55 protein-coding genes, 4 tRNA genes and 1 pseudogene (2 of these 60 cut by a window edge) are annotated in these 56,216 nt (G+C 64.2%); 21 read left to right on the plus strand and 39 right to left on the minus strand.

All coding sequences use genetic code 11. The features are described 5' to 3' along the window. Together E3T35_RS13540 and E3T35_RS13545 are read right to left on the minus strand one after the other, a co-directional pair. A protein-coding gene (locus E3T35_RS13540; protein WP_241988857.1) for an NAD(P)/FAD-dependent oxidoreductase crosses the window boundary here: on the minus strand, positions 1-452 show its 5' end (the start). Its footprint begins 910 nt before the window's first position; only the first 452 of its 1,362 coding nucleotides appear in the window; the start codon lies at positions 450-452; its stop codon lies beyond the left edge, outside the window. Next, positions 449-748 (minus strand): thioredoxin family protein, encoded by a 300-nt coding sequence (locus E3T35_RS13545; RefSeq protein WP_134345545.1) that lies wholly within the window; start codon positions 746-748, stop codon positions 449-451. Before E3T35_RS13545 ends, E3T35_RS13540 begins: the two co-directional genes overlap by 4 nt. A gap of 54 nt (positions 749-802) precedes the next feature. Between E3T35_RS13545 and E3T35_RS13550 the strand changes: the two genes are divergently transcribed. Together E3T35_RS13550 and E3T35_RS13555 are read left to right on the plus strand one after the other, a co-directional pair. After that, a complete protein-coding gene (locus tag E3T35_RS13550) occupies positions 803-1,207 on the plus strand; it encodes a heavy metal-responsive transcriptional regulator (RefSeq protein ID WP_134345546.1) in 405 nt (134 codons plus the stop codon). Between the two features lie 807 nt (positions 1,208-2,014). Then, positions 2,015-3,197: pseudogene (locus E3T35_RS13555) on the plus strand (transposase). A 360-nt stretch (positions 3,198-3,557) separates the two neighbouring features. Here the strand turns inward: E3T35_RS13555 and E3T35_RS13560 are convergent. Continuing rightward, positions 3,558-3,647, minus strand: a tRNA-Ser gene (locus E3T35_RS13560). 86 nt (positions 3,648-3,733) lie between these two features. Here E3T35_RS13560 and E3T35_RS13565 point away from each other — a divergent pair. Next, a complete protein-coding gene (locus tag E3T35_RS13565; RefSeq protein WP_241988858.1) occupies positions 3,734-4,504 on the plus strand; it encodes an SGNH/GDSL hydrolase family protein in 771 nt (256 codons plus the stop codon). 5 nt (positions 4,505-4,509) lie between these two features. On the opposite strand, the gene E3T35_RS13570 is transcribed toward E3T35_RS13565, so the two are convergent. From E3T35_RS13570 to E3T35_RS19350, 3 genes are all read right to left on the minus strand, one after another. Continuing rightward, positions 4,510-5,640 carry a hypothetical protein gene (locus tag E3T35_RS13570; protein WP_134379557.1) on the minus strand — a complete coding sequence of 377 codons (1,131 nt, stop codon included), beginning with the start codon at positions 5,638-5,640 and terminating at the stop codon, positions 4,510-4,512. Next, a complete protein-coding gene (locus E3T35_RS13575; protein ID WP_134379559.1) occupies positions 5,637-6,191 on the minus strand; it encodes a hypothetical protein in 555 nt (184 codons plus the stop codon). Before E3T35_RS13575 ends, E3T35_RS13570 begins: the two co-directional genes overlap by 4 nt. A 200-nt stretch (positions 6,192-6,391) precedes the next feature. Next, positions 6,392-6,556, minus strand: a complete 165-nt coding sequence (locus tag E3T35_RS19350; RefSeq protein ID WP_166789958.1) for a hypothetical protein — start codon at positions 6,554-6,556, stop codon at positions 6,392-6,394. Positions 6,557-6,873: 317 nt separating this feature from the next. Between E3T35_RS19350 and radA the strand changes: the two genes are divergently transcribed. Then, positions 6,874-8,235 carry a DNA repair protein RadA gene (radA, locus tag E3T35_RS13580; RefSeq protein WP_092341789.1) on the plus strand — a complete coding sequence of 454 codons (1,362 nt, stop codon included), beginning with the start codon at positions 6,874-6,876 and terminating at the stop codon, positions 8,233-8,235. A 55-nt stretch (positions 8,236-8,290) separates the two neighbouring features. On the opposite strand, the gene E3T35_RS13585 is transcribed toward radA, so the two are convergent. From E3T35_RS13585 to tilS, 21 genes are all read right to left on the minus strand, one after another. Beyond that, positions 8,291-8,698, minus strand: a complete 408-nt coding sequence (locus tag E3T35_RS13585; RefSeq protein ID WP_241987782.1) for a dehydrogenase — start codon at positions 8,696-8,698, stop codon at positions 8,291-8,293. Positions 8,699-8,953: 255 nt separating this feature from the next. Beyond that, a complete protein-coding gene (locus E3T35_RS13590; protein WP_134379561.1) occupies positions 8,954-9,601 on the minus strand; it encodes a hypothetical protein in 648 nt (215 codons plus the stop codon). A 123-nt stretch (positions 9,602-9,724) separates the two neighbouring features. Next, entirely contained in the window at positions 9,725-14,410 is a 4,686-nt protein-coding gene (locus tag E3T35_RS13595; protein ID WP_241988859.1) for an ExeM/NucH family extracellular endonuclease, read from the minus strand. 251 nt (positions 14,411-14,661) lie between these two features. Continuing rightward, positions 14,662-15,177: an amino-acid N-acetyltransferase gene (locus E3T35_RS13600; RefSeq protein ID WP_092341785.1), complete on the minus strand. Its 516-nt coding sequence runs from the start codon at positions 15,175-15,177 to the stop codon at positions 14,662-14,664. A gap of 111 nt (positions 15,178-15,288) precedes the next feature. Then, positions 15,289-17,814, minus strand: a complete 2,526-nt coding sequence (locus E3T35_RS13605; RefSeq protein ID WP_092341784.1) for an ATP-dependent Clp protease ATP-binding subunit — start codon at positions 17,812-17,814, stop codon at positions 15,289-15,291. 102 nt (positions 17,815-17,916) lie between these two features. Next, positions 17,917-19,380 carry a cardiolipin synthase gene (gene cls, locus E3T35_RS13610; RefSeq protein ID WP_134379565.1) on the minus strand — a complete coding sequence of 488 codons (1,464 nt, stop codon included), beginning with the start codon at positions 19,378-19,380 and terminating at the stop codon, positions 17,917-17,919. Between the two features lie 6 nt (positions 19,381-19,386). Then, positions 19,387-19,566, minus strand: coding sequence for a hypothetical protein (locus E3T35_RS13615; RefSeq protein ID WP_092341782.1), 180 nt, complete (start codon positions 19,564-19,566; stop codon positions 19,387-19,389). Positions 19,567-19,592: 26 nt separating this feature from the next. Beyond that, a complete protein-coding gene (locus tag E3T35_RS19355; RefSeq protein ID WP_166789959.1) occupies positions 19,593-19,736 on the minus strand; it encodes a hypothetical protein in 144 nt (47 codons plus the stop codon). Then, positions 19,736-21,262 carry a lysine--tRNA ligase gene (lysS, locus tag E3T35_RS13620; protein ID WP_134379567.1) on the minus strand — a complete coding sequence of 509 codons (1,527 nt, stop codon included), beginning with the start codon at positions 21,260-21,262 and terminating at the stop codon, positions 19,736-19,738. The genes E3T35_RS19355 and lysS overlap by 1 nt, the downstream gene beginning before the upstream one ends. Before the next feature lie 50 nt (positions 21,263-21,312). After that, the gene (gene panC, locus E3T35_RS13625) at positions 21,313-22,185 is read right to left on the minus strand and encodes a pantoate--beta-alanine ligase (RefSeq protein WP_134345559.1); all 873 of its coding nucleotides are present in this window, start codon (positions 22,183-22,185) and stop codon (positions 21,313-21,315) included. After that, on the minus strand, positions 22,182-22,943 hold the full coding sequence (locus E3T35_RS13630) for a Rossmann-like and DUF2520 domain-containing protein (RefSeq protein WP_134379569.1): 762 nt from the start codon (positions 22,941-22,943) through the stop codon (positions 22,182-22,184). The genes panC and E3T35_RS13630 overlap by 4 nt, the downstream gene beginning before the upstream one ends. Further along, a complete protein-coding gene (locus tag E3T35_RS13635) occupies positions 22,940-24,622 on the minus strand; it encodes a PH domain-containing protein (RefSeq protein ID WP_134379571.1) in 1,683 nt (560 codons plus the stop codon). The genes E3T35_RS13630 and E3T35_RS13635 overlap by 4 nt, the downstream gene beginning before the upstream one ends. Continuing rightward, positions 24,619-25,176, minus strand: coding sequence for a PH domain-containing protein (locus E3T35_RS13640; protein WP_370449159.1), 558 nt, complete (start codon positions 25,174-25,176; stop codon positions 24,619-24,621). The genes E3T35_RS13635 and E3T35_RS13640 overlap by 4 nt, the downstream gene beginning before the upstream one ends. Further along, on the minus strand, positions 25,169-25,651 hold the full coding sequence (locus E3T35_RS13645) for a DUF3180 domain-containing protein (RefSeq protein WP_134379573.1): 483 nt from the start codon (positions 25,649-25,651) through the stop codon (positions 25,169-25,171). The genes E3T35_RS13640 and E3T35_RS13645 overlap by 8 nt, the downstream gene beginning before the upstream one ends. Then, positions 25,648-26,181: a 2-amino-4-hydroxy-6-hydroxymethyldihydropteridine diphosphokinase gene (folK, locus tag E3T35_RS13650; protein WP_134379575.1), complete on the minus strand. Its 534-nt coding sequence runs from the start codon at positions 26,179-26,181 to the stop codon at positions 25,648-25,650. Before folK ends, E3T35_RS13645 begins: the two co-directional genes overlap by 4 nt. Continuing rightward, positions 26,178-26,540, minus strand: coding sequence for a dihydroneopterin aldolase (gene folB / locus E3T35_RS13655; protein WP_104087752.1), 363 nt, complete (start codon positions 26,538-26,540; stop codon positions 26,178-26,180). Before folB ends, folK begins: the two co-directional genes overlap by 4 nt. Continuing rightward, a complete protein-coding gene (folP, locus tag E3T35_RS13660) occupies positions 26,533-27,390 on the minus strand; it encodes a dihydropteroate synthase (RefSeq protein ID WP_134345564.1) in 858 nt (285 codons plus the stop codon). Before folP ends, folB begins: the two co-directional genes overlap by 8 nt. Next, a complete protein-coding gene (gene folE, locus E3T35_RS13665; RefSeq protein WP_134379577.1) occupies positions 27,387-27,956 on the minus strand; it encodes a GTP cyclohydrolase I FolE in 570 nt (189 codons plus the stop codon). The genes folP and folE overlap by 4 nt, the downstream gene beginning before the upstream one ends. Before the next feature lie 6 nt (positions 27,957-27,962). Beyond that, positions 27,963-29,972, minus strand: coding sequence for an ATP-dependent zinc metalloprotease FtsH (ftsH, locus tag E3T35_RS13670; RefSeq protein ID WP_134379579.1), 2,010 nt, complete (start codon positions 29,970-29,972; stop codon positions 27,963-27,965). 83 nt (positions 29,973-30,055) lie between these two features. Beyond that, positions 30,056-30,628 (minus strand): hypoxanthine phosphoribosyltransferase, encoded by a 573-nt coding sequence (gene hpt, locus E3T35_RS13675; RefSeq protein ID WP_105036013.1) that lies wholly within the window; start codon positions 30,626-30,628, stop codon positions 30,056-30,058. Between the two features lie 31 nt (positions 30,629-30,659). Then, a complete protein-coding gene (gene tilS / locus E3T35_RS13680) occupies positions 30,660-31,631 on the minus strand; it encodes a tRNA lysidine(34) synthetase TilS (RefSeq protein ID WP_134379581.1) in 972 nt (323 codons plus the stop codon). 44 nt (positions 31,632-31,675) lie between these two features. On the opposite strand from tilS, the gene ppa reads away from it, so the two are divergent. Further along, the gene (ppa, locus tag E3T35_RS13685; protein WP_092341769.1) at positions 31,676-32,167 is read left to right on the plus strand and encodes an inorganic diphosphatase; all 492 of its coding nucleotides are present in this window, start codon (positions 31,676-31,678) and stop codon (positions 32,165-32,167) included. Between the two features lie 186 nt (positions 32,168-32,353). Here the strand turns inward: ppa and E3T35_RS13690 are convergent, their stop codons facing one another. Next, entirely contained in the window at positions 32,354-33,748 is a 1,395-nt protein-coding gene (locus E3T35_RS13690) for a C40 family peptidase (RefSeq protein ID WP_241988860.1), read from the minus strand. Then, positions 33,741-34,976: a M23 family metallopeptidase gene (locus tag E3T35_RS13695; RefSeq protein ID WP_166789961.1), complete on the minus strand. Its 1,236-nt coding sequence runs from the start codon at positions 34,974-34,976 to the stop codon at positions 33,741-33,743. Before E3T35_RS13695 ends, E3T35_RS13690 begins: the two co-directional genes overlap by 8 nt. A 371-nt stretch (positions 34,977-35,347) precedes the next feature. Between E3T35_RS13695 and E3T35_RS13700 the strand changes: the two genes are divergently transcribed. The 3 genes from E3T35_RS13700 to E3T35_RS13710 all read left to right on the plus strand — a co-directional run bounded on the left by E3T35_RS13700 (position 35,348) and on the right by E3T35_RS13710 (position 35,725). Beyond that, a tRNA-Glu gene (locus tag E3T35_RS13700) sits at positions 35,348-35,420 on the plus strand. A gap of 85 nt (positions 35,421-35,505) precedes the next feature. Beyond that, positions 35,506-35,579: transfer RNA gene (locus tag E3T35_RS13705), tRNA-Asp, on the plus strand. A gap of 70 nt (positions 35,580-35,649) precedes the next feature. Beyond that, positions 35,650-35,725: transfer RNA gene (locus E3T35_RS13710), tRNA-Phe, on the plus strand. 10 nt (positions 35,726-35,735) lie between these two features. Here the strand turns inward: E3T35_RS13710 and E3T35_RS20240 are convergent. Together E3T35_RS20240 and E3T35_RS13715 are read right to left on the minus strand one after the other, a co-directional pair. Then, positions 35,736-36,116 carry a tyrosine-type recombinase/integrase gene (locus tag E3T35_RS20240; RefSeq protein ID WP_198421032.1) on the minus strand — a complete coding sequence of 127 codons (381 nt, stop codon included), beginning with the start codon at positions 36,114-36,116 and terminating at the stop codon, positions 35,736-35,738. 27 nt (positions 36,117-36,143) lie between these two features. Further along, positions 36,144-36,911 carry a site-specific integrase gene (locus E3T35_RS13715; protein WP_198421033.1) on the minus strand — a complete coding sequence of 256 codons (768 nt, stop codon included), beginning with the start codon at positions 36,909-36,911 and terminating at the stop codon, positions 36,144-36,146. A 119-nt stretch (positions 36,912-37,030) separates the two neighbouring features. Here E3T35_RS13715 and E3T35_RS13720 point away from each other — a divergent pair, with 119 nt between their 5' ends. After that, positions 37,031-37,804, plus strand: a complete 774-nt coding sequence (locus tag E3T35_RS13720) for a hypothetical protein (RefSeq protein WP_166789962.1) — start codon at positions 37,031-37,033, stop codon at positions 37,802-37,804. A gap of 255 nt (positions 37,805-38,059) precedes the next feature. Here the strand turns inward: E3T35_RS13720 and E3T35_RS13725 are convergent, their stop codons facing one another. Next, positions 38,060-40,462, minus strand: coding sequence for a tetratricopeptide repeat protein (locus tag E3T35_RS13725; protein ID WP_166789963.1), 2,403 nt, complete (start codon positions 40,460-40,462; stop codon positions 38,060-38,062). Positions 40,463-41,102: 640 nt separating this feature from the next. Here E3T35_RS13725 and E3T35_RS13730 point away from each other — a divergent pair. After that, entirely contained in the window at positions 41,103-41,567 is a 465-nt protein-coding gene (locus tag E3T35_RS13730) for an N-acetyltransferase family protein (RefSeq protein WP_370449334.1), read from the plus strand. A gap of 60 nt (positions 41,568-41,627) precedes the next feature. On the opposite strand, the gene E3T35_RS13735 is transcribed toward E3T35_RS13730, so the two are convergent. Then, positions 41,628-42,182 carry a recombinase family protein gene (locus E3T35_RS13735; protein ID WP_134345573.1) on the minus strand — a complete coding sequence of 185 codons (555 nt, stop codon included), beginning with the start codon at positions 42,180-42,182 and terminating at the stop codon, positions 41,628-41,630. Positions 42,183-42,460: 278 nt separating this feature from the next. On the opposite strand from E3T35_RS13735, the gene E3T35_RS20245 reads away from it, so the two are divergent. Further along, positions 42,461-42,703, plus strand: coding sequence for a hypothetical protein (locus tag E3T35_RS20245; RefSeq protein WP_370449335.1), 243 nt, complete (start codon positions 42,461-42,463; stop codon positions 42,701-42,703). Here E3T35_RS20245 and E3T35_RS19360 read toward each other — a convergent pair. From E3T35_RS19360 to E3T35_RS13760, 5 genes are all read right to left on the minus strand, one after another. Continuing rightward, positions 42,675-42,908 carry a hypothetical protein gene (locus tag E3T35_RS19360; RefSeq protein WP_166789947.1) on the minus strand — a complete coding sequence of 78 codons (234 nt, stop codon included), beginning with the start codon at positions 42,906-42,908 and terminating at the stop codon, positions 42,675-42,677. The genes E3T35_RS20245 and E3T35_RS19360 overlap by 29 nt on opposite strands. Positions 42,909-43,115: 207 nt before the next feature. Further along, complete coding sequence (locus E3T35_RS20250) at positions 43,116-43,484, minus strand: hypothetical protein (protein ID WP_134345576.1); 369 nt, start codon at positions 43,482-43,484, stop codon at positions 43,116-43,118. A 212-nt stretch (positions 43,485-43,696) separates the two neighbouring features. After that, positions 43,697-44,092 (minus strand): hypothetical protein, encoded by a 396-nt coding sequence (locus E3T35_RS13750; protein ID WP_134379589.1) that lies wholly within the window; start codon positions 44,090-44,092, stop codon positions 43,697-43,699. A 60-nt stretch (positions 44,093-44,152) separates the two neighbouring features. Continuing rightward, the gene (locus E3T35_RS13755) at positions 44,153-46,342 is read right to left on the minus strand and encodes an MMPL family transporter (RefSeq protein ID WP_166789964.1); all 2,190 of its coding nucleotides are present in this window, start codon (positions 46,340-46,342) and stop codon (positions 44,153-44,155) included. A 110-nt stretch (positions 46,343-46,452) separates the two neighbouring features. Next, positions 46,453-47,049 carry a TetR/AcrR family transcriptional regulator gene (locus E3T35_RS13760; protein WP_166789965.1) on the minus strand — a complete coding sequence of 199 codons (597 nt, stop codon included), beginning with the start codon at positions 47,047-47,049 and terminating at the stop codon, positions 46,453-46,455. 145 nt (positions 47,050-47,194) lie between these two features. Here E3T35_RS13760 and E3T35_RS13765 point away from each other — a divergent pair, with 145 nt between their 5' ends. Continuing rightward, complete coding sequence (locus tag E3T35_RS13765; RefSeq protein WP_166789966.1) at positions 47,195-48,769, plus strand: FAD-dependent monooxygenase; 1,575 nt, start codon at positions 47,195-47,197, stop codon at positions 48,767-48,769. A 271-nt stretch (positions 48,770-49,040) separates the two neighbouring features. On the opposite strand, the gene E3T35_RS13770 is transcribed toward E3T35_RS13765, so the two are convergent. Then, complete coding sequence (locus E3T35_RS13770; protein WP_134379597.1) at positions 49,041-49,523, minus strand: hypothetical protein; 483 nt, start codon at positions 49,521-49,523, stop codon at positions 49,041-49,043. Between the two features lie 358 nt (positions 49,524-49,881). Between E3T35_RS13770 and E3T35_RS13775 the strand changes: the two genes are divergently transcribed. From E3T35_RS13775 to E3T35_RS13815, 9 genes are all read left to right on the plus strand, one after another. Beyond that, positions 49,882-50,262 carry an ArsR/SmtB family transcription factor gene (locus tag E3T35_RS13775; RefSeq protein ID WP_370449336.1) on the plus strand — a complete coding sequence of 127 codons (381 nt, stop codon included), beginning with the start codon at positions 49,882-49,884 and terminating at the stop codon, positions 50,260-50,262. After that, entirely contained in the window at positions 50,259-50,687 is a 429-nt protein-coding gene (locus E3T35_RS13780; RefSeq protein WP_134345588.1) for an SRPBCC domain-containing protein, read from the plus strand. Before E3T35_RS13775 ends, E3T35_RS13780 begins: the two co-directional genes overlap by 4 nt. 819 nt (positions 50,688-51,506) lie before the next feature. After that, on the plus strand, positions 51,507-51,767 hold the full coding sequence (locus tag E3T35_RS13785; RefSeq protein ID WP_134379599.1) for a hypothetical protein: 261 nt from the start codon (positions 51,507-51,509) through the stop codon (positions 51,765-51,767). 343 nt (positions 51,768-52,110) lie between these two features. After that, positions 52,111-52,722, plus strand: coding sequence for a TetR/AcrR family transcriptional regulator (locus tag E3T35_RS13790; protein ID WP_134379601.1), 612 nt, complete (start codon positions 52,111-52,113; stop codon positions 52,720-52,722). Next, a complete protein-coding gene (locus E3T35_RS13795) occupies positions 52,722-53,912 on the plus strand; it encodes a glycosyltransferase (protein ID WP_134379603.1) in 1,191 nt (396 codons plus the stop codon). The genes E3T35_RS13790 and E3T35_RS13795 overlap by 1 nt, the downstream gene beginning before the upstream one ends. A 612-nt stretch (positions 53,913-54,524) precedes the next feature. Beyond that, positions 54,525-55,094, plus strand: coding sequence for an alpha/beta fold hydrolase (locus E3T35_RS13800; protein ID WP_166789968.1), 570 nt, complete (start codon positions 54,525-54,527; stop codon positions 55,092-55,094). A gap of 153 nt (positions 55,095-55,247) precedes the next feature. Next, positions 55,248-55,814, plus strand: a complete 567-nt coding sequence (locus tag E3T35_RS13805; protein WP_241988861.1) for an SRPBCC domain-containing protein — start codon at positions 55,248-55,250, stop codon at positions 55,812-55,814. Further along, the gene (locus E3T35_RS13810; RefSeq protein WP_134379607.1) at positions 55,811-56,131 is read left to right on the plus strand and encodes a metalloregulator ArsR/SmtB family transcription factor; all 321 of its coding nucleotides are present in this window, start codon (positions 55,811-55,813) and stop codon (positions 56,129-56,131) included. The genes E3T35_RS13805 and E3T35_RS13810 overlap by 4 nt, the downstream gene beginning before the upstream one ends. 54 nt (positions 56,132-56,185) lie before the next feature. Next, positions 56,186-56,216: the 5' end (the start) of a hypothetical protein gene (locus tag E3T35_RS13815; RefSeq protein WP_134379609.1), read on the plus strand. The gene runs 455 nt beyond the window's last position; the window shows 31 of its 486 coding nt (coding positions 1-31); its start codon is at positions 56,186-56,188; its stop codon lies off the right edge, out of view.

Consider the following 56,216-nt stretch of genomic DNA (forward strand, 5'->3'; position numbering starts at 1 on the left):
GGGAACTCGAGGGGGCGCGGGCGGGCACCGGTCGCGATGAGAAACCGCTTCGCCTGGTGCTGCACGCCGTTGATCTCGAGGTGATGGGGCCCGGTGAAGTGAGCGGCACCGTGAAAAGTGCTCACACCGTTGCGGAGAAGTTCGTCTTCCATGCTCTGGGGCACACCGTCGGTGAAGCCGCGCTTGTGACGCATCAGCGCCGCCCAGTCCATCGTGAGCTCATTCTCGTTGATGCCCTTGCCCTGCATCAGATGGGCGGCGTCGATTATTTCCGCTCCACGTCGGAGAATCTTTTTCGGGTCACACCCGCGCAGGGCACACGTGCCGCCATAGGGCAGGGCATCAACGATGCCCACGCGCCATCCCCGTGCAGCGCACCTGTTGGCTGCTGTGGTGCCGGCCATTCCGGCACCGATCACAAACAGGTCGTATTCCTCAAACATGTCGCTCATGCTGCGGTGATCGCGTCGCGCAGTTGCTCCAGCGTTGGGGCACCGGCCAATCCTGTCGGGGTCGTGTAGATGCGGCAGGCCATCCCCACCGGTGCTGCCGGGTCAGGAAAAAGGTCTGTTCCCCCCACCAGAATGCTCGGAGATCCCCGAAAGTGGATTGCCTCTGCGTCTTCCAGATTCTCGACCAACCGCCGGGTCACGACGGTGCCCGGGTGTTCGACTGCGATCAGATCCAGCCGCTCAGCGGCAATTTTCCAGTTCGGGCACCCATCGAAGTACTGCAAGGTAATGTCCATGCCCTCACCGTAAACGTTGCACCATGGTGCAAGGTCAAGTGGTGGAATGGGACTATGCAGATTAGAGACCTGGCCATCGCGAGCGGCGCAACCGCACAGACCATACGGTTCTATGAGCGGCGCGGCCTGTTGGATCCCGCCGAACGTGCGGGGAACGGTTATCGGCGGTACAACGACGCGGCCCTCTCGCGCCTGCAGTTCATTCGGTCTGCCCAGACGGCTGGTCTGACCTTGTCCGAAATTGGCAGCATCATCACGGTTAGAGAAGCAGGCGAGTTGCCGTGCGGGCACGTCTTAGACCTTCTCTCGGCGAAACTGGCGGATGTGCACCGCCGCCAGCAGGAGCTTGCACTTCTTGAATCAGAGTTGCACCACCTCATCGAAACGAGCGAATCTCTTGATCCAGGAGACTGCGAAGCTGGCAGCGTCTGCCACGTAATCGCCCAAGCTCATCAGTAGCGCGCAACACCTTCCCGCCACTAATCGATCCGTATTCACCGCCAAATAACGATGCAACTCACATTTATAGCCGAGCGTACGATCGCATTGTCACGTAATCGAACGTATAAATGACACGTGTCGAGCATGGGTTGAGCGCCCGTTAGCCGAACCCCCTATGGGACCCTCGCGCTCGCAGGGACCGACGGAGGAGTTCGCTAGTTCGCTAGTTCGCTAGTTCGCTACTCAATTAGCGACCCAGCGGTGGCTGGCAAGCGCTGGCGCAGCACACATGCTCATTCCGTCTGCAGCACCGCCAAGAGCGGAACCTACGGCGTAGTAAAGATCAGAACCAGGATCAAAATGAAGTTCGCAAGCATGAGTACGCCGGCGATGCACAAAGCCACTCGGGGTGCCCCGAGGGGAGTTCCGAGCTGCCGCGGATGATCCTTCAAGTACTTGAAGCCTTGATATGCGACGATAAACGTCACCGCAAGTCTGGCGAAAAAATAGTAGAGCCAAGGATGCATGACTAGTCCATTCCTGTTTGAGAGAACGGCGCCGGAAGGAACGCTGACCCGGTGAGAATGCAGTTTCTCTGCAGGATTCATGATCACCCGACCGACGAAACAAATCATTATGAGCTTAGGACGGGACCGCCCACACGCTCTACTGGGGATAGGTCGATTCAATCGCGACAATAATCTGGCCTTGGCATTCCGTGTTCCCGCTGCGCGGTTCCCTCTCTGTCAACCTTGTTTGAGGCACCGGGATCGTCCCGAATAGTGTCGTAGAAGGCGGGAAGGAGTTCCCTTGACGAACGCTTTAATGACAAGACCCAGCTCGAGCGGGCAGGCTGTAGGGATGGAAGATGTTCCCGATCCCCAACTTCCCGAGCGTGCACGGCGGCGGACGTACACAGCCAAGTACAAACGCGACATTCTGACCGAGTATGACCGCCTCGATCGGCAGGGCCGCGGTGCGCTGCTCCGACGAGAAAAGCTGTATACCTCCTTGGTCAGCTCGTGGCGTGACCAGCGAGATAGAGGAGTGCTGGTCGCGCTGGCACGGCCGGCAGCACCCCCGCGCACCGCGGCAGCCCTCATCCCCGCGGCCCCGGCCGGAGCCGATGAAGCAGCCTCGGGCGCTGACCGAGCCGGAGCGCAACGTCGTTCTGGAGGTCCTGCGGTCGAGCCGGTTCGTGGACAAAGCGCCGGCGGAGATCCAAGCGATCCTCCTCGACGAGGGCACCTACCTGTGCTCGGTGGCGACGATGTATCGCCTCCTCCGCGCTCACGGCGAGACCGGGGAACGTCACGCTAAGGCCGAGCACCCGACACGCGTCACGCCCGAACTCATCGCCACCGGACCCAACACGACCTGGTCGTGGGATATATCCAGGCTCAAGGGGCCGGCCAAATGGTCGTACTTCCATCTGTATACGATCATCGACATTTACTCGTGGTACGTCGTTGGCTGGATGGTCGCGACCCGGGAATCTCACCAACTCGCCGAGCCGCTCCTGTTCGACACCATCGAGAAGCAAAAAATTCGTCGAGACCAGCTGACAATCCACTCCGACAACGGGTCCTCGATGGCGTCGAAACCCGTCGCGTTCCTGCTCGCCGACCTGGGCGTGACCAAGTCGCACTCCCGCCCACATACGAGTAACGACAATCCATTTTCGGAGTCGCATTTCAAGATTTTGAAGTACCAGCCCGAGTTCCCCGACCGGTTCTATAGCCTCGCCGAGGCACGCTCATTCTGCACCGAATTCTACGACTGGTACAACGGCGAACATCGTAATTCGGGCATTGGTATGCACACCCCGTTCAACGTTCACCACGGCCGCGCACCCGCTATCCAGCACGCCCGCGCCCGCGTCCTCACAACGGCCTATGCCGAGCATCCTGAACGCTTTGTGCGGCAGCACCCGCAGCCACCAACGTTCCCGACGACGACCTGGATCAACGAACCAAAGAAGGAAGAAACGAACGCAATGACCGGCTAAAGAAACTGACTCATAAAGGTTGACATCTTCCGGGATCGCGTTGGCACCGCGCTCGACGAAGCACGCGTTCCACGACGACGGTTGGTTCGGCTTCGGTCTAGTTTCAACCAACCCACCCGCTCCGCGGAGAAGGGCCGCTGTGCCGATCTTGGACACCGGGAGATGTCGAATTCTTGAGCGTTCACTGGTCCCAATCGACACGGACTGAACTTGCGTGAACCCTCCGTGTGATCACGTTACGGCGTGTTTTCTGTGACCAAAACTTTTTGAAGTGTGGGCAAAATGTGGGCAAAACGGCCATCCTAGAAAAACGAAACCCCCTGCTCCCCAGTGAAACACTGGGTTGTAGGGGGTTTTTCGTGGCGGTACCGGTGGGATTTGAACCCACGGTGGAGTCTCCCCCACACGACTTTTCGAGAGTCGCACCTTCGGCCGCTCGGACACGGTACCGCCGTCGATCCTAGTAGAGACTGGGGTCCGACGCGAATCGGCGAACATGCAGCAGACACACGGATGCCGCGGAGTAGCCTCAGTGGGTGCGCGAATCAACCCCGAGCATCCGCCCGTTAATCGCTACCGGTATCGCCGTTGTCGCGACCGGCATTGTGCTTGCCACGACCTGGTTTCGTCGCGACCTCGAACAGCAGAAGGCCATTCTGAACGAAACCCTGCCGGTGCATTCCGCCTGGTGGCGCAACAATGCCAAGCAACCGGGTGAGCTGCTCTACGTCGCGATGGGCGACAGTGCAGCCCAGGGCATCGGTGCCTCCAGCCCGAACAGGAGCTACGTCGGCGTGCTCGCCGATCACGTGCGGCGCGTCACCGGCCAAACCGTGCGTGTTGTGAACCTCAGCGTGTCGGGTGCCACGGTGGCTTTGGCCGTGCGCGACCAGCTTCCCCGCTTCGAAAAGCTTGAGCCCGACCTGGTGACGGTCGCGATCGGTGCCAACGATATCGCCCAGTGGAACCCCACAACCTTCGAAGCGGGCATTCGCACCATTTTCGCCGCGCTGCCGCCGCACACCCTCGTCGCCGACCTGCCGTGCTTTCACCTTCCCCACAACGAGGTCAAGGTGGCAGAGGCCAACGAGATCATTCGACGCGTCGCCGACGAACACGAACTGACCGTGGTCCCGCTGCACTCGACCACCAAACGGGCCGGGTTCCGCAGCATCCTGACCCACGTCGCCAAAGACTTGTTTCACCCCAACGACCGCGGCTACCGTTCCTGGGCCGAGGCGTTCCTGCCAGCGATGAGCGCGGATGCCGCGCGGGTGTCAGCGCATCAGGGAGCGGCAGTAACCTGACTCGCTCACTGCTGCGCAGCGACCGAATCGGCGTCCCCCATGGGAGTCTCCAGCTCCCATGCCCCCGACAACACAATATTGTCCATCAAGGTGAGCAGGGTGTCAGCCAGGTCAACGTGCGGGCTGGAAAAAGTGATCAGGCACAAGCCGCGATGGTCGGGAAACTCAATCCAGTAGTCAACGATGAGAAGCGGGAGGTCTGGCGTGCCCACGTCGGCCGACGCGCTCGCGACCCTGCTGTGCCTCACGAGTGGGCCCGCCGGGGTGACCGCGCTGAGAAGTTTTGCCTCGGGTGCCAGCCGTTCGCTCAGCCGTTTGGCCATACTGTCGAGATGGGTGCGGCCTCCCTGGGCCGGCCCGAGTTGCTGCCAGTACAACACAACATTCAGCGCGAGTGCCCCGGTACGGTTGCGCTGCAACAGGTAGGCCATGAATTCGGCTCCGCCGGCAGCCGCACGAATGCAGGTTTCGGTGAGCCAGCGGGCGAGTTCTCGTCGCAACACCGGCGTCGCCGGCAGCCCCTTCAATTGACGATTGACGAGTTGCTTGACACTCGCATCTCGTGCGGCGGCATCGTCGAGAGCGATCGAAAACCAGTCTCCGGAAAGCGGCAAGTCAAAGCCGGTGACCCGCGACAGGGTCGGGTCTCCATCGCTTCGAAATTCAGACGGGTGCGTATCGCCGGCTACCCAGGCCGCCTCATCATCGCCGGGTTGCGGCTCCAATGCGGCGATCACGTCGGCAACGGAGGCCGACATCGTGTGCGGGCCGGCGGGATCAAACACGACCGCATTGAGAAAATCGGCATGCTGGATCAGAAACGGTACGAGTGCTGCACCGCGCTGCAGGGCGAACTCGCGGTCGGAAATGTCGCTGATGAATTCTGCGAATGTCTCAGTGGAGGAGAACAGACAGAGGTTGAAACGTGGAGCGCCCGCGGGAGAGTCAGCGGCGGCGAACACCCGGGTCTCGAGCACCCCGACTTTACTTCGCAGCAACGGCACGACGACAAAGTCGAGGCGCAGCGCTCGGCCGATAGCCTCGACATCCTGATTCTCAAGCGCGACGGCCAAATGCGCCGACCCGACCTCGGTCGTGGCAGCAACGACGATGCCGTCCGGCAGCTCATCCGTCATGACAATTTCTCCGCATCAATCTCGTCCTTTGACCCTATCCGCACCGTGCACAGCGCCTCGCGTCGGCCAAGCAGCGCGTCCTCGGTCACGTCGACTTCGTTCTCGCGGGCGCCAACGGAAAACAACTCGAACCGGTCTTTGATCGGCGTCGGATTGGCGAGCACGAGACTGGCACTTGGCCACCCCGGCGGAGGCTTGAGCGCCGCGAACATGTGAAGGAACGGGGGGTACTCCCGTTTGAGAAGATTAATGGGAAAGGCGCCGAATGACCCGCTCAGGTCCTGCGCCCACTGCGCCGCCGCAAAATCGCCCGCATAGGCCGCATCAGTGATCCACGGCGTCTCGGCGCGACGTCCATTGTAGATCTGGTCGGCATCCGCTTGCAGCTTGCCGGCACGGGCTGCGTCGGCGACGAATTCCACCTCGGCGAGCGCGGTCGCCGATCCCCGCCTGATGATTTCGGCACGAGCGTTCGCCGGCGTCTCCGAACCATCAACGGCGTAAACGGCCGCTGAAACCATCCAGCTCTCCGGGTCGGAACGATCGGCCACGGCGCGAGCACGAGCCTGGGCAAACAAGTACGTCGAGGGGAGGCTGGAATCCACGCTGGCGTTGCGCAGAAAGACCCCACGATTCCAGCCACCGATACGAGTGGATGCCTGCAGCCCGCGCGCGACAAAATGGCCCGGCTCCCCCCACACACCCACGTCGTACGAGTACGCCAACTGCGCAACCGTGCGTCGCCATACGCTCATGGAACAACGAACGGCAGGTCGTTCAGCACCGTAATTTTGCCCTGGGCATCCCACGGGATGCGATACTCCGGCGCACCGCCGAGATTTCCTTCATACGGCAAACCGTGGCGGACCGTCTGCACTGTCCGCGCAGCCAGCCGCGCCTTCTGCGAGAAAAGCAATCGAGTCGACCATCTCGGAGCGACGGTCGTCCCATCCGTGAGTAAAATCCGTCACAGCGTCGGCCAGCCCGGAATGCCCAACGGCCGCCGCAATCGTGTCACTTCGCGTGTTCGCATTGTTGAATTCCTGCGCGACAATGGTCAATTCGTCACTCAGTCCCCTCAAAGACTGTGTGCTGACACATAGGTCGGCCATTGTTCCTCTTTCTCCCCACTGCTGGTTCGTTCTGTTCAGGATACGACCGGGTCTGACGTTCTGCGACCGCAACGGCCGGTTCAGGCAGCCGACTGTCGGTGGCCCCGGCTAGGCTCGAAACATGGCAAAATCCGTCTCTTCTTTCCGCTGCTCCGAGTGCGGCTGGACGACCCTGAAATGGGCGGGCCGCTGCGGCGAATGCCAGCAGTGGGGCACCGTCGTCGATGCCGGCCAGACAGCCGGCATCACCCGCAAGCTCAAGGCCATCACGCTCGTCGGCGATGGCATCGCCCGCCCGATCACCCACGTCGAAACGGATGCCGCCGCTCACTGGCCGACCGGCATTAATGAATTCGACCGTGTGCTCGGCGGCGGCATCGTGCCCGGCTCGGTGATTCTGCTCAGTGGGGAGCCTGGCGTCGGCAAGTCCACGCTGCTGCTCGAGGTCGCGTCTAAGGCGGCCGCAGCGAAGAGCCGCGTGCTCTACGTCAGCGCCGAAGAGTCGGTGAGCCAGGTTCGGCTGCGCGCCGAACGCACCAACGCACTCGAACCCGAACTCTATATCGCCGCCGAAACCGATCTCGGAGTCATCCTCGGGCAGATCGATGCTGTCAAGCCCGACCTCATCATCATTGACTCCGTGCAGACCGTGTCGAGTGCGCTCTCCGACGGGTCGCCGGGTATGCCCAGCCAGGTGCGGGAGGTGGCATCCACTCTAATTCGGGTCGCCAAGGATCGCGGCCTGCCGGTGCTGCTCGTCGGTCACGTCACCAAAGACGGCTCGATCGCCGGTCCGCGGGTGCTCGAGCACCTGGTCGACGTGGTGTGTCAGTTCGAGGGCGACCGGCAGACCTCGCTGCGGTTCATTCGCGCTCTGAAGAACCGGTTCGGGCCTACCGACGAGGTCGGCTGCTTCGAGATGACCGGCGACGGCATCGCCGAAGTGCCCGACCCGAGCGGGCTGTTCCTGAGCCGGGCCACCGAACCGGTCGACGGCACGTGTGTGACCGTCGCGTTGGAAGGCCGTCGGGCGATGCCGGTCGAGGTGCAGGCGCTCGTCACCGACACCCAGGCACCGAATCCCCGCCGGGTCACGAGCGGCGTGGACTCCGCCCGCGTGGCTATGCTGCTCGCGGTTTTGCAGGAGCGCGCGGGAATGAACCTCTCCACCAAAGATGTATACGTGTCGACGGTCGGTGGCATCCGTCTGAGTGAGCCGGCCGCCGACCTGGCCATCGCGCTGGCTATCGCGTCCGCGTTCACCGGGCTGGCCGTGGCGCACAACGTGGTCGCCTTCGGCGAGATCAGCCTGGCCGGCGAGGTACGCGGAGCACTCATGTCGAAGCAGCGAGTGAACGAGGCCGTTCGCCTCGGGTTCACCACCCAGATCGACGCCGCCTGCGGGTCGATCCACGCGGCGGTCGCCCTGGCACTCGGCACCACCCGCAAACCGCGCGACGCCGAACTCGATCGGGCGTTCTAACCCCGGCCGCCCCCCGCTCGATTGTTCCGTCGGGCGCACCCGGTGCGCGATTCGGTTAGTCGGCGTCGCTGTGGCCGAGCTCAGGGCTCAGGGCGTTCAGCAGGTCGGCCGGGGCGGCCTGCATCACGTTGGGTCCGGCAATGTCGAAGAAGACCATCTCCAGCGTCGCGGCGTGCACGGTGAGAAATTCCCGCAACCACTGGCCGTCGCACACCATGACCTGCGGGTCCACGTCGTCGGGAACCACTCGCAGGTAGTTCTCCGCGGCGGAGAAGAGCAGCAGCATCCGCTTGTCTGAGCCTTCGCGGCCGAACACGCGCACCTGGGCCGCCTCGCCGTTGACCACGAGTCGCGGCACGATCATGTAGTCGTTGCGCAACGCATAGGCGACGGCGACGACGTCCTGCGCTGCCAGTGCGGCGGCGAGCGCCTCGGAACGGGTGTTGGCAGTCGTATCGGTCACCCATTCATTCAATCAGGCGAAGCTCCAGACGCCCAGCTGGCAGCGCACGCCACGAGCGAACGGATGCCCGCTCGCCCCCGCGGCGCGCAAACCGGACCCCGTGTACGGGAGCTAAACCGTGCGCGCGGGCTAAATCAAAAAATCATCCGGGTGCCGAAGCAGCCGTCCCACAGGTACGGCGGTCCTGATCGCTCCCGCGACCGGATCTCCTGAATTAGCCACCGAGCCGAGTGCCAGCCGGTCGACCGACAGGCCCTAGTTCAGGATCATCAAGGCCGGGTCGGCCGCCTCGATGCCGTCCACGGTCACGTGCAGGTAATACGAGGCTCCGCCGGCCGGAACCGCGGTGCGGGCTTCGGCTTGACAGGTATCGACGGCCGAGCGGGTGCGATCCCAGGTGATCGGTGTTGCCAGCGGCATGACCACACCGGGCTTGAGGGTGACCTGGGCGTCGATCGGGTTGGTCTGGCAGTCGGTGGAGGTCCAGTAGACGTCCTGCCCGCTCATCACGGTGAACACCTGCTTGGCGTTGCCGGCGTTGATCACACAGTCGGTGGTTCCGATGTTGGTCAGGCTCAGCGACAGCTGCGGCAGGACTCCAACGGCATAGTTGGTCGCGTCCGTGACGGCCGCAACCTGCACGGCCGACGGGTCGCAGGCCGCGCCGTCGACGGCGGTCGCTACCTCGGGGATGGTGGTGACGGCATCCGTCGGCGTCGCCGACTCGGTCGTGTCGGCCGCGGGCGTTTTCGGGGAGTCCCCGTCGCCCTTGCTCACGCCCGGTTGCACGATGATGAGAAACAGAATGACGAGCACGGCGAGCAGGCCGAGCCCCACTACGAAACGCCGGCGCCGGTACACCTTGCTGGACTGGCGGCCGACCGGTTGCTTGATCGTCGACATGCCCCAAGGTTATTGAAGTTCAGCGGCAGAACTCGGTAATGGTGTGCGTGTCGGCGGTAATTGCTGCCGGAAAGACCCGCTCGCAATCGAAAGACTGCGAACGGGCACTCCGGTGCCCGCTGTTTAGTGGTGCCCGTATTTGGGCGGCTTCGGTGCTTTCTTGGCCTTGTCGACCTTCACATCGGTCCAGCCGATCACCTCACCGTCCGCGTTCTGTGCGGACACTGTGTATTTGCCGTTCTTGAGGTTGTCTGCGAGCGTGACGCTCACGGTACCCTCGGCACTCACGAGCAGCCAGCCGCCCAGGTCGTCGGCTTTCTTCTTGGAGTAGGCCCACACCGACACGTACTCACCCGCGTGTTTGACACCAACCTCAATAACTACCGTGTCACCAGCCCGATAGGCCTTCTTGTCAGTGTCGATCACGTTCTTGAGCTTCTTGGTGAGCTCCTTCTCACCAGCCGCGATAGGCGCATCGCCGGGTTCGGCGCTCACGGAAACCGCCACGGCGAGCCGCACGATCGTGCCCGACTCCGCTGCGGTCATCTCGAGCATGCTGTTCTCTACCGCATCCGCCGGCACCGTGACGCTGACGGTGGCCGTACCCGTCGAATCAACGGATGCCGTCCCCACGTCGGTGCCCGACCAGCGCAGCGCGAGCTGCGTGTTCTTCGGAGCGCCAAGCGAGGTGAGGTTGAGGTGGCCGACCGTGAAAGTGACTGAGTCACCCGGGTCGACTGCCGCCGTGGGGGCACCGGTGATCGAGGCCTGGTTTGCCTTGAACGACGGCGACAGCGGGCTGTTCGTCTGGATGTAGGAGATCCAGGCGTCCCGGTCGACGAGACCGGAGTCCCGGGTATCGGTGCCGTTCAGGAACTCGCGGAAGTTGTCGCCGCCGGTGAGCAGAAAGTTGAACGAACCGATGCGATATGACTGCGCAGGGTCGATCGGGGTGCCATCGATCCAGACGCCTGTCACGCGGTCGCCAGCGCCACGGTCGGCGTCGAACGTGTAGTTAACGTTGTCGCTCAGGCCGAGCTGCAGGAACGGACGACTCGGAATCGTGCCGTCGGCGTTGGTCTGCCACTGCTGCTCGAGAACGGTTTTGAACTGCGCGCCCGTGAGGCTCGTGGTCCAGAGGTTGTTCAAGAACGGCAGTACTGCATTTGCCTCGGCGTAGGTCACGACACCGTCGGGATCAAGAGACAGGTCAGCACGCATCCCCCCGGGGTTAACGATGCCAATCTCGGCGCCGCCGATGGTGGAGTCGGCCAGGGAGGCGCGCAGCGAGTTTGCCACGAGCGTGCCCATGGTAGAGGGAGCCATGCGGTCTTCGGCGCAGGGCGCAACTCCGCCCGTGCAGGCCCGAGTGATGTCAGCGGTGACCGAACCGACGGGCACGTTGCCCTGGACCGCGGCCTCGGCCAGCGCGGCGTTCGTGATCGTCTGAACCTCGGCAGCGCGCGGGTACGCGGCCACGAGGTCGGCGTCGGGTGCGGTGGAGCGGGCCACGTTCCGGTTCTTGACCGTGGTCGTGTCCCCGGTGGCGATGTCGTAGCTGAGCACGACCTGGCCGATGTTCTCTCCGTAACTGCCAGTCTGCAGCACCGGGCGCGTCACGCCGTCAGCTGCCCCGGGAACCTGTGCGTCCCACGCGTACTGCTTGTGCGTGTGCCCGGTGAAGATCGCGTCGACCTCTGCCGAGGTGTCATTCACGATTGCGGCGAAGGCTCCGCCTTCGGTGAGCTCCTGCTCGAGCGTGGCACCATCGGGAATCCCCGCGCCGGCACCCTCGTGGTACTCGGCGATGAGAACATCCGCTTCACCGTTCGACGGGTCGCCGTCGGTGAGCTGGGCGGCCACGCGGTTGACCGCGGCGACCGGGTCACCAAAGCTGAGGCTGGCGATGCCGTTGGGCGAGACAAGCGCCGGGGTCTCTTCCGTCACGGCACCGATAACGCCGACCTGCACGCCGGCCACGTCGATGATGGTGTACTCCCGCATGGCTGGAGTTTCAGTGCCCGCGTTGTAGACGTTGGCACCGAGGTAGTCGAAGTTCGCCGTGTCGGCCACTCGACCGCTGAGGTCGCTAAACCCCTGGTCGAACTCGTGGTTTCCCACACCAGAGGCCGCGAGGTTGAGTGCGTTCAGCACATCGATCGTGGGCTGGTCGTTCTGCGAGGCTGAGGCGAACAGCGAGGCGCCGATGTTGTCGCCGTCCGAGAGGAACAGCGAGTTGGCGTCGCCATATTCCGCCCGGAGCTGCTCAATGGTTCCGGCGAACTTGACGGTATTGGCGTCGATGCGTCCGTGGAAATCATTGACGTTGAGCAGGTTGAGCTCAACAGCGGTGGGCGTGGCGAGGTTTAGTCCGAGCACGACCGGGTCGTGATCCGACGAGCGGAACGCGTCGGCGACGTAGAAGTCGGTGACGTTGTTGTTGTACCTGCTGTACTCCAGCGCGACCGATTCCACCGAGTTGATGTTCCAGACGTCGACGGCGTTGACCGTGACAGCCGCTTCGGGCGAGGCGAAGACGTGGTCGAGTGAGCCGACAGTGCCGCCGTAGGCGTACGTATACTCGCCGCTCTTGTCGCCCTGGTTGATGTAACCGGCGTCAAGCAGCACCCGAATCGGGTCTTCGAGGTCGTAAGCGTTGAAATCGCCGGTGAGAAAGACCCGATCGATGCCGGAATCGGCCTTGACCTGGTCAGCGAAGGCTACGAGCGCGTTGGCCTGCTCGATGCGGGTCGGGTTGGATGCTCCCTGACCGTCACCCTGATCGGCGTCGTCACCGGTGCCTGATCCCTTCGACTTGAAGTGGTTCACGATGGCGAGAAAGCTCGACTCGTCGTCCCCGACCAGCTGGAATGCCTGGGCGAGTGGTTCACGTGCGCGGCCATTGAAGGCGACGGATTCGGTGAGGATGACCGACTCCCCCACCGTTTCAACAGCGGCGGGCTTGTAGATGAAGGCGGTGCGAATCACGTCCTCGCTGGCCGGAAGCGCGGCCGGCGAGGCCACGAACGCCCAGACGTCTCTGCCGGACGCCGCGTTGAGCGCTGCGGTCAGGTTGGCGAGGGCGTCGTCGCGGTCCTTGCCGAACGCGGCCGAGTTCTCGATCTCCTCGAGCGAGACCACGTCGGCATCGAGGGCATTGATCGCCGAGACGATCTTGGCCTGCTGGCGTTCGAAACTGAGCTGGGTGGCGGCGCCGCGGGCGTCGCATCCGCTGCTCACCGTGGTCGGAACGCCGGCCCGGTCGTTGTAGAACCGGCAACCGTCGAGCGAGTCCCCCGTGGTCGAGAAGTAGTTCAGCACGTTGAAACTCGCCAAGCGGATGTCGCCGCCCACGTTCTCCGGCGCGCTCGTGCGGGTGTCGGCGAAGGTCACCGGCTGTACGGTAGCTGCATTGGACGATACGAGGGCTGTCACCGGCTGGAACTTCCAAGCGTCGTTGCGAAAGTCGAAGATGACCGGCGAGAGGAAGGAGACCGCGGCGCCGATGCGCACCGGTGCACTGGTCGACAGGTACGGAACCGGGCTGCCCTGGTTCGCTGCGGCCAGGTAGTTCGTCGTGGCGCCGTCGTCGAGGGTGACTGCTCGGCCGGCATTCTCGGCGAGGGCCGACTGATACTCGGCGGAGCCGGGCAGGGCCGTGACGCTCGGGTTCACTAGTGGGGTCGTTCCAGCGGCGAGGCCAATTTCGGCGTATTGGTTGGTCGTGTAGTTGTTGGTGACGGTGAAGTCGCCCTGCGGGGCAAGCAGCATACCCTCGAGGGTTTCGCGCTGTTCTGCGCCGGTCGGCAGCGCCACAGTGACCGGGGTCGGGGCGACCACGTCTGTGGTGGAGAGCTGAGTGACGTCGTCGACGGTGCCGAAGGTGACCTCGGTCATGCCAAAGAATTCCACGACGGTGCCGACGACCTGAACGTGGTCACCGATCTTCACGTCGGCGGTCGCCGTGCTGGAGTAGGCGAACACGCCGTGCGAGGCAGTGTGGCTGGCGAAGTCCAGCTCGCCGCCGGTCGCTGCGGTTTGCAGGTAGAACCCGTCGAAGCCGCCGGTCGGGTAGGCGGCCGTGACGACACCCGAGGTCTTGACGACGGTTCCGGCGAGCGGGCTCGTGTCGGTCGTTCCCTGGATCGCGTCGATCGCGGTCAGTTCGTCGGGCGCCGGGGTCGGGTCGGGGTCCGGCTCGGGTTCGACCGGTGTGCCAGTGTCGCCGGCGGCGTTCGTGGGCGTCGGGGCCGACGCAGTGAAGTCGGCGGCATTGACGTCCGTATCGACAGATCCGGTGCGGTTCACCGATGTGGTGACGGATGCCGCGGTGGCGGCCGTTCCTTCAAAAGTGTTCGAGCTGCCGTAGCCGATCAGGTCGAGGATCTCGGTCTGGCCGGTCAGTGAGCCGGTGGCCGGAGCCGTCAGTGCCGTCGACTGGTTGGCGAAGAAGATCGTGCCAGAGCCGGCGGCAAAGGAGGTGCCGAAGGCGGCATCCGCTGTGGGCAGGGTTGCGCCGTTTGCCGCATTCGAGCTGCCCTGCACAAGGTAATAGCCGCCGGCAGCAATAGTGCCGGTCAGGGCGACGACCCCGGTGGGGTTCGACGTGCCGCTGGCCGAGCGGTACTGAATGGAGGTGCCGTCGAGCGACACGTCGGCGTCGCTGGGGTTGTAGAGCTCGACGAACTTATTCAGGTAGGTCGCGCCCGAGCTGCCGCCGTTCAGGTACGCCTCGTTGATGACGACTCCGGTGCCGGCGGTGTTGGCGCTGGCCGGCATAGCGATGAGCGGAGCGGCCGTAAGGCTCACCCCAAGTAGTGTGGCGAAAACCAGCCTGGTACGGCGATGATCGGCGGATGACATGGATCTCCTCATTCATAGAATGATGCGTGTGTCATTGCGCCCGGGGTCGTGCTTATCGGAAGTTCCCCCGGCCCACGGTTGGCAGGTGCAATAGTTCGCAGCCTAGCGACGGCCCGTGTCCGGGGGGTAAACTCCGCGTATTTTGCTCCTATGAGCAGCGCTTTAAGCCGTGATCGGGCCGATCGCGCCGACATTCGCTAGTTCAGGCGCTTCACCATGCGGGTGTTGCCGAGCGTGTTCGGCTTCACCCGGGCCAGGTCGAGAAACTCCGCGACGCCCTCATCGGGCGAGCGCACGAGCTCGGCATAGACGGCCGGATCGACGGTCTCGGTGCCCATGTCACTGAACCCGTTGCGGGTAAAGAAACCCACCTCGAAGGTGAGGCAGAACAGGCGGCTGAGGCCGAGGTCGCGGGCATCCGCTTCGAGGCGCTGCATCATGGTGTAGCCGACCCCGGCTCCGAGCCACTCGGCGTCGACGGCGAGAGTGCGCACTTCGCCGAGGTCCTCCCACATGACGTGCAGTGCGCCGCAGCCGATCAGTGTGCCGGACGAGTCAACGGCCACGCGAAATTCCTGCACGGCCTCATAGAACACGACTCGGTCCTTGCCGAGCAGAATGCGCTGCTGCACGAGCGGTTCGACAAGCGCTTCGATGCCGGGCACATCGCTGGTGCGAGCACGGCGCACCGTGTATCTCGTTTCCAATTTCACTCCCCTAGTCTATTGACCGCCCCACCACCCCCGTTTCTCCCGCGAGAGCGCAAAAAGTGCCCTAATGGACGTCCATTGGGGCACTTTTTGCGCTCTCGCGAGCAGGTAGAACTAGTCGCTCGTGATGGCCAGGTCGGGAGTGGCCGGACCGGTCCCCACTGCGGCGGCCGTGTTCACTCCGACGCCGACCGGGTCAACCCGGGTCGTCGTGGTGAAGATGTACTCGCCGTTGACGTAGTCGACGTGCACGTGATCGCCAGCGTTGAGCTCGCCCTGCAGAATTTTCTCCGACAGGCGGTCCTCCACCTCGCGCTGAATCGCGCGACGCAGCGGGCGAGCACCGAGCGTCGGGTCGAAACCGACCTCGATCAGGTGTTCCTTCGCCGGAACGGTGACCTCGACGGTCATGTCCCGGTCGAGCAGACGCACGCCGAGGCGCTTGATGAACAGGTCGACGATCTGCAGCAGCTCGGGCTTGGTCAGCTGCGGGAACACGATGATCTCGTCCACGCGGTTGAGGAACTCGGGCTTGAAGTGCTTCTTCAGCTCGTCTTTCACCTTGCCGGCCATGCGCTCGTACCCGGTCGTGCTGTCGCCTTCCAGCTGGAAGCCGACCGGTCCGCCCGAGATGTCCTTGGTACCAAGGTTGGTGGTCATGATGATGACGGTGTTCTTGAAGTCGACGACGCGACCCTGACCATCCGTCAACCGGCCCTCTTCCAGAATCTGGAGCAGGGAGTTGAAGATGTCGGGGTGGGCCTTCTCGATCTCGTCGAACAGCACCACGGAGAACGGCTTGCGCCGCACCTTCTCGGTAAGCTGGCCGCCCTCTTCGAAGCCGACGAATCCGGGAGGCGCACCGAACAGACGCGACACGGTGTGCTTCTCGCCGTACTCACTCATGTCGAGCGAGATCATGGCGGCCTCGTCGTCGAACAGGAACTCGGCGAGCGCCTTGGCCAGCTCGGTCTTGCCGACGCCGGTGGGGCCGGCGAAGACGAAGGAACCGGAGGGACGCTTCGGGTCCTTCAGGCCGGCACGGGTACGACGGATGGTCTTGGCGAGGGCCGAGATGGCCTCTTCCTGACCGATGACGCGCTGGTGCAGTGCCTTCTCCATGAAGACGAGCCGCGAGGACTCTTCTTCGGTGAGCTTGAACACCGGGATGCCGGTGGCCTGAGCGAGCACTTCGGCGATCAGGCCTTCGTCGACGACCGCGGTGGTCTTGACGTCGCCGGACTTCCACTTCTTCTCGAGGCGCAGACGCTCGCCGAGGAGGTTCTTCTCCTCGTCGCGCAGGCCGGCGGCCTTCTCGAAGTCCTGCTCTTCGATGGCGAGTTCCTTGGCGGCACGCACCACGGCGATCTTCTCGTCGAATTCGCGCAGCTCCGGCGGCGACGACAGGATCGACAGGCGCAGTCGGGCGCCGGCTTCATCGATCAGGTCGATGGCCTTGTCGGGCAGGAACCGGTCGGAGACGTAGCGGTCGGCGAGGTTCGCCGCGGCCACGAGGGCACCGTCGGTGATTGACACCTTGTGGTGCGCTTCGTAGCGGTCACGCAGTCCCTTGAGGATGTTGATGGTGTGCGCCAGCGACGGCTCGTTCACCTGGATCGGCTGGAAGCGGCGCTCGAGGGCGGCATCCTTCTCGAAGTGCTTGCGGTACTCGTCGAGGGTGGTCGCACCGATGGTCTGCAGCTCACCGCGAGCGAGCAACGGCTTCAAAATGGATGCTGCGTCGATAGCGCCCTCGGCGGCTCCCGCACCCACCAGGGTGTGGATCTCGTCAATGAAGACGATGATGTCGCCGCGGGTGCGGATCTCCTTGGTGACCTTCTTCAGGCGCTCTTCGAAGTCACCGCGGTAACGGCTGCCGGCGATGAGCGAACCGAGGTCGAGCGAGTAGAGCTGCTTGTCCTTCAGGGTCTCGGGCACATCACCCTTGACGATGGCCTGGGCGAGGCCCTCGACGACCGCGGTCTTGCCAACGCCGGGCTCACCGATCAGCACAGGGTTGTTCTTGGTGCGACGCGAGAGGATCTGCATGACCCGCTCGATCTCTTTCTCGCGCCCGATGACCGGGTCGAGTTTGTTATCGCGGGCCATCTGGGTGAGGTTGCGACCGAACTGGTCGAGCACCTGGCTGCCGGCCGTGTTGGCCGCCTGCTCGTTGGCACCGACCGCCACCTGCTCCTTGCCCTGGTAACCGGAGAGGAGCTGGATGACCTGCTGGCGCACTCGATTGAGGTCGGCACCGAGCTTCACGAGAACCTGGGCGGCGACGCCCTCGCCCTCGCGAATGAGGCCGAGCAGAATGTGCTCGGTTCCGATGTAGTTGTGGCCGAGCTGCAGCGCTTCGCGCAGGCTCAGCTCGAGAACCTTCTTCGCACGGGGCGTGAAGGGGATGTGGCCGGTGGGCTGCTGCTGCCCCTGGCCGATGATGTCCTGAACCTGCTCGCGCACGGCATCCAGCGAGATGCCGAGGCTCTCGAGGGCCTTCGCGGCGACGCCTTCACCCTCGTGAATCAGCCCGAGCAAAATGTGCTCGGTACCGATGTAGTTGTGGTTGAGCATCTTGGCCTCTTCCTGGGCCAAAACGACGACGCGACGAGCTCGGTCGGTAAATCTCTCAAACATATGATCGCTCCCTTGGCGCCAGGGCAGTTGGTGCCGTTACATCGAGAATAACCAGCCTGCGCGCCTCGCGGGCGTTTGTTCGCCGTAGGCGTTATGGGCTGCCTATTGCACCGCGGACGTGAGGCGGGCGAGGTTGTCGAGGATGGTGGAGCGCAGCGGCTGCTTGAGCCATTCCTCGAGAGTGAGCTCGCGGCTGTTGCGCCGGTTCTCGTCTTCCATGGCGCGCAGGTTGCGCACGAACGACCGGCCGCGCACCATGAGCGACACCTCCATGTTGAGGCTGAACGAGCGCTGGTCCATGTTGCTGGAGCCGACGACCGCCACCTCGTCATCGATCGTGAAGTGCTTCGCGTGCAGAATATACGGCGCCTTGTACATGTAGATGTGCACGCCAGCGGTCAATAGCTCCTCGTAGTAGGAGCGCTGGGCGTGATACACCACGGCCTGGTCGCCGATCTCCGACACGAACAGTTCCACGTGCAGCCCCCGCTGCACGGCGGTCGTGATGGCATACATGATGGATTCGTCTGGCACGAAATACGGGCTCGTGATGATGATGCGATCCTGCGCGTAATAGAGCAGCGCGAGGAACAGGCGCAGATTGTTTTCGCCCTTGAACCCGGGGCCGCTCGGCACGACCTGGCAGTCGAGAGCATCCGTTACCGGTCTCGGATGCACCGGCTCGATGTCGCGGGTGAGCAGTTCGTTGGTTTCGCTGTACCAGTCGGTGATGAAGATGGCGTTGAGTCCCGACACGATCGGGCCCTCCAGCCGCGTCATGAAGTCTTTCCACATCAATCCGCGACGAATGTTTTTGCGCATGTTGTAGGTGCGGTCGATGATGTTCTGCGACCCCATGAATCCGACCAGGCCGTCGACGATGAGCAGCTTGCGATGGTTGCGCAGGTCGGGCCGCTGCCATTTGCCCTTGAACGGCTGCACCGGCAGCATCAACTGCCACGGAATACCGGCATCCGTCAGCCGTTTCTTGGTATGGCGAAAGCCGGGCTTACGCATCGACTGAATGTGGTCCAGGAGCACCCGCACGCTGACGCCGCGTTTGTGCGCGTTTTCGAGGGCGTCGAAGAAGGGCGCGGTGGTGTGATCGAGCGAGAGGATATAAAACTCGACGTGCACATATTTCTTGGCCAGGTTGATGTCGGCGATCATGGTGTCGAAGGCCACCTGGTATTCGTTGATCAGGCTGGCCGTGTTGTCGCCGACGAGCGGCATCGCCCCGAGGTTGCGGTTGAGTTCGACGACCGATTCGAGCCAGCTCGGCCACGGATGCTCGCGGCTCACCAGTTCCATACCCTCGGTGCTGTCGAGGATGAACTTGTTGATTTCATCCTGCATCAGGCGGCGCTTCTTCGGCAGGGTGCGGTAGCCGATCATCAGAAACAGCAGCACACCGAGGTACGGAATGAAAAAGATGGTTAGCAGCCAGGCCATGCCCGACATCGGGCGGCGATTGCGCGGGACCACGATGATGGCCACCACGCGAACGGAGAAGTCGGCGATCAGGGCCAGCAGAACGGTGATGGTCAGGCCGTCGATGCCGAACATTGGTACTTAGGTGGCCGGTTTGTCGAGACCGAGCCTGGCGCGTTCTTCGGCTTCGATTTGGGCGTACACCTTGCGTTCGGTACGGTCGGCGCGCAGGATCGAGCGCATCAGCATCCAGAAGACCAGGCCGAGCGCAATGGTGGGTACGACCGAAAAGAGCGCGTTACCCCAGAAGTTCTCAATCACAACCCCAGACTACGCGTAAAGGCGCCCTACTTGCTGAGCAGGCCGAACATGCCGGCGCCCAGGTAATACACCCCGACACCGCCGACGATCACCCAGAGCGCGATGCGGTTCATCGACAGCTTGCGCCCACCCTTGTCCGGCTTCAACTCGTCGTCGGGCAGATAGTTCATTACTTCACCAGTGGAAAGAGAATTGTTTCGCGAATGCCGAGCCCGGTCAGGGCCATCAGCATACGGTCGATGCCCATGCCCATGCCACCGGTCGGCGGCATGCCGTATTCGAGTGCGCGCAGAAATTCTTCGTCAAGGCGCATAGCCTCCGGGTCGCCGCCGGCGGCGAGGCTGGCCTGTTCGATGAAGCGTTCGCGCTGCACGACCGGGTCGACGAGCTCGGAGTAGCCGGTGGCCAGTTCGAAGCCGCGCACGTAGAGGTCCCACTTCTCGACGACGCCGGCCACCGAACGATGTCCACGCACAAGGGGGCTGGTGTCGATCGGAAAGTCCATAACGAAGGTGGGGCGCACGAGTGAACCCTTGACGAAGTGCTCCCACAGTTCCTCGACGTACTTGCCGTGGATGGGGTGGTCGATCTCGATGCCCTCGCGCGCGGCGAGCGCAACGAGGTCGGCGAGCGGTGTCGCTGGCGTGATAGTGATTCCTGCGGCCACCGACAGGCTGTCGTACATGCCGATGCGGTCCCAGTCGCCGCCGAGGTCGAACAGGGTACCGTCGGCCCAGGTCACCACGTATGATCCGGCAATAGCAAACGCGGCATCCTGAATAAGCTTCTGGGTGAGGTCGGCGATGGAGTTGTAGTCGCCGTAGGCCTCATAGGCCTCGAGCATCGCGAACTCGGGTGAGTGGGTCGAGTCCGCGCCCTCGTTGCGAAAGTTGCGGTTGATCTCGTAGACGCGGTCGATGCCACCGACCACGGCCCGCTTCAAAAACAGCTCGGGTGCGATACGCAGGAACAGCTCGGTGTCGAAGGCGTTGCTGTGGGTCTGGAACGGGCGAGCGGATGCCCCGCCATGCATGACCTGCAGCATCGGAGTCTCGATCTCGATGAAGCCTCGGTCAGTGAAGGTGCGACGCAGGCTTGCGACAGCTTTGGAGCGCGAGAGCACGTTGGTACGGGCCTGCTCGCGGCTGATCAGGTCGAGGTAGCGACTGCGCACCCGGGTCTCTTCGCTGAGCTCACTGTGCAGGTTGGGCAGCGGCAGCAGCGCCTTCGAAGCGACCCGCCAGTCGGTCACCATGATCGACAGCTCGCCGCGGCGGCTCGAGATGACCTCTCCGGTAACGAACAGGTGGTCGCCGAGGTCGACCAGCTCCTTCCAGGCAGCGAGGGACTCGTCGCCGACGGCGGCGAGGGAGACCATGGCCTGGATCCGGGTGCCGTCACCCGACTGCAGGCTCGCGAAGCAGAGCTTGCCGGTGTTGCGCAGGTGCACGATGCGGCCGGCCAGTCCCACGGTGACGCCGGTGACGGCATCCGCTTCGAGGTCGCCGAATTCGGCGCGCACGGCCGGAATGGTGTGGGTAACCGGAACCGACACCGGGTAGGCACCACCGGCCGGGCTCGCGGCGGCAGCGTTCAGGCGGTCGCGTTTGCCGAGGCGCACGGCCTTCTGCTCGTTCATCTCCGCGTCGGAGAAGCCCTCGTCGTCGGTCGCGGCGGGCGTGGGATTCTGGCTCATATACTTCTTTCGTTGGTGCTGTCTGTTCACAATAAAGCGGATGCTGCCCCTCACCCCAGGGTGAGCGACACGTTGTCGATCAGCCGGGTCGCGCCCACCCGCGCGGCCACGAGCATCCGGGCCGGCCCGCGATAGTCGCCCGGCACCGTCAACAGCGTCAGTGGGTGCACGATCACGAGATAGTCCAGTTTAACCAGCGACTGGGAGCCAATGCGCGCATTCGCAGCCGCGAGGGCAGCAGTCGGGCCGGCCGGCGCCGCCTCCACCGCCGCGCTGAGCCCGGCGAACAGGGCCTGCGCCGCCGTGTGCCCGGCGTCGTCGAGATAGCGGTTGCGGCTCGACAGGGCCAGACCACTCGGTTCGCGTACGGTCTCGACGACCTCGATGACCGTGCGCACGTTGAGATCGGCAACCATCCGCTGCACCAAAAACGCCTGCTGGCCGTCTTTTTGGCCGAACACCGCGGCATCCGGTGTGACGATGTTCAGTAGTTTTGCCACGACGGTGAGCATGCCGTCGAAGTGGCCGGGGCGCGCGGCACCCTCGTAGAGCGAGCCGACCGGGCCTGTGGTCACCCGGGTGTCGCTGGCACCGCCCGGATACATCTCGCGGGCGCTCGGCGCGAACACAAACGAGACGTTCTCGGCCGCCAGAGCAGCGAGGTCGGCGTCGAGGGTGCGCGGGTAGCTGTCGAGGTCTTCGCCAGCGCCGAACTGCAGCGGGTTCACGAAGATCGATACCACCACGATGTCGGCGAGCGCGCGTGCCCGCCGCACCAGCGCGAGGTGTCCGGCGTGCAGCGCCCCCATGGTCGGCACCAGCACGGTGCGCGTGTCTCCGCCGGTCAGCGCCGCGCGGTCGCGGGCCTGCCCCAGACGGTCGTGCAGTTCGGCAATGGTGCTGAGAACTTCGATGGTACTCATTCGACCTCCCGGTCGTCATCAAACGGATGCTGTCGCTGCTCGATCTGGTCGAACCCGGCCAGGTCCAGTCGTTCGGGGCTCGTGCGCCCGAGGGCGTTTTCCATCGCAGAGCGCAGCAGCGGACCAAGAATAGCCCCCGGATGCTCGAGGCCGATTCCGTCGAGCAGCCGGGTGGCCTGCTCGACGATCGAGGTGGAGAACACGGTGGCAATCTGGATGGCTTCGGCGTAGCTGGTGCGGTCCGCCTCGGCGACGATGAGCGGTTCGCCGCCCATCTCCACGACGAGCGCCTGCCCGATCGGCAGCACCGGACCTGGCGCGGTCACGGCGAAGTAGCTGTCGGCGAGGCGGGCCAGGTCGAGACTCGTTCCGGTGAAGACCATGGCTGGGTGGATGGCGAGCGGAATCGCGCCGGCGGCCTGCGCGGGCGCGAGCACCGCGGTGCCGTAGCGGGCGGAGGTGTGGAGCACGAGTTGGCCGGGCTGCCAGGTGTTGGTCGCGGCGAGGCCCTGCACGAGGCTTTCCAGCTGGGCGTCGGGCACGGCGATGATGACCAGTTCGCTGCGTTCGACGACCTCGGGCACGGGCAGAATCGGCACGAGCGGCAGAATGGCTTCGGCGCGGTCTCGACTGGCCTGCGAGATCGCGGAGATGCCGACGATGGCGTGGCCGGCGCCAGCGAGGGCGGCTCCGAGAATGGGGCCGACGTGGCCGGCGCCGATGATTCCGACGCCGAGGCGTCCCGGTTTGGCGTTCATTCGGCGGCCTCCGTGGCTGGCCCTGGAGTCGCAGTCCGACTCCAGTGGTGACTCGTATCGGCGAGGGCCGATCGCACCGCGCCCGTCGACATCCACTCGAACAAGACGAGGGCTTCGTCAACGTCGATGACGCTGAGCGAGGCACTGACCGGTCCGGCGACCGTGTGCAAGTCGGCCGAAGCGAGGCGCAGTCGGCGCCGAACGGCGCCCTGGCTGATGCGCACTCCCTGCATGCGTGCGAGGGGCACCAGAATGAGGTCGCGCGACAGCACGCCGCGACGTATCAGGGCCACCGGGCCAGAGACGGCCCAGCCGGTGCGCCACCACGAGAACGGGCGCAGCCAGACGGCCCGCGCTGGGGCGTTGCTGTAAAAATCGGCGAGGCCGGCGTCACGTTTGCGGCCGCCGAGCATGCCGTTTTCGACCAGGGCACGGTGGGCGTCGGTGTCGAACCCGGGAAGCGCCAGTTGCAGTACTTTTTCGACGTCGGCGAGGGTGCCGACCGGCAGCAGGGTGGTGCTCGTCACCGCGCCACTGCTGCGGCCGGACGTCTGCCCGGCGGTGTTGATGCTGACCTGCCACCATCCGAAACGGCGCCAGAGAATGGGCTGTGACACCTTGATGGCGTGGATGCGCCCGGGCGGCAGGGTCTGGCTGCTGGTCGAGAGCAGCCCGTAGCCGACGCGCACTCCGTCGGTGGTGCCCGCGATGCTGAATCGCAACGTCTTGGTGATGCGGGAGAAGTAGTATCCAGCGCTGCCGATGAGGCCGGGCAGCACGGCTACGAGCACCCAGCCGCTGCTGCCGGCGATCACGCTGATGATGAGGCCGACACCGGCCAGCAGGAGAAAGACGGTGAAGCCGCTCAGCACGACCGACCCGATCAGCCGCCCCGGCGGAATGCGCACGATCGACTCCGGTGGGGCGGCATCCGGGTTCAGTTCCGGCGCCCGAAACTCGTTGAAGCGCGCGGTTGCGAAGTCGCCGAGGGCGGAGTGGGCGGTGGGCGGGCCGATCAGCGGTGGCGCGGCGCTGTCGCCGGGCAGGGGCTGTGCGGCGGCCGCGAGGGCACCGGGTGCGTCGGGTGCGTCGGGTGCCGTGCCGGGCTGCCTGGCCTGGCGCAGGCCCGAGGCGAGGTGCAGGATGTCGCGGCGCAGGTCATCCGCTAGTTTCGAGCCGAGGTAGGCGAGCTGCACGTTGCCATCTTGCCCGGCGACGGTGATTTCGAGTCGGGCGGCACCGAACAGGCGGGGAATCAACGGCCGGGCGAGGTTGACGCCCTGCACCCGGTCGAGGCGGGCCTTGCGGTGACTGCGAAAAACGAGGCCGCTGCGCACTTCGACGACTTCGCCGTTCACACGAAAGGTGTGCATGCGCCAAGACAAATAAAAGGCTACGAGGATGACCAGCAGAATGCCGGCGATGATGAGCAACGCCCAGCCGGTGGCCCCGCGCTGGTAGATCTCGTCGATCGGATCGCCACCGTAATTCTCTTCGCCGATGAACAGATCGATGAGGCGTTCGCGCAGGTTGGCCACGATGAAGCCGATGATGGCCACCATGAAGATTCCGCCGCGCAGCAGCGGGGTCGCCGGGTGCAGGCGGTGCCATTCACCGTCGGTGAGGTCGGTGCGCGGTGCTGCGAGGGGCGCCGGAACCGCAGCGGCGGGCTCGGTCACAGCCCCGCCCGGCGGCTCTCCGCGAGTTCCACCAGCCGGTCGCGCAGGCTTTCAGCGTCGGCCTCGGCCAGGCCGGGAATAGATACCCCGGCGGTCGCCGCGGCGGTCACGAACTTGAGATCGGCCAGGCCCAGCCAGCGGGCGACCGGGCCGCGGGTGATGTCAATGAGCTGCATACGCCCGTAGGGCACCGCGACGAAGCGTTGAAAGAGGATGCCGCGGCGAAAGAGCAGGTCATCGTCGCGCAGCAGGTAGCCGATGGAGCGCACGCGCCGGGGTTCGAAGATGAGGTTGATGATCGACAGGACGAGCACCACGATGCCAACCCACATTGCCCAGGTCGCATCGAGCAGCAGCCAGAGCAGGCTCGCTCCGCCGCAGACGACGACGGCGTTCACGATGGTGCCGACGATCTCGACCAGCACGTACTTCGGGGAGACGCGCTTCCACTCCCCCACGTCGGCCAGTTCGAGGCGTTTCGACGGCTCGGGCAGGTCAGCCGTCGGAGGCAGCACTGCCGGCAGGTTCACGTCGGTCAGGTCAGGATCAGGCACGGGTACCTCCAGACTCGTCGGTGTCGCCGTTCCTGTCATTGTCGGGCGGCAGGGTGCAGAAGTGTTCGGCCACCAGGCCGGCCGTGAGCATGAGGGCCGCCCCGATGGCCGTACCGATCGCGAGCCACAAGGACGTGACCGCCGGAACGACCGATCGGGTGAGAATGTACAGCACGATGCCGAGGGCGGCACCGAGCAGCAGCGACGAAGACAGCGAGGTCGCCTTCGACAGCACGGCCACGCGCATCGCCCAGAACGGGTCGATGCGGCGCAGCGCCTTGCGATGGCTGCCCTGGCGCACCTGCCAGGCCAGGCTGACGACCACCGCACCCAGCAGGATCAGAGTCAGCGGCAGGGTGACCGGCGGAACGACGATCGGGGCACCGGAGGCCGCGAAGGCGATCTCGAGCAGAAAGCCGATCACGAGGCCGATCAGCAGAACGGCGAGCAGCCCGGTCGCGTGGGAGCGCTTCATTGCCCGGCACCCAGCGCGAGGTCTGCGGCATCCGCTGCCCGGTGCACCGTATTGCCGGTCGCGGCCAGGAGGTCGCGCACCAGACCGCGGCCCGGGATAACGGCTGCGGAGTCGACGTCGAGCCAGGGAGCGAGGACGAAGTCTCGTTCCGCTGCACGCGGATGCGGAAGGGTCAGGCGGTCGTCGTCGACGCTCAGATCGCCGAACACGATGAGGTCGATGTCCAGTGTGCGGTCGCCCCAGCGTTCGGCGCGTACCCGGCCGTGCTCCGCCTCGATGGCGTTGACGGCGTCGAGCAGGCCGTGTGGGTCGCCCGCGTAGTCGATGGTCAGCACCGCGTTGAGGTAGCGCGGCGCGCTCTCGTCGACGCCGCCCGGTTTCACCGCGGCCGATTCGTAGGCGGGCGAGACGGCCATGAGCGCGGCCCCGGGCAGGGCGGCCAGATCGCGCACGGCCTCGGACAGGGTGGCCTCGCGGTCGCCCAGATTACTGCCGAGGGCGAGCACGACGCGTGCCGTTGACCCGGTCATGACCGCGACCGGGTGATTTGCACAGCCACATCGGTGAACGGCACGGAGATCGGGGCCTGCGGCTTGTGCACCGTGACCTGCACGCGCAAGGCTGGCGGGTGGGCCAGCACGACGCCCGCGATGCGCTCGGCGACGGTTTCGATGAGGTCGACCGGGTTGTGCGCGGCCGCGGCCGTGACCTCCTCGGCGAGTTCGCCATAGTGGATGGTCTGGGTCACGTCGTCGCTCGCCGCTGCGCGCACCAGATCGAGCCAGACGGTGACGTCGATGACGAAGTCCTGGCCGTTTTCCTTCTCGAAGTCGTAGACGCCGTGGTGGGCGTTCACCCGCAGGCCGGTGAGGGTGATCGAATCAGTCATGGGTCCATTGTGACGGACTCGACGCGGGTCCCGGCAATTCCTCCGTGACGCAGGGCGTCGACCGCCGAACACTGGCCAGTACGTTCAGGGCCGTGCGGGTCGCCGCGACGTCGTGCACCCGCACCGCCCAGGCGCCGGCCTGGGCGGCCAACACGCTGACCACCGCGGTGGCCAGGTCTCGCTCGATGACGGGGGCACCGACCGGCAGCACGCTGGCGAGAAAGCGTTTGCGGGACGCCCCGACCATGACCGGGAGGTCGAGTGCGGCGAAGGCGTCGAGCCGATGGAGGAGCTGCCAGTTGTGTTCGGTCTTCTTGGAGAATCCGAGGCCCGGGTCGAGCACGATTCGATCCCGGGCCACTCCGGCGGCGGTCAGCGCGTCGACGCGGGCGCTCAGTTCCGCGACAACGTCGGTGACGACGTCGCCGTAGTCGTCGAGGGTATCCATCTGCTGAGCGTGGGCACGCCAGTGCATGGCGATATAGGTGAGGCCGGTGTCGGCGGCGACGGCGGCCATGCCGGGGTCGGCGAGTCCGCCGGAAACGTCGTTGATGACGCTCGCACCGGCTTGCGCTGCTGCGCGGGCGGTCGAGGCGTTGAGCGTGTCGATGCTGAGTTTGAGGCCCTGCCGGGCGAGCTCGGCGACGACGGGGATGACCCGGCGCTGTTCCTGCTCGGGCGACACCCGGGTGGCGCCGGGCCGGGTTGACTCGCCGCCCACGTCGATCAGGTCAGCGCCCTGGGCGTGCAGTAGCAGGCCGTGCTCGATGGCGGCATCCGTTGACGCCCACTGGCCGCCATCGCTGAACGAATCGGGGGTGACGTTGAGCACGCCCATGATGAGCGTCATCCGCCGGCCGCAATCAGCGCGATGATCTCGGCGCGAGCCGTCGGATCGGTCAGGGCGCCGCGGGAGGCCATGGTCACGGTCGAGCTCGCGCTCTGCCGCGGGCCGCGGGTGCCGACGCAGCCGTGCACGGCGTCGAGCACGACGAGAACGCCGATCGGGTCAAGGCCGGTCTGCAGCGCATCGGCGATCTCTTCGGTGAGCCGCTCCTGCAGCTGGGGCCTGGCTGCGATGGTTTCGACCACGGCTGGTAGTCGGCCGAGCCCAACGACGCGGTCCCCTGGCAGGTAGGCCACGTGCGCGATGCCGAGGAAGGGCAGCAAGTGGTGTTCGCAGATCGAACGAAAGGCGATGTCGCGCAGCAGCACAAGTTCGCCCGTGCTTTCCCCGACCGGAACGAAGTCCGCCAGCAGGTCCTGCGGGTTCTGGTCGAGGCCGGCGAAGAACTCGGCGTAGGCATCCGCTACCCGTCGCGGGGTGCTTTCCAGGCCCACTCGCTCCGGATCGTCGCCGATTGCAGCGAGGATCTCCAAGACGGCCGCCTGGATGCGCGCCCTATCCACTGCCACGGGCGCCTAGGCGGTTGCGGGGCGGGGGTTGCGGGCCGGCGCGCGCTTTGGTTTGGCGGGAACGGCGTCGCCGCTGGAGATGCCTCCGTCAACGGCAGCGCCGTCGATGGGAGCCTTCGGGGCCGGCATGGCGATGGGCGGCACGTCGGAAACGGGTCGCTTGTCGCTGGAGAGCCACTGCGGGCGCGACGGCAGCTTCTCGACGTTGGCGAAGATCTCGGCCAGGGCGGTCTGGTCGAGAGTCTCATGTTCGAGCAGGGCCGTGGCGAGGTTGTCGAGAATGACACGGTTCTTGTTCAGAACTTCGTAGGCCTCGTCGTGGGCGTCTTCGAGCAGCTGGCGCACCTCGCGGTCGACGCTCTCGGCGACGCGCTCCGAGTAGTCGCGCTGGTGGCCCATGTCGCGGCCGAGGAAGACCTCACCGGAGCCCTGGCCGAGCTTGAGCGGGCCGACGACACTGCTCATGCCGAATTCGGTGACCATCTTGCGTGCGGTCGCCGTGGCTTTCTCGATGTCATTGGAGGCGCCGCTGGTCGGGTCGTGAAAGATGATTTCTTCGGCGACGCGGCCGCCCATGGCGTAGGCCAGCTGGTCGAGCAGTTCGTTTCGGGTGACCGAGTAGCGGTCTTCGAGCGGCATCACCATCGTGTAGCCGAGGGCCCGGCCGCGCGGCAAAATGGTGATCTTGGTCACCGGGTCGGTGAAGTTCATCGCGGTGGCGACGAGGGCGTGGCCGCCCTCGTGGTACGCGGTGATGAGCTTCTCTTTGTCGCGCATGACGCGGGTGCGGCGCTGCGGTCCGGCCATGACCCGGTCGACGGCTTCGTCGAGCGCACGGTTGTCGATGAGCTGGGCGTTGGACCGGGCGGTGAGCAGCGCGGCTTCGTTGAGCACGTTGGCCAGGTCGGCTCCGGTGAAGCCGGGTGTCTTGCGGGCGAGCACTTCAAGGTCGACGCCTTCGGCCATCGGCTTGCCCTTGGAGTGCACCTCGAGGATGCGCTTGCGGCCGAGCATGTCGGGTGCGTCGACGCCGATCTGCCGGTCGAACCGGCCCGGGCGCAGCAGCGCGGGGTCGAGGATGTCGGGGCGGTTGGTGGCGGCGATGAGGATGACGTTCGCCTTCACGTCGAAGCCGTCCATCTCGACCAGCAGCTGGTTGAGGGTCTGCTCGCGTTCGTCGTGGCCGCCGCCCATGCCGGCGCCGCGGTGACGGCCGACAGCGTCGATCTCGTCGATGAAGATAATGGCGGGAGCGTTCTCTTTGGCTTGGCTGAACAGGTCGCGCACCCGGCTGGCGCCGACACCGACGAACATTTCGACGAAGTCCGAGCCGCTGATGGCGTAGAACGGCACGTTGGCCTCGCCTGCGACCGCGCGGGCGAGCAGCGTTTTACCGGTTCCGGGAGGGCCGTAGAGCAGCACGCCCTTCGGGATGCGGGCGCCGACCGCCTGGAATTTGGCGGGTTCCTTGAGAAAGTCTTTGATCTCTTCGAGTTCTTCGATGGCTTCGTCTGCGCCGGCGACGTCGGCGAAGGTGACCTGCGGGCTTTCCTTGGAGACGAGCTTGGCCTTGGACTTGCCAAACTTCATGACCTTGCTGCCACCGCCCTGCATCGAGATCATGAGCCAGAAGAAGGCACCGATCAGCAGCACGGGGAGCAGGAAGCTTAGAACCGAGAGCACCCAGTTGGGCTGGGGTACCTCGTCGGTGAAGCCGTCCTTGGGGTTCGCGGCGGTGACCGCGGTGATGATCTCTTCGCCACGCGGGGCGACGTAGTAGAACTGCACCTGGGTGCCGAGGTCACCGCTGGCCTTGGTCAGCGTGAGGTCGACGCGCTGTTCACCGTCGACGATGGTGGCTTCGGCGACGTTGCCCGACTTGAGGTAGCCGAGGCCCTCTTGCGTGCTGACCTCGCGGAATCCACTCATGGTGATGAGGCTTGACCCCACCCAGACGGCGATGACGGCGAGCACAATGTAGAGAATCGGGCCGCGGAGTAGCTTCTTGACGTTCATGGTGACCTCAGGCTAGCGCTCGATTGCAAGGGAATGCCGTGTGTTCGCCCAAAGGAAAACTTGGGGCTTGGTGCAGGCTGTGGCTAGAGCGCGGCTGCGGCGACGGTGGAGTAGACGTGCGGGGCGAGAATGCCGACCGAGCGCAGGTTGCGGTACTTCTCGTCGTAGTCGAGGCCATAGCCCACCACGAACTTGTTCGGAATGTTGAAACCCACGTATTTCACGTCGATGTCGACGCGCGCGGCATCAGGCTTCCGCAGCAAAGCGCAGATCTCAATGGATGCCGGACCGCGCGTTTTCAGGTTCGCCAACAGCCACGAGAGGGTCAGGCCGGAGTCGATGATGTCCTCAACGATGAGCACGTTGCGACCGGAGAGGTCGGTATCGAGGTCCTTCAAAATGCGTACGACGCCGCTGGACTGCGTTCCGGAGCCGTAGGAACTGACCGCCATCCAGTCCATGGTCACCGGGTGATGCAGTTCGCGGGCCAGATCGGCCATGACCATGACCGCGCCCTTGAGCACGCCGACCAGCAGCAGGTCGGTGCCGGCGTAGTCGACTTCGATCTGGCGTGACATTTCGGCCAGGCGAGCCCGAATCTGCTCCTCGCTGATCAGGATCTCGGTGAGGTCGCCGTCAATGTCGCGAGGTTCCATGTGAAAGGTGCAGTCCTTTTCTTTAGATGTGTCAAAGAACGGAAAAAATCAACATTCCGTCCTGCCGTACAACTCTAATACCTGGCAGGCTGAGCGCTCCCTGTCCGTGCCAGTCGGTCACCAGCGCGGCCACGGCCAGGGTCTGCACTCGAGTCAGCCACACGCCGCACATCGCCTCGACTCCGAACCGAATCACGCGCTGCCGCACGGCGGCCGACTGCGCGTCCAGCAGGTCCGTGGCGATCTTCCCATTGGCCCAGTTTTCCCGCAACATCGTGCGCGCCAGCGCGTCGAGGGCGTCCGAGTCTTCCCGCAGGGTCTCGGCGGTGCGGGCGAGCGCCCCGGCGACCCCGGGGCCGAGTTCGGTTTCCAGCAGCGGCAGCACCGTTTCTCGCACCCGCACCCGGGCGTAGCGCGGGTCGAAGTTCTGCGGGTCGCTCCACGGCTCGAGGCCGGCATCGGTGCAGAATTGCCAGGTTTGGGCACGACGGATGCCCAGCAACGGCCTGAGAATCGGCCCGGTTCGCGCCGCCATGCCTCGCAGGCTGGTCGATCCGGAGCCGCGGGCGAGGCCGAGGAGCACGGTTTCGGCCTGGTCGTCGAGGGTGTGGCCGAGCAGTACGCCGCTCGCGCCGGTCTTGGCCAGGGCAGTATCGAACGCCGCGTACCGTTGAACGCGTGCCGCGGCCTCCGGGCCGGTCCCGTCACGCTCGACGGTCACGCTCAGCACCAGTACAGGGTCGAGGCCCAGCCGGCTGGCGGCCTCGGCGGCCCGCGCCGCGACATCCGCTGACCCGGTTTGCAGGTTGTGATCGACGATGACCGCGCCGGCACGGATGCCCAACCGCCCGGCTTCGAAAGCGGTCGCGGCGGCGAGCGCGAGCGAATCGGCGCCGCCGCTCAGGCCGACCAGAACGAGGCCCTCCGGCGGCAGCAGCTCGCGCACGGCCCGGCGAATGTCGGCGACGGCCGGGGTCAGGCGCGGGCGGCGGGGAGATTCCATCCAGTAACGTTAGCGGCAGACTTTGATCAAGGGAGAAACCAGCCATGGCCGAATACGACGCAGTCATCGAAATCCCTCGCGGGAGCCGCAACAAGTATGAGGTGGACCACGAAACCGGTCGCGTGTACCTCGACCGCGTGCTCTACACGAGCTTCATGTACCCCACCGACTACGGCTACTTCGAGAACACGCTCGGCCTCGACGGCGACCCCGTCGACGTTCTCGTGCTGCTCGACTACCCGCTGTTCCCGGGCGTTGGCGTCTCAGTGCGCCCGGTCGGCGTGTTCAACATGACCGATGACGGCGGAAGCGACGCCAAGGTCATCGCCGTTCCGGCCGGCGACCCGCGCTGGAATCACATCCAGGATGTCCTCGATATTCCGGAGTACACCCGCAAGGAAATCGAGCACTTCTTCGAGCACTACAAGGACCTCGAGCCGAATAAGTGGGTCAAGACGGAGGGCTGGGGCGACGCCGAAGAGGCCAACCAGATCGTGGTCGACGGCATTGCGAAGCTGGCCGCAGAGGGCCACTAGCCCGGTACCGACGAAGGCCCCCTGACTGACCAGGGGGGCCTTCGTTTTGTCTGTGGGCCTGCTCGCGGGGGCTAATTCAGGAAATCGGCAGGGAAGGGCCGCCGCGCGCGCACTGGTCCGCCAGCCATCGTGCGATGCCGCGAGGATCTCCTGAATTAGCCACCGGGCGGCCTATCCGGCGCGGTGTTAGGCGGCCGGGCGACCCACGTAGGGCGCCACAGCCCAAGACGACCAGATGCTGTGCACGCGCACCCGCGACGAGGGGTTCGGCGCTTCGAGAACCTGGCCGTTCCCCGCGTAAATCGCCACGTGGTAATAGTTGCCGGGGCTGCCCCAGAACACCAGGTCGCCCACCTGCACCTGGGCGAAGGAGACCAGCTTGCCTTGGCTGGCCATGGTGTTGTACTGGTTCGTGGCCGAGTGGGTTCCGATGTAGACACCAGCCGCTGCGTAGGCGGCCTTGGTCAGGCCGGAGCAGTCCCAGGCGTCTGGACCGGAGCCGCCGAAGACGTAGCGGTCGCCGAGCTGGGCGTTGGCGAACGCCAGCGCGGTGTCGACGATGCTCGCATTGGGCAGGGCGACGGGTGGGGACGGCGTTGCCGGCACGGACGGCGCAACCGACCCAGAACCCGAACCTGATCCAGAACCGGCACCTGAACCTGAACCTGAACCTGAACCTGAACCGGCTGCGGCTGCGGTATCCCGCACGGCCTGCGCGGCCGCGGCATCCGCTATGGCAGCAGCAGAAGCCTGCGCCTGCGCGAACGCGCTGGCCGCAGCGGCCGCGTCTTCGCCGGCATGGAAGCTGCGTTCGGCCTCGGCCGTGGTGTCTTTGAGCAAGGCGAGTTGTTCGAACAGTTCGCTCGACTTGCGTTGCTGAGTGTTGTAAGCAGCCTCGGCTGCGGTCGAGCTCGCCGTGGCCGCATCAAAGGTGGTCTTGGACTCTTCGGTGAGACGTTCGCGTTCCTCTGTCGCCGATGCGGCCTGCTCGCCGAGGGACTCGGCCGCGTTCTTGTCCTGCACGGCCTCGGTGTAGATCTGCTCCGACTGCTCACTCAGCTTGCTGGCCGTTCCGAGCTGGCTGAGCAGGTCATCCGCGCTGTTGCCGTTCAGGAACAGGTTGAGTGACAGACCGCTGGCACCAGACTTGGCGAGGTGCGCGGCGATGAGGCCGGCCCGCATCTTCGATGTTGCCGCGGTGGCTTCGGCGGTTGCAGCCAGCTCACGAAGGCTGGTTTCGCGCAGGGTAGCGGCGTCCAGGGCATCCTGCGTCACTCGGTAGGCCTCGGCCGCAATCTGCGCGGTCGTGACGGCCTTCGCGGCCTGGCTGGCCAGCCCGTTCAGCAGCTCGCCGAGAGTCGCGATCTCGGCCTGCTTGGTCGATTCGTTCTGCTTGGCCTTTTCGACGTCATTCCAGCTCGGATAGTCGGGGGCAGCGAAGGCTGCCCCGCCGGCAGCGGCAACGGATGCTGTGACCGCCGAGACCGCGCCCATCGCCACCGCCGACAGCAGCCGCTTCGACTTGGTGCGAACCCGTGCGCGTGCGGTGGTGCTCGGTGCGGTCGTGGTGCTCTTAGCCAAGTGATGCTCCCCGGTCGGCCATGAATGGAACGGGATTGATGCGGTTTCCACCAATCCACACTTCGAAGTGCAGGTGGCAGCCGTTGGCGGCGCCGGTATCACCGGAATAGGCGATGATCTGCCCGGCGGACACTGACTGGCCGGAACGAACGTTATAGCCGCCGTTTTGAATGTGGGCGTAGCCGGTTGAGACGTTGTCGCCGTGGCTGATCTTCACGAAGTTGCCGTACGTGCCGAGAACGCCAGCCCAGGTGACGACGCCGGCGTGGGCGGCGTAGATGGGGGAACCGCAGCCGGTGCCGAGGTCGGTGGCGTAGTGGAAGCTGCCGCTGCACTCGCCACCGTTACAGATGACCGACCGAGGGCCGAAGCCGCCGGTGATGCGACCGCTGGCCGGAACGGCCCAGCCGGTCATGCTCACGGAACCACCGGAGCCTCCGCTGTTGGCACGCGCCGCTGCGGCAGCGGCGGCCTTTGCCGCCGCTTCAGCCGCAACCCGGATGGCTTCAAGCCGGGCGCGTTCGGCAACTCCGGCTTCATACCCGGCTGACGTAGTGGCTTGGGCGTCGCGCATGAACTGCAGCTGCTGCTCCAGTTCCACGCTCTTGGCCTCGGACTCGGCCAGCGCGTTCGCTGCTGCTTCGGCGGCAGCCTGGGCTGCGGCGAGCGCGGCTTCGGCGGCGACGCGCAGAGTCTCGCGTTCGGACTGCGCGACTTTGGCCTGGTCTCCGAGCGACTGGGCGTTGTTCGTGGCCGACTGCGCCGATTCGTAGACGTCGGAGCTGCGCTCAACGAGCTTGCTCATGTTGCCGAGTTTGGCCAACAGCAGGTCGGCGTCGGCACCGTCTCCCTGGCCCTCCAAGAACAGGTTCACGCTGAGATCGGTGCCACCGGTGCGGTAGAGCTGGGCGGCGAGCTGGCCGGCTTGCTTGGTCGCGGCATCCGCTGTGGCCTTGCTCGCGTCGGCCTGGGTCTGGATATCTTCGGCGCGTCGGGTGGCGTCGTCGAATTCCTGCTGAGCCACCTCGAGTTCATTGGCACTCTTTTCGGCTGCAGCCTGCGTCTCTTGTACCTGCACCTGTAGGCCGGCAATGAGATTCTCGATAGCGGTGACCTGCGCGGCCGCCGAGGCGGTGTTCGCCTTGGCGTTTTGCAGGTCCTGCCAGGAGGGGTAATCGACGGCGCGGGCGGGCGCGACGGGGCTCACCAGGGTGACCAGTAGAGTCATGGCAGCCATGATGCTGGTCAGCGCCAGGGTGTGCCTGGGCCAGCGATTGGTTACACGCAAGCGGCGGGCGGGCGGGTCAGTCCTAAGGCCGGTCACGGTTCTGGTACGAATCATTGTTTCCCAACAGGCTTATAGCAGTCGCCACGTGCGCCGCAGCAGGCTCTTCAGAGTAACAAGCTGGGCACGATTCACCCAGTCTTACCGGTGAATCTAACCCGCGAAATGCCCGCTGGCCCGCTCATTTGCTGGCGCGGTGCGAACCGGCGTCGAAAACAATTAACCAATCGAGCGGATATTGCGCGCGCCGATTTGGCCTTCTCCCCACAAGACCGTATGCTTACTCTTCGGCAGCCATGAACTTTGTGGCTCACGGCCCCATCGTTTAGCGGCCTAGGACGGCGCCCTTTCACGGCGTTAACACGGGTTCGAATCCCGTTGGGGCTACGCAAACTGCACGTGCACGAAGCATTACTCGAAATAGAATAGTCTTACCAAGTGCCTCGCACACAGATTCACATTTTTACATCGAGGCCCTGTAGCGCAGTTGGTTAGCGCGCCGCCCTGTCACGGCGGAGGTCGCCGGTTCAAGTCCGGTCAGGGTCGCAAAGGTAATAGCCCTTTCGAAAGGAAGGGCTTTTTTCCTTAGAAGAGGCGTTTTTCAACGCAGCTTTGGGGCCCTGTAGCTCAGTTGGTAGAGCGTTCGACTGAAAATCGAAAGGTCACCGGATCGACGCCGGTCGGGGCCACCACCGCCACTCCCTAGGAAACACTGGGGAGTGGCCTTTTTTTATGCCCATTTTCGAGCTTTGAATCGGCTCCTTTTCCCTCCAGTGAACACATTTTGAACACATCTGAAAATGGAACACTGCCATTGAGAGCCACCGCAACGGCATCTAAGTCGTCGTCGAAGAGGTCTGCGTAGACGTCTAGCGTCATCGCAGCCGACGAATGTCCCAGCATTCGCTGCACCGCTTTCACATTGGCCCCGACCGAGACGGCGAGGCTTGCAGCCGTGTGCCTGAGGTCATGGGGTGTCACCTTGGGAAATTCCGGGTCAGCGGCTTGGACCGACGCGAGAGCAGAGTTGAAGCGGCGGTTTCGAAAGTTTCCACTCCGGAGCACGCCACCGTCAGGAGCCATGAAGACCAGGTCGTCGGGATGTTTGCCCTAACAGCGCGCCCGCAGCGAGTCCGAGAGAAAATCGGGGAACGGCACGGAACGTCGCTCATGCGACTTCGGTGTTCCCCAGATCACCCGACCTCGAGGATCAGATACGGCCTCGGCCACGTCAATGCGGCGGCGATCTAGATCGATTCGCGCCGTCTTGAGGCCAGCCATCTCACCCCACCGCAGACCGGTATAGGCCAGCAGGATGATGACGTCGGCGTCGGGCCCGCAAGCGCGAGCGAGGCGAGACACCTGGTCGTTGCTGAGATAGCCTCTTGAGCTCTTCACGATCCTGGGGAGGCGCACACCATCGGACGGATTGACGGGAATGCGTTTGTCCATGACGGCGTACTTGAGAACGCCTGAGAGCACGAGGTGAATTTGGCGCACGGTCGATGGTGCAAGTCGCGCGGACAGGTCAGAAACCCACGCCTGGACGTCAGCGTGCCTTACCTCCCCCAACCGCGTCGTGCCCCACCGCGGCAGTACGTGCTTGTCGAGGCCGTGTCGGTACCCGGACCGCGTCGTCGGTTTCAATTGAACCTGCGCCTCGTACCACTGCTCGGCCCAGTCAGCGACGGTCACTCGCGACTTGGTCGGGTCGACCCATTCGCCGCGGTCCTTCGATATCTCGACGCCCACGAGGAATCGTTCCGCATCGCGTTTCGTGGCAAAGCCACGCTTCATCGTTTGTCGTCGGTCCGGTGTGCGGTACCGCACGAGGTAGCGCTTGCCGCCGGCCGTTGCGTACGTCGTGATCGTGGGCATTGAATCTCTCCATCTCGCGGAGTTTCGCTCATCTCTGCAAGGCTATGATCGCGTACTTTCTGCATCATTGATTGCTCCCGTGCGCGAGTCCGATTCGCGAGGCGGCGACGGTCGTGTTCATGGGATCCTATAAGTGGATCCGGCGTCGCGTCGAGGTCCGCCGAAACTGCGAAAGGTTGAGCGACTTGGCCGACTGCTGCTGGCTCTACATGTACGAGAACAGAAGACAGAACTCTATCTACATAGGCATCGCCACCAGCATGGCTCGTGTATATCAGCGGCACAATGAGGCTGCAGAACAGCTCCGCGATGCCCCCGGTTCGGTTATCCTGCAAACGGTAGAACCCTTCAGCTCGCGCCGCGATGCACGGAAGGCGGAGGCGATCGCAATCCACGTGGCAACAATTGCCGGTACACAGGTGTGCACTGACGACGAGGTCCCGCTTACTAACACCAACATCGCGGGTATCCACTCGACGACGGTACTGGGCCCAGCGATCTTCACAAAAGACGAAGCAATCCAATGGAGCTCCCTCATCGGCACGGTCATCGTGCCGATCGCCGCCGACGAGCTCGAAGGACGGCCGGCACCGTTCGGAGGGCATGGTGGTGCGTTCTTCGCAGATCGCGCACGCAAGCACTGGAACGTCGCTCAGGTGAAGCGGCCTCGGATCAGACGAATCATTGCTCTGCTAAAGGGCGGTCCAAACATAATCCTTGGCGACTGGGACGTTGACCCCGAGGGTGATTGGACACTCGACTCTGTGCACACGACCCGGGTTGCCGTCCCGCTCATCGACGCCGAACGAGATGACCCACGCGGCGATAAGGGCAAACGTCTCGACGGCCACCACCTCAACTCCGGCGTTACCTACAGCGCTGATCTGAAGTAAGCGCAGTTCGTTCGCGGGGTCCATCAGGGTCTACCCGGTCGTACACGTCAGGATTTCCTGATGCTTACGTCTAACAGGGTGGCTCCTATTGTGGCTTTCGGCGCTACGTGGCGGCTTTTTCTGATCGCTATTTGGCGCAGCGACCCGATTGGCCACGCTAAACCCGAAGACGTCAGCGTCGTATATCCCATGAGTTTCGGCACAGCTAGGTTTCGAGACGCCCGCGTTGTATGAGATGCGGTTGGGGCACGTGTCTCACCGACCGGCTCCGCTTCTGAACGTTGATATCTCAACTCCGGTCTCCTCGAATATCTCGAGGGCTCGCGACAAGTCCGTCTTTGCGTCGAACGGGATATCCGGATGCTGAATCGAGGTGCGTATCGCGTCCTTCACATAAGGAACTTTCTTCGAAGCGCCGGAGGTCTTTGATTCCTCTCGGAGAAAGCGGCTCACTTCCTCTAGGCGCTTTCGTTGTGCCTGAAACAGTTCTGGAAGTGCATTGAGCGCTCTTAGGTACGTTACGCAGCATTCAAGAGTGACGTCTATTAGCCGGTTATCGCGCTGAGGTGCCTTGGCTAACTCGCGGCCCAGGTGGAATCCAGCCGTCGACTTATTCATTGCCTCAAAGGGACGATGCGCTTTCCACTCAGCGTCCGCCCATCGGCCCCAGCTGTCAATTAGCGCGTTCGACACGACCAACTCGTGACGGCCAGTGGCCGCGTCCAACGCTTCCTCTAGGAGCTCCTGGCCCTCGGCGAACAGACCAGTCCAGGTACGGATCCTGCCCAGCAGGAAGGCTGTGTCGGGGTTGGACCAGGCATGGTAGGCCTTTTCTGCATAAGGCAATGCAAGGCCAGCATCGTGCAGTCGTCGACTCATGACGTCTGCAAGAAGGTAGGACGTCGTGGCGATGGTCTCAGCACCGACAGCCATGCTGAGGGCGTTTTGGTATTCTGACACCGCTGACTCGAATCGCGCTTCTTGGCTGTCCAAGTCGCCCGCTATCCGGTACACCTCTGAGAACTCAGGATTAAAGTTCCGAGCTCTCTCTACTTGCTCACGAGCTTTTTCGAGCTTGCCAGCGCGCGCAAATCTGATGGCCGCTCGAAGCAGGTGGACAGACGGATTATCGGCGCTTGATCTTGCGCGCACGACCGCAGGATCTACGCTGCGTCCACGCTCAGCAACTCGCTCCTCGAGGGTTGCTTTGTACTGCCTTTCACGCTGAAGTACTTTCACGATGAAAGCGCCAGATCGGTCCTCCCGCGCGAGGAACGCTCGGGCTGTTGGCGTGAGTGCAAGCCGGGTAGACATAGCGCCGGCAGATTCGAGTTCCACCGTAACCAAGGAACCTCGGCTCAATTCCTGTGTGGCACTTCGGAGATCATCGATTGGCATGTCAGTCAAGACTGCGAATTCATCGAATCCGATCGCGCGGTCCAAGGCTCGAAGAACAGAAAGGACGGCGCGTGATCCGCCGGTAAGACCCTCGTAGACGTTCTTGACGCAGAAGTCGAGAAGTTCCTGTTGCGAGTGGATCAGGTCGCTGGGCACGCGACCCGCCTCGGCAGACAAGATGTACCAACGAATTGCCAAGGGGCTAAATCGGAGCCGACCAACAACTTCACCAAGAGTCTTGTCAGATAGGCCGGCAAGACCCTTTTGGCCCCGCTTGGTCGCGAATTTCCGGAACAGCAATTTCGCCTCGGGATTCGACAAGGGCAAGAGCGGATAACGTCTCTCAAGTTCTCCGATGCCCAGTCGACTCGTGAATAGGTACTTAACCGAATTTGGCAGAGTCTCGTAGAGCGCAATTACCTCCGACCCCTGTGCAGTTTCAAGATTATCGAGCACGATAAGGCACTGGATGCCCTCGAGTGATTCAGAGAGTTCCTTAACCGAACTACTGAAATCCCCGCTGAGCCCCGCGCTGAGAACTGCGATCGACTCATCTATGCCTTGGATCGCGCCATTCAGTTGTTCGACACCGCTTGCCGTCAGTTTTTCTGTCTTGAGCGAGACCCAAAGAATCGCTTCGAACGGGTTTGTATCGCTGTCTAAGAGCCGATATGCAATGTCGAGTGCCAGAGCAGTCTTGCCGATGCCGCCTTCGCCCGTAATGGTGATGACATTGTCTCGACCGACTTCGAGGGCGCTGAGGATCTTTTTAGCTTCATCGCCGCGACCCACAAGGCCTGTTTCGTCATAGTCAGCATCGGGAAGATTGTGAAGGATTTTGTCCGTCGTACCAACGGGCTCGATGAATGCCGGCTCCCACGCGGCGTCGGCACGGAGTCTGTCGAGTGTCCGGGTCGTTGCGTTCCATTGCCGCGACCGAAAGGCGCTCAATGAGGTGATGGCACTCTCGGGGTCGTCGGGGTGGAGAGGACGGCCGTGCATAACACGATTGCGGATAGGTGCGAGGGTTTCTAAGAAAGGAGCATTGCCACCTATCTCTTCTGCAAATTCGACCGGCAGATCCTTCCGATTCCGGAGCAGGAGGTCGTAGCACGGTCTCAAATCGAGGTATTGGACGGCGTATGCGTCGGCTCCGTGGGGATCCGCGTTTTTCCTGTGCAGGGCGCTGTCGTAATCCGCGCCCAACAAAACTGATTCATCTTGGTAGGGGAGAAGGAATCGGATGACTAGGTCCCTCATGTCGCTCTCGAAACTATCAATGAGAGCGAACAACCTATTTCGGCTCATCCGAACGTTTTCCAAACGCGCCATCTTTGGCACCATCCCCACGTAGCGTCGATTGCTGTTCAAATCTGGGCACCCGATTTACCTGTCGGAATCGGTCGAAACCAAATAACGGTTTCTCGCTAATGAAGCGACTCCCCTATGGACACATTAGCGAGGTCTGCTCGAAGCATTGAGCTTGACCCTCTTCGAGCGGCCGCATTACGCCATCGACTTGTCCCATATCCCTAGGGATACAAGACGTCTCACGCCCATGTCTCGACTCCCTCCGCGTTCCCCGGAATCGTGCGGCGCGCCGATTCTCATAACTACGTCGCATAACCGCATGCCTGAACCGTGGTACGCACCATTAGTTATGAGACACCCCGGGAGCAAAGATGACGAAACTGATCGGTGTCATTTTTCGAAGTCGTCTGCACAAGTGGTCGTAGTCGCGCTCACACCTCGCTCCAGCCATCGACAAACCTCAATTCCCGTAAGGGCAATCTTCTACGGGCTCCCCGTACCACTGGGCCTACCGACGGTGGAAGCGTGGCCAGAAGAGCCCGAATGGGAACGAGGGAGGGAACGGAATGCGCGCAGATACTCTGGGATGGTGATTACAAACGATTCGGTCTCTATCCGTGCCGTCCGAACCTCCGACTCGTCCCAGTGGGCTGCGCTCTATCGGGGCTATCGAGACTTCTACGAGCTGTCTCCCGATGACAGCATCGTTGAGCGTGTCTGGACCTGGATCAATGACGACTCGAATGAAGTCAATGCCTTTGTCGCCACCTCCGGGGGTCGACTTGTGGGGCTCGCGCACTATCGTCGATTTTCTCGTCCCTCAACGGGAAGCGTGGGTATCTACCTCGACGATCTGTTCACGGACTCGAGCGCTCGGGGAGCCGGCGTCGGGCGCGCGCTACTGAGCGAACTCTCCGCGCTGGCCGAACGCGAAGGACGCTCAGTCGTTCGCTGGATCACGGCAGAGAACAATACTCGGGCCCGCCATCTCTATGATTTGACCGCCACGTCTACCAAGTGGGTTACGTATGATCTGACACCAGGGGCACTATGACCGCGCAATAGTGCCATCGCTGTCCACTGGCTCTTCCGTACTCCCTTGCACGACGCACGTTCAGGCGGCGGTGTCCCCGGCTCGTTGGATTGCCCGGTAGACCGTGGATCTGGCAACGCTGAAGAGTTCTGCGATCTGCGCGGTGGTGTGTTCGCCCCGTTGGTGGACCTCGATCAGGTGCTTTTCCTGCGCCGGGGACAGTTTGGGTTGCTTGCCGCGGAGCCGGCCGGCCGCTTTGGCGACTTGCATCCCTTCGCGGGTGCGTGCTCGGATCAGGTCGGCCTCGAATTCAGCGACCATCGCGAGCACGTTGAAGAGGAGTCTGCCGACCGGGTCGGTGGGGTCGTGAACGGAACCGCCGATGCTGAGCTTCACTTCGCGAAGGGTGAGGTCATCGACGATGTCCTTGGCATCACGAAGTGAGCGAGCCAGTCGGTCGAGTTTGGTCACGACGAGGGTGTCGCCGGCCCGGCAGGCGGCCAACGCTTCGCGCAGACCTGGCCGGGCCCGATTCGTTCCGGCGAGACCCTGATCGGTAAACGTCTTCTCCGGCGTCACGCCAAGAGCGATCAGAGCGTTTCGAAGCGGTCTGGGGAGATTGGGTGAGAACTCCATTCAAAGGAAGCGACACGACGATGATTTTTCAAGCTCGCAAGCCGTAAACCGCTGGGAGCGCGGATAGTGTTTGCGGCCAGTAGACGTTCCTTGCGGCACGGTCCGCTCCGCCATGAAACGATGGCCACATGGCACTTGGGCTACATCACGTTGAGATTTGGGTCGTTGACCTAGACAGCGCTCGAAAGTCCTGGGGCTGGCTACTTGCGAAGCTCGGATGGTCGGTCGATTAGGAGTGGGAAAACGGGACTTCCTGGCGATGCGGTGACGTCTACCTTGTGACCACACGACCGCCAACCCTTTCCGGCGACGCGCATGACCGAAGACTCCCCGGAATCAACCACGTCGCGCTTCATGGAGGATCCGAAGCTGACATCGACGGCATCGTTGGCGAAGCAACAGACCACGGCTGGAGTTCCCTCTATGCGGATCGCTATCCCCGCGCTGGAGGCCCCGACCACTACGCCGCATACCTCGAGAACGAAGCCGGCTTCAAAGTCGAGGTAGTGGCCGCATCCTGACCCCGAAGACATTGCTCACCGAGCCGTGGTGGGTGCGCGCGAGCAGCGGCTCGGCACCCTGGCTCTGCCCGCTCGCCGCGATCAGCGCGGCCGTGAGCCGGTGCCCGCTGATGCTGGGGGCCGGGATGCTGCAACGCCGAACGGATGCCGCATCCCAGGCGGAAACGCCGGCCGTGACCGGCGTCTCGCCCTCGGCCCACGCCATCCGTTCGGCGTGGGATCTCGTTGAACCGCGCCGTCAGCCGCTCGGCCAGGCGCCGCGAATTCGCGAACACGATCGAGGAGGTGTGCGTGAGCACCTGGTCGACGATCGCCTCCTCGACGTGAGGCCAGATCGACCCGGTCTCGGGAACGGATGCCGTCGGTCCCTCCCGCGGCGCGCCCTCCCGCGGCGGCTCGGCGTCGAGCCGGCTCATGTCGTTGACGGGAACCACGACACGCGGGTCGAACCGCTTGCCGGAGGCCGGCGCAACGATCTCGACCGGTGCGGCACCGCCCAGGAACCGGCCGCCTCGCTGTGCGGGCGCACGGTGGCGGAAAGCCCGATGCGCTGCGCCGGTTTCGCGAGCAGCGCGTCGAGCCGTTCAAGCGAGAGGACCAGATGGGCGCCGCGCCTAATGGCGGCAACCGCGTGCACCTCGTCGACGAGGACGGTGTCGACGCCACGCAGCGAGTCGCGGGCCGCGGAGGTGAGCATGAGGAAGAGCGGCTCGGGGTGGTGATCAGGATGTCGCCCGCCGGTCTGCCGACGGGTGTCGCCCGAGCGAACGCCGACGCTCACGCGCGCGGTTCGGACCCGAGCCGCGCGCGGCGTGGGTGATGCCCACAAGCGGGGCGTGGAGGTTACGTTCGACGTCGACGCCCAGCGCCTTAAGCGGGGAGATGTAGAGCACGCGGGTCGCCGGCCGCAGCCCCCCGCCGGCCGCAGGAGGAACGGCCGGCGACGCGGCCGGCACGACCTGGCACGGTCGCCGCAGAAATCCCGAAGACCACCTACACTCGAGGACCGTCTCGTCCTTTGCCCATCCGCTTCACGAACCAGACGAGCAGCACGCCCAGCACCACTTGGGCCACCTTGCCGCTGAGGGTGAGGGGGTCGATCGTGGCGTTGCCCATGAGTGCGGACACGAGGAACAGGACCAAGACCAGGGAATTCGCCGCCGCGCCTGCGAGCATCAGCCGTCGATTCGCAACCAAGATCAACCCGCCGCCGATCAGATAGGCAAGCCCGGCGACCACCATGACGGGAGCGGGAGGTGACTTGAAGTTCTCCGGGACCAGGCCGAATCCGATCGCCAAATAGACGATGGCTACCAGTATCGCGAGCGCGGTCGCGATACTGAGCGCCCAACGTGGGACAGGGGCCACCGTGAACCGTGTGCTTGTCATAGGAGCCTCCCTAAACTGGAAGCGGGGGTGCGGTTACCCGGCATCATGAGCAGCTCCTCCTCAACCCCGCCCGAGCGTTTGAACGAGTTCAGGTTCGCGCTCGACCGCGGGCTCACGAGCGGCCCCGGGCTCGCCAGTCGAGCGACGCTTCGTGCGTCCCCAGGCCGCGCGGCCAGCGATCGCTAGCAGGGCCGGCACGAGCACCAGCATCACGACGAGCGCGTACACGGCAATGGCCATTGCCAGGCCGAAGCCGAACATCGTGACCGTCCGCTGGTCGTTGAGAACGAAGCTGCCGAAGACGACGACCATGACGGATGCCGCGGCCAGGATCACCCTGGCCGTCGCGGCCATACCGTCCCGAACCGCCCGGTTTGCGTCCCCCGTGCGGGCGAACTCTTCCTTGACCCGGCTGAGCAGGAACACGGTGTAGTCGGTGGACAGGCCGAAGAGCACCGCGAAGAGCATGACCGGAACGAACGACTCCACCGGTCCAGGCACAACCCCGAGCAGGTCGGCGGGCCACCAGCCCCATTGGAACACGGCGACAACGGGTCCGTAGGCCGCGCCGACGGCGAACAGGTTCATGATGACGGCCATGGCCGCGATGAACGGCGCCCGAAACTCGATCAGCAGAACGATGAAGGCGAGCACGACGACAACGAGGATGAACCAGCCGATCTGCGCCAGGAGCGTATCCGCCAGGTCGATGCTGGTCGCCGTCGCTCCTCCGACGTGGGCGGCCGCGCCGGGTGCCGCCTCTGGCAGCACCGTCTGGCGTAGGTCGTGGACCAGCGTTTCCGTGGCTGCGTCATCCGGCGAGCTCGTGGGGATCACCGTGTACAGGGCGGTCGTCCCGTCTTCGCCGAGGCGCGGCGGGGTGACCGCGCTGACGCCGTCGGTTGCCGCCAGTTCGGCGTGCAGTTCGGTGCTCGCGGCCTGGTTCTCGGCCGGCGTCGAATCGTCGCCGAAGTCGACCGTGACCAGGAGCGGGCCGGCCCAGCCGGCGCCGAATCCTTCCACGATGAGGTCATAGGCCTTGCGCTGGGTGGTGTCGGCGGCCTGAGATCCGCCGTCGGCGGTGCCGAGGCGCAGCGACAGCAGGGGCAGGGCGAGGATGGCCAGGACGAGCACGGAGGCGAACGCGGCCATCCATCGGTGGCGCTGCACGCCACCGACCCAGCCGCGCCAGCCCGACGCGTGCGAGGTTTCTGCCGGGCCGCCGACGTGCGTCAGGGAGGCGCCCTTCTTGCCGATCTTGCGCACCCGCACCCGGTCGAGGTTGCGGCCGAAGATGGCCAGCAGGGCCGGCAGCAGGGTGACGGATGCCAGCATTGTCGCGCTGACCACGATGGCGCTGGCCAGTCCGAGCGACGACACGAACGGGATTCCGATGGCGTAGAGGCTGAGGATGGCGATGATCACGGTTGCCCCGGCGACCAGGACCGAGCGCCCGGCGGTGGTCATGGCCGCTTCGATGGACCTGTTCGGAGTCAGGCCCTGGGCCAGCCCCTCCCGGTGTCTGGTCACGATCAGCAGGGCGTAGTCGATGCCGACGCCCAGGCCGATCATGGCGGCCACGATCGGGCCGGAGGTGCCGATGGTCACGGTCGAGGCGAGCATCGTGATCGAGGCGAGTCCGATGCCGAGGGCCATGAGGGCGGTGAGCAGCGTGACCAGCATGGCGAACAGCGAGCCGAACACGAAGAGCAGCACGAGAGCTGCCGCGAGCAGGCCGAAGGCCTCACTGCCGGATGGTCCAGACTCGCCCTGCGCGGCCGGACCGCCGAATTCGACCTGGCCGCCGGCATCCTGCACGCCCTCGAAGGCGGCCTGAGCCTCAGCGACCGTCTCGACCGGGATGTCCTTGGCCCGCTCGTCGAACTGGATCGTCACTATCGCCGTCATGCCGTCTTCGGACACCATGGGCTGGGGCGGACCGTACGGCGACCGAGCGGCGGAGACGCCGTCGAGCGCGGCGACGGTGGCCACGGCTTCCTCGACCGCGGCGCGCATGGCCGGCGATGTGACGGGCTCTTCGGCATCAGTGCTGTGCACGATGGCCTGCATGCCGTCACCGGCGAGCTCGGGGAACTCCTCGCGCAGGGTGTCGTAGGCGGCCTGCGAGTCGGTGCCGGCGAGGGTCAAGTCGTTGTTGAAGGTGCCGCCGAGCGCCCGGCTGCCGAGCACGGCGCCGAGGATCAGCGCCAGCCACACGACGACCACTATCCAGTGGTACCGGGTTGACATGCGAGCGAGTGCAGAGAGCACGGGTGGTCCCATCACAGTTCATCGAGTCGGCGGCACCGATCGGGCCGTCTGAACTGAGCCTAGATGAAACGAGACGCTCTTGTCTAGTTTTACGCATCTCCCGTTGATGCTTGCGTCGCGATGCCGCCGACCAGAGTGCGGTAGATCAGATCGGACACACCGGCGTCCGAGTGCTTCGTCCTGGGCGCCGCCCGCACCGCCGAGATGAGCAGGGAGGCCATGGCCGTGACGATCCACTCCGGTGAGAGATCGGTGCGGATGTCGCCCTCGGCCTGGCCCCGCTTGATCACCTCGACCAGGGGCGCGAGCGCCTGGTCGCGCTGGGCGAGGAAACGCGCGTTGTGGTCGGGCGCCCGCATCAGAATGATGCGGAAGCGCATCCCGTGCTTGCCCAATTCGCCAATGACGCGACCGAGCACCTCGAGGGCGCATCCCTCGTCGAGGCGGCAGGCGATGAGGGTTTCCGACGCGCGGGTGATGGCCTCTGCCTGGATGGCCCCCAAAAGCGCCTGCCGGTTACTGAAGTGGCGATAGAGGGTGGCCCTGGTCAGGTTCGCCGCCTGGGCGACATCCGCCATCGACGAGTCAGGGTTGCGGGCGAACTCGTCGGCCGCGGCCGCGAGGAGGGCCCGGTGGTGGCGTTCCACATCGATGCGCGTGGCCGCTGGCTGTTTGGGGCTGGACATGGTGCCTTTCCGGGGAGTGCGTCGACCTCGACGATACGCGTTCGACGCCATCCGGGGGCGTGATGGCCGACAATTGCGGCGGCGCCACGGGTCCGTCTTCGCAAAACGAGACATGTATGTCTCGTTTATTGCTAGGCTTGTGGGCATGAACACTTCCCAGAACGCACCGTTCCAGCCTCGACCAGCCAGGCCGGGTGAGGTTGATGTGCTCGTCGTGGGCGCCGGCCCGACCGGGCTGACGGCGGCCTGCGAGGCCCTGCGTCACGGCCTGAGCGTGCGAATCATCGACCGCAAGCAGGGACGCTCGACCCACTCCAAGGCCCTGGTCACCCACGCCCGCACCCTCGAGGTCTTCGAGACCATGGGGGTGGCCGATGGGATGCTCGCCGGCGGCGTGCCGTTCGCGGCCCTCAACGCGCACGGCGGCCCCCGACGCCGGACCACCCGCGTGGACCTACTCGGGCTCCCCTGGGGTGACACCGCGTATCCGTTCTGGCTCTCCATTCCACAGGATGCGACGGAACAGGTGCTGGAAGACCATCTGAACAGGCTCGGCGGGGCCGTGGAGTGGGGAACCTCGTTCGACGAGATTCTCAACGGCGACGACCAGGTCGAGGCGCTGGTCACCCGTGACGGCGGCGAAACCGAACGGGTGAGCGCGCGCTGGCTGATCGGCTGCGACGGCGGCCGGAGCCGGGTGCGCGACCAGGTCGGGCTCCGGCTCACCCGTCGGGACGCCGGCGCAACGTTCGTGCTGGCCGACGTCAAGAGCTCCGTGCCGATCGCCCAGAACGAGGGCTACGCCTACCTCGACCCGCAGGGACTGCTGCTGGTCGTGCCGATGCCGGAACCGGAGCGCTGGCGCATCATCGCCCACGTTCCAACGCCGCACAAGGGTTCGCAACTGACCGTGGATGCGGCCTTCCTCGACGAGCTGATTCGGCAGCGGTCCGGGATGGAGTTCGGCAGCCGCGACGTGAAGTGGACCTCGCAGTTCAACCTGAGCCACGGGCTGGCCAACCACTTCCGCTCCGGCCGGGTCTTCCTTGCCGGCGACGCAGCCCACATCCACAGCCCGGTCGGCGGGCAGGGCCTGAACACCGGGGTCCAGGATGCCCACAACCTGCTCTGGAAACTCGCCGCGGTCGACCGCCTGGATTCGGCCGCGGCGGAGCGGCTGCTCGACAGCTATGAGGCCGAACGACGGGACACCGCACGCGGCATGGTCACCGGTGTCGCCCGGGTGACGACCGCGCTGACCACCCGGCGCACCGCGATCCGCCGGGCGCTCGGCCGCCTCGCCCCGCGGATACTGGCGCGGCCAGCCGTCCAGGCGAAGCTGGGCCGCACTGCGGGGATGCTCGACCTGGCGTACTCGAGCGGACCTCTGGCGACCGCGCCGGGCGCCGGCCGGCGGCTGCCGAATCCGGAGCTACCTGGCGGAGGGCGACTCTACGAGAGGCTGAGCCCGGCTGGCTGGTCCTGGGTTGTCTGGGGTCGACCGGGCGAGGCCCGGCCCGATCTGTCGACTGCGCGCTGGCACGGGCTGCCTGTCGTCTTCATCGCCTCCGATCTCGTCGCTCCGGCCGGGGCTCCGGCCACGGCCGCCATGCCCGATGGCAAACGCGTGGCCCTCGTGCGCCCGGACCGCTATGTCGCGGCTCGCGGCTCCTCGCCCGAGTCCATCGGCCAGCACATCCTGCAAGAATTTCCCGCCTGAAGAGATGGTGGATTCCGCAGCAGCACTTGTGCGTCAGGCTCGCCCGAGCCGAAATACACGGCATGAAAGAACTATTCCAAATAGCGGTGCTAATTGTTGCTCCAACTATGGCGTTGGCTATCCACTTCCGATCGGGCTCCCGGCGTGCAGGGCGATCGAGTCGCCGGCGCCGACGGTCGCGGTGAAGGTTCGGCTAACTGGACGCCCCACTCGCCGCTACAAGCGGTGTTTCGCCGTCAGTGACGACTCGAGAACACGTTGTGGCGCTGACCTACCAACGAACGACGTTCGCTCCATCTGCGCCGCGCTGTGGTTCCTTAATCGTCGACCCAGGGAGGTCGATGACTTCTCCGCCAATCTTGGTGACCGTGCCGCCTCGCACGCCGGCGTTCTCGATTCGACCGGCGACTGTCAAGGATCCGGCGAGGCGGCCGCCGATCGCCACTCGAAGAGCGCCATTGGCGTCGACGTGCACGCTCCCGTTCTGCGCCCCGAGGACTTCGCTCGTCGCGGAGGAACCGATTGTCAACGACCCGTTGTGCACGCCGTGGATGGCGACGTGCGCGGATGGTTGCACCGTCAGCGACCCGTTGTGGGTGGCGCCTCGCACGATAGTGAGCGTCCCGTCGTGCACGCACACTGATCCATTGTGTGTTCCGCTCAGAGTGTTGTCCCCGTCGACGACGAGAGGCGGCTTTTCGACCTCGACTCCACCGGCTTTGATGAAAATGTTGTTCGGATGAGAGTGGTCCACAGTGGCCTCCAATATAGCTAGTTGCCGTTACCGTACCGGGTACCGCCGACAGTCGAATTACGGGGAGGTCCGCTTCCGGTGCGGACGTCCGGTTAGCCGTTCCCCTTCAGGGCATCTCAGTGCAGGCGTCGACGCGGTTGGCTTCACGCGATTCGGTGACCGCTGGAGGTCCCGCTTGCGGCATTAGCTAATCATCCGCGAGGGGACAACGATTGTTTATGGTGCGACTCGCGATGTACTCCGCTGCCTTCTTCGACCCTCGCGTTCCTTCGACCCGGCCCAGAAGAGAGGTGGCCCTGGGCTTGACGGGGAAACGCGCGATGCCTTATATTCAACTTATCAGTTCTATACTAGCCAGTTGAATACAAGATTGGACAACATGCCCGTCGACCAGCTCAGCCGCACCTTCGCGGCCCTCGCCGACCCGACGCGGCGCGCCATCCTGGCGCGCCTGGCGCACGGCGAGGCGACAGTTGGGCAGCTAGCAGAGCCGTTCGCGATGAGTTTCGCGGCGGTGTCGAAACACCTCCGGGTGCTCGAAGCCGCGGAACTGGTCAGTCGGGGTCGGAATGCGCAGTATCGCCCCGCGACCCTTGACGCTCGACCGCTGGCGAATGCCTGCGCATGGATCGGCGACTACGCGAAGTTCTGGGGTGCCAGCTTCGATGCCCTCGGTGACGTCCTCGCTGAGATCACGACCACCGAAACAAGCATGACCGACAAAGGAGAAACCTCATGAGCAACCCCGTCAGCATCACCCGCACCTTCCCCGCAACACCCGAGCAGGTCTTCGACGCCTGGACAACGCCGGCTTCTTTCGCGGTCTGGTTCGGGACAGCCGCGGTCCCGGTCGACGATGTCGAGATGGATGTCCGTGTCGGCGGCGGGTGGAAGGCGACCATGCACCTGCCCGACGGCAGCCTGAAGCACTGGGTTGGCGAGTTCACAGAGGTGAATCGTCCAACGCGGCTCGCCCTCACCCTCACCGACCAGCCCGATGATCCGGCCCGCGAGCCCGTCACCGTCGATATCGTCGCCGTCGACGGCGGCGCCATGATGACAATGGTGCAAACCGCCCAGGGCTTCGACGACGCGTCGAAGGCGGCCCTCACGGCCGGATACACCGCGTTCTTCGACGATATGGAGAAGCTGCTCGTCCGCTAGACGGGCACCCGCCGTGTCAGCGCGTTGCGAGGGCGACACTGACCGCAACCCCACCCCGACCGAGTCGTCAAAGTCGAAGCCCGCAACCAGGTCCGCTCAGGGTTCCACCTACGGGATCTGAACAAAGCTGGCGACCGCCTGCTCAGGCGTCCCGGTCGTCGTTCCTCTGTGACACAACGTCGGCGCGCTCGGCCGCCAGGTGGTTTGCCCTCAGATCTGTCGCGCTCGACGTTCGGCTAACGGGCGGTCAATTCATGCTCGACACGTGTCATTTATACGTTCGATTGCGTGACAACACGATCGTAACTTCAACGGATGGACAAATTGTCACACAACCAGTCATTTATTCTGCGTGTCGCAAACGATGAGGAAACAGTCCAATGTGACCTGTGCAGGGCGCCCCGTCATTGTGCCTCAGAAATCCCATCCCAATAACTTGCTGGAACAATTTCCGGTGAGACGTATTTCCGAGACACGATGAGCCATGTTTTTTCGCTCTGGCGTATTCAGGGAAAGCAGCCGCGGCGGGTGTCTCACTAGTCATTACTTTTTCGAGACGTTCCGCGTCGCGCTCAGGGACCGGTAAACGGGCGCTGGATGCTGTTGAAGATCTGGCGAAGCTGGCCTAGGTTTCGTCGCCTTATGTCCAAGCAGCGCGGTGTCTGTATTCCGCGAACGTTCGCTGTGAGCCGCGGTTGCCGTGACGGTATGCAACCGAAGCAGCCACAGTCGTTTGATTCCCGCCTCATCCCATGGGAGACGGTTCACGACGACGGCACGAAGTCCGCAACACTCGTCGGCTCTCGTGAGCCAGGGCACATGTTCACCTACGCGTTCTTTATCCCCGCGGGCGTATTCGACGCCCCGCACCACCACATCGCCGACGCGCACCTGCACGTGGCCTACGGCGAACTCATGCTCGGATACGGCACCTCCTTTATCAAGGGAGACGCGGATCGCTTCCCGGCGGGGTCGTTCCTGTTTGTGCCAGCTCACGCGATCCATTTCGATGGTGCCGAAGAGGACACGGTGCTGATCGGAACAGTGACCGGGCCATGGAACACGCAGTACTGGTCCTGAGAGCAACGGTTTGCGACCGTTGAGCACCTGCCGCATCAAGACCGTATCGCGGCATTTAAAGACGGGCAGAGTAGACACACGCCGGTCAATGAGGCGATCCGTGCGACCGGCGGAACGGTCTGATCACACTGTTGAAGGATCGGCTTACGTGCGTTGGGGTGACGTTCAGCGCTGCGAAAAGCCCGCCATTAGCGCCGTGATTCACAGATCTGGAGCACGACCGCCCCGGGTGTCTCATGGACGGTCGTTCGTGAATACCTAGTTGCACGTCGCTCAAGCGCCGACGCTCCGGTTGCGATTGCAGTATTGACGCAAATCTGAACAAGTGAGTAGATTACTGAACATGAGTTCAGACACCACGTTGCCGTGGAGTGACCTGAAGATGAGTGCGCGGATAGTAGCTGCGGCGTTCAAGCGCTTCGCTCGGGACGGATTCGCCGCGGCGACCATCCGGGAGATTGCCGCGGATGCTGGGGTGAGTGCCGCTCTGGTAATTCACCACTTCGGCAGCAAGGACGGCCTCCGTCGAGAGTGCAACCGTCGCGTCGTGGACTTCCTGCGCGACAAAGGCCGACCGGACGCCTCAGCCGCCGAAAGGCTTGACGCGGTCTTCGTTCAGTACGGCTCGTATGCGACGCGTGCGGTCGCGGAGGACTCCGAGGAGTCTCGCGAACTGTTCGATGTGCTGCTGGGGATGGCGCGTGCGGTGGTCGCGGAGGGCGCGGAGTCGGGCTCTTTGCGCGGATCGTCCGACCCCGACGCGCAGGCAATGGCGCTGCTCGTGCTGGGACTTACGCCGTTCGCTTTCTCTGCGCACCTCACCCGGTGGGCAGACGCAGGCTTGGACGCGGCAATGGCGCGACTTGCGGTTCCAATTGCGGAGATTTACACGCGCGGTCTCGTCACGGACAGTGGGCTGCTCGATGCTGCGATGGGCGTCCGAGGAGAACGGTAATGAGGATTTTGCTGGCAACGGCGGGCTCGCGGGGTGATGTCGAGCCTTTCGCGGCCCTGGCCGAGCGGGCGTGTGCGGCGGGGCACGAGGTGCGCCTTGTCGCCCCGGAGAATTCGGGCGTTGAGATGGGTGACCTCGATGTCGCAAGCATGGGGGTGGACTACACGCGCATGATCGAGGATCAGGGCGTTTCTATCACGGCGGCGCTACGTAACTACCGCTCCGTGGTGCGCCCGGTGATGCGAGGCGTCATCGTCGGCGGTGCGCGAGCGGCGCTCGAGTACGAGCCCGACCTGATTGTCTACCACCCGAAGGTCCTGTCGGCTCCGCTGGTAGCGGATGCACTGGGAGTGCCACACGTCGTGGTCGAAATCGTGCCGACTCTTACGCCCACTAGGGCCTTTCCCGCCGCAGGCACAATTACTCGCGGAATCGGCCCCCTGAATTGCTTGACGTATCAGGCGGCGGGCGCGGCATCGATGATGTTCCGCTCTGAACTTGGTGAGGTGCGCAGAATGGTCGGCGCACGGAAGCGCAAGGTTTCTGCCCCCGCTGCCACTCTCATGCCCATCAGCCCAGCGATCCTTCCGCGCCCCGACGACTGGCCAGAATCGGTGCACCTCACCGGCCCCTGGACTCGCGCACACCGATTGGCTGCTCTCGAGCTCGAAGTCGCCGAGTTCGTCACAGACGGTCCATTCATCTATGCGGGCTTCGGCTCGATGGCGGTGGGAAACGCCACATGGCGTGGAGGCGCAATCGTAGACGTAGCGCGGGAGCGCGGGAGCCGCTGTCTCATCGCTACCGGTGTCGGCGGCATCGAGGTGCCCCCGGATCGCCTCGGCGCCGACGTGCTCGTCGTGCAGACCGTGTCGCATACGGCGGTGCTTCAACACGCGACCGCGGCAGTGCATCACGGCGGCATCGGCACCGTGCACGCCGCGATGACTGCCGCAACACCATCGGTGATCGTGCCATTCATCGCTGACCAGCCGTTCTGGGGATCCCGTCTCTACGAAATGGGTCTGACACCCGCGCCGATCCCGCAACGTGCGTTGACCGTCCCAGCCCTCAGCGCCGCACTCGACGAGGCGGAGCAGTGCCGTCCCCGCATCACCGAGGTCGCCAAGGCCATGTCCGCCGAGGACGGAACCCTAACGGCGCTGACCCTCCTCGCCGCGATCCACTGAACTCATCTCAACGAGGCAAGAGCCCTGCTGAACACACCGACCTGTCGGCAACCGAAATTTGGTCTCCGAAACTAACCGTCCCGCGATTGGGTTTCGTTAATGATGCGGTGGCGGTGGCGGTTGCGGTTGCGGTTGCGGTTGCGGTTGCGGTTGCGGTTGCGGATCGAAGAATGCAACCACAAACAGGAGTCAGGAACGCACTGATTTCCGCAGGTGCGGCGCCAATATCAGGTACTCGGACCTGACAATGAGCCCGACTAGCATGAGCCCGGGCGACAGAACCGCCAATTGAAGCTGCGATTACCCGCCATTACTGATTAACAGTCACAGCAACGGTGCTCGTCAACGCCAGGGTGTGTCCGGTGGAGGTTCCCATACGGGAACTGTGCGACAGACGGTGATCGCCGTCTCGGGTGTGCCGATCGCCGTCCGGCTTGTGGGCACTGCTCACTGAGCGATGTCACAGACAGGAGGAACAATAAAGTTATGAAGATAATCGTGGTCCCGCCCCTCCTCTGCTCGCCTCTTGCCTACGTCCCCGTGCTCGACACGCTCTGGTCGCGAGGGCAAGTCACCATGGCAGATACACGCCGCGATAAAACCATCGCGGCCATGGCAGAACGTCTCCTGTGCGAGAACACAGGAGACTTCGCTGTTCTCGGAACGAGTATGGGCGGGTATGTTGCCCTCGAGGTGATGCGGCAGGCACCCGAGCGCATTACCGCACTCGCGCTCGTGAGCACATCCGCTCGGGCTGACACTGATGAGCAGAAAGCGGCCCGCGCTCGACAATCGGCCCTCGTCGAAGCAGGACAATTCACGGCTCTGATCGATGCCGCCTTTCCCGGCGTGGTCGCGGCAGAGAACGAATCCGATGAAACACTTCTCGCCATCTGGCGACAGATGACGACCCCGGTTGGCGCCGACGCGTTTCTCCGGCAACAGCAGGCTGTTGTGAATCGAGCTGACCTGCGTTATCTGCTGCCCGCGATTACCTGCCCGACCGCGATCATTCACGGTGCTGGCGATCGCCTCATTCCTATTGCTGTCGCCGAAGAATCAGCGGCAGCACTGACCACGGCCAGCTACACGGTTATTAAAGACGCCGGGCACTTCCTGTTCCACGAGCAACCTGCAGCAGCACGCGCCGCCATCATCGCGTGGCTGGACCTAACCGTCTGATCGGTTGTTTCCCTGGCGCCCTAGGAACAATAGAACGCCACTATCGAGCGTTCGCAGTCACAGGCGCGTTGGCTACGACTGCTGAGCCCGCTGAGCGTTCCCCACACGGGACCTGCGCGACAGCCGGTAATCGCCGAGTCGGGTGTACCGATAATGTCCGGCATTTCCACTCACTCAAGCAACCTTCGGTTGCGCGAAGCGGGTGCGTGGGGTTATGGTGACGTGCAACCAAACATTGCAGAAGGTCGGACGAAAATGGAGTACGGACGCATCGATCGCGAGTTCCGCATCGCCGCCTCGCCCGAGGTGGTTTACAAAGTCATCAACAGTCCCGCGCACATCCGGGAATGGTGGCATGCTGAAGCTCTCCTGGAGCCTGTCCCGGGTGCTGTCGGTGAACTTGTTTGGGGAGACAAAGCCAAAGCTGAGGTGGAGGTCGCTTCTATCACCGTGGTTGATGCTGAACAGCCTCGTTTGTTTTCCTTCCGTTGGGTCTATCCCCTCGGTGAGGTCGCGACCCCTGCTAACTCGTTGCTGGTGACCTTTGAACTCGTGCCGTCTGGCACTGGCACCGTGGTTCGTCTTACCGAGGTGGGATTCCGCGAAATGGGTTGGGAGGCTGCCGTCCTCGAGGAACAATACAAGGAGCACTCCGTCGGCTGGGATACGCACTTGGCCAGCCTTCGCGATCATCTCTGGCAGCTGGTTGCCGCCCAATGACTGCGGAAATCGACGATGACCTGTGGTCTGCGATCGGCGACCCGACTCGGCGGCGCATGCTCGACATGCTCTTGGCTGCTGGCGGTGGCACGGCAACCAGCCTCAGCCACGAACTTCCCGTGACGCGTCAGGCCGTTGCAAAACACCTTGGAATACTCCACCGTGTTGGCTTGGTGCACGCCGCGCCCATCGGACGGGAGATGTGCTATCGGTTGGACGATGCACAGTTCGCTCGCGCGGTAGCGCAGCTCTCCACCGTCGGGGCGTCGTGGGACGCACGGATACAACGGATCACCCAGATCGCCGAAACAATTTAGCGTCGCCAAGACGCTGATCCCGGCCGACAAAACAAGACGTAGAGGAAGCACCTCATGATCACTACAGCCCTTCGAAGCGCCTACG

Source organism: Cryobacterium sp. TMT1-2-2 (assembly GCF_004403505.1).
GTDB classification, from domain to species: Bacteria; Actinomycetota; Actinomycetes; order Actinomycetales; family Microbacteriaceae; genus Cryobacterium; species Cryobacterium flavum.

Bases quoted from the DNA above. Each gene is read 5' to 3' on its own strand.
- E3T35_RS19360 (WP_166789947.1), bottom strand. From the start codon at position 42,908: ATGGCGTGGGCCGAGGGCGAGACGCCGGTCACGGCCGGCGTTTCCGCC.
- ftsH (WP_134379579.1), bottom strand. From the start codon at position 29,972: ATGAACGTCAAGAAGCTACTCCGCGGCCCGATTCTCTACATTGTGCTC.
- E3T35_RS13785 (WP_134379599.1), top strand. From the start codon at position 51,507: ATGTTCACCTACGCGTTCTTTATCCCCGCGGGCGTATTCGACGCCCCG.
- E3T35_RS20240 (WP_198421032.1), bottom strand. From the start codon at position 36,116: ATGGCTCCTGACGGTGGCGTGCTCCGGAGTGGAAACTTTCGAAACCGC.
- E3T35_RS13765 (WP_166789966.1), top strand. From the start codon at position 47,195: ATGAACACTTCCCAGAACGCACCGTTCCAGCCTCGACCAGCCAGGCCG.
- lysS (WP_134379567.1), bottom strand. From the start codon at position 21,262: ATGAGCCAGAATCCCACGCCCGCCGCGACCGACGACGAGGGCTTCTCC.
- cls (WP_134379565.1), bottom strand. From the start codon at position 19,380: ATGTTCGGCATCGACGGCCTGACCATCACCGTTCTGCTGGCCCTGATC.
- E3T35_RS13570 (WP_134379557.1), bottom strand. From the start codon at position 5,640: ATGACGGATGAGCTGCCGGACGGCATCGTCGTTGCTGCCACGACCGAG.
- E3T35_RS13715 (WP_198421033.1), bottom strand. From the start codon at position 36,911: ATGCCCACGATCACGACGTACGCAACGGCCGGCGGCAAGCGCTACCTC.
- E3T35_RS13805 (WP_241988861.1), top strand. From the start codon at position 55,248: ATGTCCGGCATTTCCACTCACTCAAGCAACCTTCGGTTGCGCGAAGCG.
- E3T35_RS13550 (WP_134345546.1), top strand. From the start codon at position 803: ATGCAGATTAGAGACCTGGCCATCGCGAGCGGCGCAACCGCACAGACC.
- E3T35_RS13750 (WP_134379589.1), bottom strand. From the start codon at position 44,092: ATGACAAGCACACGGTTCACGGTGGCCCCTGTCCCACGTTGGGCGCTC.
- folP (WP_134345564.1), bottom strand. From the start codon at position 27,390: ATGACGCTCATCATGGGCGTGCTCAACGTCACCCCCGATTCGTTCAGC.
- E3T35_RS13780 (WP_134345588.1), top strand. From the start codon at position 50,259: ATGAGCAACCCCGTCAGCATCACCCGCACCTTCCCCGCAACACCCGAG.
- E3T35_RS13795 (WP_134379603.1), top strand. From the start codon at position 52,722: ATGAGGATTTTGCTGGCAACGGCGGGCTCGCGGGGTGATGTCGAGCCT.
- E3T35_RS13810 (WP_134379607.1), top strand. From the start codon at position 55,811: ATGACTGCGGAAATCGACGATGACCTGTGGTCTGCGATCGGCGACCCG.
- E3T35_RS19355 (WP_166789959.1), bottom strand. From the start codon at position 19,736: ATGAACTATCTGCCCGACGACGAGTTGAAGCCGGACAAGGGTGGGCGC.
- E3T35_RS13645 (WP_134379573.1), bottom strand. From the start codon at position 25,651: ATGAAGCGCTCCCACGCGACCGGGCTGCTCGCCGTTCTGCTGATCGGC.
- tilS (WP_134379581.1), bottom strand. From the start codon at position 31,631: ATGGAATCTCCCCGCCGCCCGCGCCTGACCCCGGCCGTCGCCGACATT.
- E3T35_RS13755 (WP_166789964.1), bottom strand. From the start codon at position 46,342: ATGTCAACCCGGTACCACTGGATAGTGGTCGTCGTGTGGCTGGCGCTG.
- E3T35_RS13695 (WP_166789961.1), bottom strand. From the start codon at position 34,976: ATGACTCTACTGGTCACCCTGGTGAGCCCCGTCGCGCCCGCCCGCGCC.
- E3T35_RS13725 (WP_166789963.1), bottom strand. From the start codon at position 40,462: ATGAGGGACCTAGTCATCCGATTCCTTCTCCCCTACCAAGATGAATCA.
- E3T35_RS13790 (WP_134379601.1), top strand. From the start codon at position 52,111: ATGAGTTCAGACACCACGTTGCCGTGGAGTGACCTGAAGATGAGTGCG.
- E3T35_RS13590 (WP_134379561.1), bottom strand. From the start codon at position 9,601: ATGTCGACGATCAAGCAACCGGTCGGCCGCCAGTCCAGCAAGGTGTAC.
- folB (WP_104087752.1), bottom strand. From the start codon at position 26,540: ATGACTGATTCGATCACCCTCACCGGCCTGCGGGTGAACGCCCACCAC.
- radA (WP_092341789.1), top strand. From the start codon at position 6,874: ATGGCAAAATCCGTCTCTTCTTTCCGCTGCTCCGAGTGCGGCTGGACG.
- E3T35_RS13545 (WP_134345545.1), bottom strand. From the start codon at position 748: ATGGACATTACCTTGCAGTACTTCGATGGGTGCCCGAACTGGAAAATT.
- E3T35_RS13605 (WP_092341784.1), bottom strand. From the start codon at position 17,814: ATGTTTGAGAGATTTACCGACCGAGCTCGTCGCGTCGTCGTTTTGGCC.
- ppa (WP_092341769.1), top strand. From the start codon at position 31,676: ATGGCCGAATACGACGCAGTCATCGAAATCCCTCGCGGGAGCCGCAAC.
- E3T35_RS13800 (WP_166789968.1), top strand. From the start codon at position 54,525: ATGGCAGAACGTCTCCTGTGCGAGAACACAGGAGACTTCGCTGTTCTC.
- E3T35_RS13760 (WP_166789965.1), bottom strand. From the start codon at position 47,049: ATGTCCAGCCCCAAACAGCCAGCGGCCACGCGCATCGATGTGGAACGC.
- E3T35_RS13630 (WP_134379569.1), bottom strand. From the start codon at position 22,943: ATGAACGCCAAACCGGGACGCCTCGGCGTCGGAATCATCGGCGCCGGC.
- folK (WP_134379575.1), bottom strand. From the start codon at position 26,181: ATGACCGGGTCAACGGCACGCGTCGTGCTCGCCCTCGGCAGTAATCTG.
- panC (WP_134345559.1), bottom strand. From the start codon at position 22,185: ATGAGTACCATCGAAGTTCTCAGCACCATTGCCGAACTGCACGACCGT.
- E3T35_RS13735 (WP_134345573.1), bottom strand. From the start codon at position 42,182: ATGGAGTTCTCACCCAATCTCCCCAGACCGCTTCGAAACGCTCTGATC.
- E3T35_RS13720 (WP_166789962.1), top strand. From the start codon at position 37,031: ATGGGATCCTATAAGTGGATCCGGCGTCGCGTCGAGGTCCGCCGAAAC.
- hpt (WP_105036013.1), bottom strand. From the start codon at position 30,628: ATGGAACCTCGCGACATTGACGGCGACCTCACCGAGATCCTGATCAGC.